Below are 46,515 nucleotides of genomic sequence, written 5' to 3'. Positions count from 1 at the left end.
TCGACGATCATCTCGCCGAGCTGGCGCATGATCATGAAAGCGATGAAACCGGCGATGGCGTAGCCGAGGATCATCGACGGGCCCGCCGACTTGAGCACCCCGGCCGAGCCGAGGAACAGGCCGGTGCCGATGGCGCCGCCGAGGGCGATCAACTGGATGTGACGATTCTTCAGGCCGCGCTTGAGCTCGCCCGAATGCGGATGTTGGCCGTCCATTGAGTTATCTCACGCAAGTGGAAATTTATTGTTGTCGGAGGCGAAACGGGGCCGTGCGGCTCAGGCGGCAGGCGCACGGCGGGCGCCATGCGGGGCGCGTGGCGGCGGGCGGTCGGCTGGGCGAAGGAAGGACTCACGGATCATGCGTCACCTGTTTGTTGTTGTACGTGACGTGAATGGGCCGCCAGGCTCGTGGCTCGGCGGTGCGGGCAAGGCTGGCGCGATCGGCGCCGCTGGAACGGAAACGCGGAGCGCAAGGAAAACCGCCAGCCCCGGAAGAGGCTGGCGGCAGCGGGATCAGATCACGCCGCGGCGAATCTGATCTTCCTCGATGGACTCGAACAGGGCCTTGAAATTGCCCTCGCCGAAACCCTGGTTGCCCTTGCGCTGGATGATCTCGAAGAAGATCGGGCCGATCACCGTGTCGGTGAAGATCTGCAGCAGGATGCCGTCGTCGCCCGGGGCGCCGTCGATCAGCAGGTTCAGTTCGCGCAGTTGCTCGAGCGGCTCGCCATGCCCGGCGACGCGGGTGTCGACCTTCTCGTAGTAGGTGTCCGGGGTCGACATGAACTTCACGCCGTTGGCGCGCAGCTTGCGCACCGTGGCATAGATGTCGTCGGTGGTCAGGGCGATGTGCTGGATGCCTTCGCCATGGTATTCGCGGATGAATTCCTCGATCTGCGAGGTATCGTCGGCCGACTCGTTGATCGGGATGCGGATCTTCCCGCAAGGCGCGGTCATGGCGCGGGAGAACAGGCCGGTGAGCTTGCCTTCGATGTCGAAGTAGCGAATCTCGCGGAAGTTGGCGATGCGCTCGTAGAAGCCGGACCAGACGTCCATCTGGCCGCGCTTGACGTTGTGGGTCAGGTGGTCGATGTAGGTCAGGCCGACCGAGTTGTCGTTGGCGCTGCGGCCTTCGATGAACTCGAAGTCGACGTCATAGATGCTGCGGTCGCCGTAGCGGTCGACAAGATACAGCAGCGAACCGCCGATGCCTTCCAGGGAAGGGATGTTCAGCTCGCCGAAGTTGGCGTGGCTGCCCACCAGCTTGGCGCCCTGGGATTCGGCGTAGGCGGCGGCCTGGGAAGCGTTCTTCACCCGGAAGGCCATGGCGCAGGCGCTCGGGCCGTGCTTGAGGGCGAATTCATGGACATGCCCGGTCGGGCTGCCGTTGAGCACGATGTTGATATCGTTCTGCTGGAACAGGAAGACTTCCTTGGAACGATGCTTGGCGGTTTCGGTGAAGCCCATCATGTTGAACAGCTGGCGCAGCTGCTCGATGCCCTTGGCGTCGGGGGCGGTGAACTCGACGAATTCGAATCCGTCGGTACCGATGGGATTGTGCTGTTCGATCTTGGCCACGGCGTTCATCCGGCCTCCTCGTTGTTCTTGTTGAATGGACCGCCGCCGGTCCAGGCGGCCGGCGACATGGGAGATGCCTTCATCTCACCCCGTGGCGGCGCGGCGGACAAGCCGTCGGCAGGGCCCGGCGCAGGGCCTGGCGCAGGGTTTCTGGCAACTATTCCTTACGCGCCGGCGGCATGCATGGCGAACGCCCGGTCTTCGTAAAATTATCTTTACAGGGCGGAGCAAAAAGCTGCCAGCAGCGCTGTCACGGCTGCGCTGAAAGCCGGCGCTGCATGATCGGCGTCAAGCGGTTAACCTGCGTCTTTACTCCGCGACGGCATTCCCATGGCACGACCCGCCCCACCCGACCTGAGCGACAGCCGCCGGCCCCTGCGCGGCGTCGCCCGCAGCTATCCTGCCGGGCACCGCGTCGATGCCCACGAGCACGCCTGGGGCCAGGTGCTCTATGCGGTGTCCGGGATGATGTGGCTGGAGACGCCCGACGAGGCCCTGCCGGTCCCGCCGCAACGGGCGGTCTGGTTGCCTCCGGGCCTGCGCCATGCGGTGCGGATCGCGTCCGAGTTGCAGATGCGCAACATCTACCTGAGCCCGGAACTCTCCCGCGGCCTGGAGGACCGCACCCTGGTGCTGGTGGTCGGCCCGCTGCTGCGCGAGCTGATCGTCAGCCTGGTGGAGCAGGAACGACAGAGCGACCCCCACTACTATCGGGCGCTGGCCGATCTCGCCGTGCTCGAACTCGGTCGCGCGCGCCGTTCCAGCCTCCGCGTACCGCTGCCGGACGCCTCCGACAGGCGCCTGCTCGCGCTGTGCCAGGCGGTGATGGCCAATCCCTCCCTGGACATCGGCCTGGAGCGCCTGGCCGAAGACGCCGGGGCCAGCGTGCGGACCCTCTCGCGCCTGTTCCAGCGCAGCCTGGGCATGGGCTTCGCCGACTGGCGGCGGCAGGTGCAACTGGCGACCGCCGCCGCCGCACTGATCGATGGCCGTCCGGTGGCGGGCATCGCCCATGCCCTGGGATATACGCCGAGCGCCTTCAGCGACATGTTCCGCCGCGAGCTGGGCGTCTCTCCCACCGAGTACAGGGCCGAGCATCACCAGCCGTTCCAGCCTTGACCGGTATTCGATAGCGATTGGCCGATAGATGTTTTTTCGGCCAACTAGACTGGCACCATCGTTCACCGTCCCTGTCAGCCGCCATGAACTACCTGATCTCCCTCGGCATCGGCCTGCTGGTCGGCCTGCTCTACGCCGTACTCGACTTCCGCTCGCCGGCGCCACCCGCCATCGCCCTGGTCGGCCTGCTTGGCATGCAGCTCGGCGAACAGCTTTTCCCCCTTGGCCGCGACCTGCTGCAGCAGTGGCTGCACTGATCGCCGCGACGACACGGAGCCCCCGATGAAAGCACTGCAATTCGACCGTACCGGCGACCTCGCCGCCCTCAAGCTGGTGGACATGCCCGACCCGCTTCCCGCCGCCGATGAGGTGCGGGTGGAAATCCGCGCCGCCGGGCTGAATCCGAGCGACGTGAAGAACGTCCTCGGCCGCTTCCCCTATACCACCCTGCCCCGGGTACCGGGCCGCGACTTCGCCGGGGTGGTGGTGGAGGGACCGAAGGCCCTGCTCGGCCAGGCGGTCTGGGGCACCGGGCGGGAGCCAGGGTTCTTCCGCGACGGCAGCCACGCGCAGTTCCTGACCCTGCCGGCCGCCGGCGTCGCGCTCAAGCCGGAAAGCCTGAGCTTCGCCCAGGCCGCCAGTTGCGGGGTGCCCTACAGCACCGCCTGGGACGCCCTGCAACGCAGCCAGGTCAAGGCCGGCACCCGGCTCCTGGTAATCGGCGCCAACGGCGCGGTCGGCAAGGCCGCGCTGGCGCTGGCCAAGGCCCTGGGGGCCGAAGCGATCGGCGCGGTGCGGCGCGAGGAGCAACGCCAGGCGCTGGAAGCGCAGGGCATCGCCGCGCTGCTGCTGGGCGAGCCGGCCGAACTGGCGGCACAGGTGGAAGGGATCTTCCCCGGCGGGGCCGAGGTGATCTTCGATACGACCGGTTTCTGGCTCGAGGCGGCGGTCCCGGCGCTGGCCGCCTTCGGTCGCCTGGCGATCATCGCCGCACCAGCCGACGGCCATGTGCGCCTGCCGGCGTTGAACCTGTACCGTCGCGGTGGCTCGGTGGTGGGGATCAACTCGCTGCTCTATGGCGTGGAAGCCTGCGCAGGCTTCCTCGACGCCTTCGGCAAACTGTTCGACCAAGGCCGCCTGCCGCTGCCGGACGGGCTGCGGGAAGTCCCGCTGGAGCAGGGCGTTGAGCAGTACCGGGCAGTGAACGAAGGCACCTGCGAGAAGATCATCCTGGTGCCTTGAGGACCAGCGGAATCCCGGCAGAACACGCCGGGATTCCGCTGCGCGCAAGACTACTCCGCGCCGACCGCGAGCTTGCGGGCGCTGCGCGCCTCCTCCAGTTGCATGCAGCGCTCGAGGAACAGGTACATGTAGTCGTAGCTCTTGCAGATCGCGTCGCGCAGTTGCCGGCGCAGCTCGGCGCTGGGATTGGTGCCGGCCAGGGTGCAGATGATCTCCAGCGCCTCCCAGGGGTGGGCATCGTCGTACTGGGCGTGGAGCTTGAGCCACTTCATGGCGCGCTTGCGGCCTTCCTTGGGGAAGGCGTTTTCGTAGACGCCGTTCGAACAGACCAGCGCCGACCACTCGCCAGTGACGCCTTCGATGGCGTAGTTGGTGGCGGCCATGGCCACCGGCAGTGAGTCGCTGGCGCAGGTGTGCCAGCACCAGTGGCTGAGCGCGTGCAGTTCGGCCGGCACGTCTTGCGCCTGGATCTCGGCCAGGCTCACGCCGTGGGCCTCGGCCCAGTGCAGCCAGTAGTCGGCGTGGTTGAGTTCGACCCGAATATTGCGCATCAGCCAGCGGCGCGCCATGTCTTCGCCGGGATGGCGGGCGAAACGGGTCTTCAGCAGGTTCTGCGACATGTACAAGGGGAACTGCTCGACCACCGGCCAGCCGCCGATCAGGTACAGGCGCATCAGCGCCGGGCTCAGCTCGGCGTCGCGCATGCGCCGGTACAGCTCGTGGCCGGAAACCCGGTCCTTGCTCGCCTGGCAGTCGACGATCAGTTGCTGCGCCCACTGCGGATAGCTTCCCGCCTCCTGCAAGGGGCCCGTACGGTCAAAGAACTCGCTCACACCCGTCTCCCTTCTCTTCTTCTCGGCAACGGCCTCATAGCAGCGAAACTACTCTTTCTTCGCTCCGCGGTCACCTACCGGAGGTTCTGTCCGAGGCTCGGCCACAGGCCCTGGGCATCCAGCCCTGCGCCCGGAGGCTGGCGACTGAACGGCAGGGGCGCGCCGATGGCCAGGCCCTGGGCATAGTCGATGCCGATCTCGCGCAGCGCCTCCATCACTTCGACGGTTTCGACGAACTCGGCGATGGTACGTTTGCCCATCACGTGGCCGATATGGTTGATCACCTGGACCATGGCGCGATCGATGGGATCCTCGAGCATGTCCTTGACGAAGCTGCCATCGATCTTCAGGTAATCCACCGGCAGGTGCTTGAGGTAGATGAAGGACGACATGCCGGCGCAGAAATCGTCCAGGGAGAAACGACAACCGGTGTCCTTGAGCTCGTTGATGAAGCGGATGGCGCTGGCCAGGTTGGCAACCGCCACGGTTTCGGTGACCTCGAAGCAGATCGTCTGCGGCGGAATGCGGTAACGGGCGAACAGCTCGGTGAGGAACTGCAGGAACGACTCGTCGCCGATGGTCGCGCCGGAGAGGTTGATGGCGCAGGTGCCGATCGGCTCGGCGCGAGGGTCCTGGGCGCGCTCGACGAGGGTGCGGAAGGCATTCTCCACCACCCAGCGATCGATCAGCGTCATCAGGCCGTAGCGCTCGGCGGCGGGTATGAAGCTCAGCGGCGGCACCAGGCGCCCGCCCTCGTCGCGCAGGCGCAGCAGCAGTTCGACGTGCAAGCCCTCCTCCGCACCTTCGCCCAGCGGCACGATGGGCTGGGCATAGAGACTGAAGCGGTCTTCCTCCAGCGCCAGGTGGATGCGCTGGACCCAGGTCATCTCGCCGAAGCGCATCGACAGTTCGACGTCGTCCTGATGGAACACCTGGACCCGATTGCGCCCCTTTTCCTTGGCCATGTAGCAGGCCATGTCGGCGGAGCGCAGTGCCTCCTCGAGGGTCGAGATACCCGGCAGCAGGTGCACCAGGCCGACGCTGACGGTGCAGTTGAACGGCTGCCCGCTCCAGGTGAAGTGCAGGTCCTGGACCGTCTTGCGCAGATGGTCGGCGATCTCCACGGCTTTTTCCGCCGGGCAGTTCTCCAGCAGGATGCCGAACTCGTCGCCGCCCAGCCGCGCCAGCGTGTCGCCCTCGCGCAAGCCTTGTTGCAGCAGGGTGCAGACCTGGCGCAGCAGTTCGTCGCCGGCGGCGTGGCCGCAGGTGTCGTTGACCAGCTTGAACTGGTCCAGGTCGAGGAACATCAGGGCGTGCCGCCCGCTGTTGCGCTCCAGGCGTTCCAGCGCTATCTGCAGGCGATACTCGAACTCGCGGCGGTTGGTCAGCCCGGTCAACGCATCGTGGGTCGCCTGCCAGGACAGGCGCGCCATGTACTGGCGCTCGCGGGTCATGTCGTGAAGCACCAGGACCACCCCGGTGATCTCGCCGCCGCGATGGATCGGCGCGCCCACCAGGGTCACCGGCACGCTGCTGCCGTCGTGGCGCAGGACCAGCTTGGAATGCTCGCGGCCGCCGTCGATCTCGCCGCTGAGGATCTGCTCGATCAGCAGCATGCCCTCCTCCCGCGAGCTTTCGTCGACGATCCGGAACAGCGACGCCAGGGGCAGGCCGCGGGCCTTGTCCAGCGTCCAGTTGGTCATCTGCTCGGCGGCCGGGTTGAGGTAGGAAATGCCCCCCTGGGTGTCGGCGGTGATCACTCCGTCGCCGATCGAGGCCAGAGTGATCTGGGCCCGTTCGCGCTCGGCATCGAGGGCGTTCTCCACTTCCTGGCGCTGCATCAGTTGCTGCCGGGTACGCAGGAACGCCAGGAGGATGAGCACGCTGGCGGTGGTCAGGTTGGCCACCAGCAGCAGCCTGAGCAAGGCCCGCGAGCCCTCGCCGAGGGCGTCGCTGAAGGCCTTGGCCGCCGGCGTGACCTTCTCGTTGATCGCGTGGATCTCGGTCTTCCACTGTTGCACCTGCTCGGCACTGGCCTGCCCGGTGCCGATGCCCGCGCGCATCTTGCCGGCGACGTCGATCAGTTCCATGACGTACTTGTCGCCCACCAGCCACAGCTCGATGGCGCGCTCGAAGTAACTGAAGTCGTGGAAGTTGCGGTACAGCCAGATGATCGCGGTAACGTCGTCGGCATGGTTGCCGCCCTTGAGGATGCCCTGGCGGGCCGCCTCGATGTCCGGGTCGGGCTGGTCCAGGGCAAGGCGCATCTCGCGGTCGCCGAGGGGGATCGCGATGGCCTCCTCGTAGCGGCGGAAGTCTTCGTCGGCGCGTGAGTCGGCATGAGGGTGAGATAGTAGATGGCATCCTTCTGGCCCTTCGACCAGAGGCTTTCGCCGCCGACATAGCTGCGCACCGCGGAGAGGACGTAGAGACTGCCGCCCGCCAGCATGGCCTGCAACAGCACCACGACGATGAAGGGCCATACCAGGCCGAGCAGGCGGGGCTTGTCGAGAGTCCGGTTCTGCCTCATTCCATCTACCATTCAAACTGGCGCTAAGCGATCGGGTGCCGTCTCCGTCACCCCTGACTGCATCACCTGTCGGCCGCTCAAGATCCCGTCGCAGAACTCCCGAGGCCTTGCCTGCCGGCAGCCACGACGCTGGAGGAGGCGGACACCCGGCAAACAGTAGGAGTCTAGTGGCTGTTTGCCGAACCTGCCCTGCACCTGGCGGAACAGACAGCGTTTTTTATTGCCGCAGCCAATAAAAACCGGATGTCTTATATGGAATATACGAGAAAAACCGCCAGGCGACAGCCTGGCGCCTCACATCTGTTGCAGATGTCCGTAGAGCCGGGCGTAGAGGCCGCCTTCGGCGATCAGTTGCTGGTGGTCGCCGTCTTCGGCGATATGCCCGCCATCGAAGACCAGGACCCGGTCGGCCTGCTTCACCGCCGACAGCCGATGAGCCACGATCAATGTGGTGCGGCCTTCGAGGAAGTCGCCGAGCGCCTGGTGCAGGGCGTACTCGGTAGCGGCGTCGAGGGCCGAGGTGGCCTCGTCGAGGATCACCACCTTGGGCTCGGCGAGGATCATCCGGGCGATCGCCAGGCGCTGCCGCTGACCGCCCGACAGGCGCACCCCGGAACGCCCGACCACGGTGTCCAGCCCCTGCGGCAGGCGCCGCACGCCGTCGGCCAACTGGGCGATCTCCAACGCCCGCCAGCAGGCCTGGTCGCTGCGTTCGCGGCCCATGGTCAGGTTGGCCCGCACGCTGTCGTTGAACAGCGCCGGATGCTGGAGGACCACCGCGACATGTTCGCGCACGCAGTCCAGGCCGATTTCCTCCAGGGGCACCCCGCCGTAGCGGATGCTGCCGCGCTGCGCACTGTAGAGGCCGAGTAGCAGTTGCACCAGCGTGCTCTTGCCGCCGCCGCTGGCGCCGACCAGGGCAACCTTCTCGCCGGCGCCGATGTTCAGGTCCAACTGCTCCAGGACCTTGTCCTCGCCGTAGGCGAAATCCAGCCCGCGCACCTCGATGCCAACGGTCGTGCGGCCGGCGAACGGATCGCGCAGCGGCGGGTAGCGCGGCTCGTCGGCCCGCGCCAGCAACTCGTTGATCCGCTGCAACGCGCCGCCAGCGGCGTAGTAGGCGTATTGCAGGCCGAGCAGCTGTTCGACCGGACCGATCATGAACCAGAGGTAGCTGAACACCGCGAGCATCTGGCCGATCGACAGGTCCGAGAGCAGCACGGTAAGCATCGCCGCGGCGCGGAACACATCGATGCCGAACTGGAACAGCAGGCCGCTGGCGCGCCCGGCGGCGTCGCTTTTCCATTGCGAGGCCACGGCGTAGTCGCGGACTTCCTGGGCGCGGTGGCCGAGGCGGCCGAGGAAATAGCCCTGGCGATTGCCGGCGCGGACTTCCTGGATCGCCTCGAGGGTCTCGGTGAGCGCCTGGGTGAAGCGCGCGGTGCTGTCGTTCTCGAGCTTCTTGAGGTGCTTGACGCGCTTGCCCAGTTGTACCGTGGACCAGATCACCAGCGGGTTGAACAGCAGGATCAGCAAGGCCAGCTGCCAGTGCATCCAGACCAGGATCGCGGCGGTGCCGAGCAGCGTCAGCAAGGCGACCAGGAAGCGGCTGAGGGTTTCCCCGACGAACTTGTCCAGGGTGTCCAGGTCGGTCACCAGGTGGGCGCTGATCGAACCGCCGCCGAGGGTTTCGTATTCGCCCAGGGCGATATGCCGGAGGCGCTCGATCAGACGCAGGCGGATGCGGTAGACGATGTCCTTGGACAGCCGCGCGAACAGCTTCGCCTGGAGCACGTTGAACACCAGCGCCGCCCCCCGCAACAGGAGGGTCGCCGCCAGCATCAGGCCGATGTAGCCGAACGCCACCTGCCAGTCGGCGGGCAACAGGCGGTCCATGAAACGCAGCGCGCCGTCGCCCTTGCCGAGCAGCACTTCGTCCACCAGCAACGGCAGCAGCAAGGGGATCGGCACGGTGCAGAGGGTGGCCAGCACCGCCACCAGGTTGGCGAGCAACAGGGCTTTCTTGTGGCGCAGTGCGAGTCGACGAATCTCCGCCCAGCTCAGGCGGTCTCCGCGCTCACTCATGCCGGCCCCGTTCCAGCCAGCGGCCGAGCAAGGGTGAAAGTTCGGCAAGCGGCTGGTAGCCGTTGGTGAGCAACGCCAGTTGGCCGTTGCGCTCGGCCAGCAGGGTCGGGAACCCGGCGATGCCAAGATCCTGGACCCAGGCGAAATCGGCGGCGGTGGCGTCACGCGCCTCGCCGCTGTCGAAGGCCGCGGCGAACTCGATGCGTGGAATTCCCACCGCTTCCGCCAGGTCGGCGAGCACCGCCGCCTGGGTGACATCGCGACCCTCGGCGTAGAACGCCCGCTGGATCGCCCTCACCAGCGGCCAGGCGCTTTCCTCGTCGAGGCTGCGCGCCGCCACCAGGGCCCGGCAGGCCGGCTCGGTGTCATAGACGAAGCCTTCGGGCAACGCGTCGTCGAAGCGGAACGGCTGGCCGGTGGTCTGCTGCACGGTCTGCCAGTGGCCGAGGATGTAGCCGCGGGTATTCGGGTCGAGCGCCGCGCCGTGGCCGGCGCGCAGGCCACCGGCTACCAGGTGGAAAGCGACGCCGTCGGCGGCCGCCTGCCGGGACAGCGCCTCGGCGACCGGGGCGAAGCCCCAGCACCAGGAACACATGGGGTCCATCACGTACAGCAGGCGGGCCTTGGCCAAGGTTCAGTTCTCCAGCGTGGACTGGCGCGGATCGCGACCGAGCGGGTGCGGCTGGTTGCGCTGCCGCGCCAGTTCGATCTGTTTCTGCCGCTCGCGGGCGCCGGCGCGGGTCTTCTCGCTCAGCGAGTCCCAGCAGTGCGGACAGCTGATGCCGGGCACGTAGTGCTCGGACTGGCGGTCTTCCAGCGAAACCGGGTTGCGGCAGGCGTGGCACTGATCGTACTCGCCCTCGCTAAGATCGTGGCGCACGGTCACGCGGTTGTCGAATACGAAGCAGTCGCCGCGCCACAGGCTCTGTTCCTGCGGCACCTCTTCGAGGTACTTGAGGATGCCGCCCCTGAGGTGGAAGACCTCCTCGAAACCGGCGCCGAGCATGTAGCTGGAAGCCTTCTCGCAGCGGATGCCGCCGGTGCAGAACATCGCCACCTTCTTGTGCCGCGCCGGGTCGTAGTGGGCCTTGATGTACTCGGGGAACTCGCGGAACGACCTGGTCTTCGGATCGACCGCGCCCTCGAAGGTGCCGATCGCCACCTCGTAGTCGTTGCGGGTATCGATCAGCAGGACTTCCGGATCGCTGATCAGGGCATTCCAGTCCTTCGCCTCGACATACTGGCCGACCTGCTTGTTCGGATCGACGCCAAGCACGCCGAGGGTGACGATTTCCTTCTTCAGCTTGACCTTGGTGCGGTAGAACGGCTGTTCGTCGCAGTAGGATTCCTTGTGCTCGATATCGGCCAGCCGGGGATCGCTGCGCAGCCAGGCGAACAGCGCATCGATGCCTTCGCGGCTACCGGAGACGGTGCCGTTGATGCCTTCCTCGGCCAGCAGCAAGGTGCCTTTCACACCGTTGTCGAGCAGGGTTTGCAGCAGGGGTTCACGCAGCGCCACGTAATCGTCGAGAGTCACGAACTTGTACAGCGCCGCCACGACGATGGATGTCATGGGGATATAGCCTCCAGGTGGTCGCCCGCGTAAAGGGCGGACCGGAACGAAAAGCGCCAGCCGCTGGCGCCATGGAAACGACAACGCCGGCGGAAGGCCGGCGCTGGGTGCGTAGTCTAGCGCAGCAGGGGCAGGCTCTGCACCCCGCCGCGACGGACGCCGTCTCAGGGTATGTCGTGCTTGCTCCCGCCGCGGCAGGTCGGCGAGGACGGCACCGCAGCCTGGCTCCACTCCTCAGGGGTGAAGGTATGCAGCGCCAGGGCGTGGAACTCGCCCATCAACCCACCGAGGGTGGCATATACCTTCTGGTGCCGCTTCACCGCGTTCAACCCGGCGAACTGCGGGCTGACCAGCACCACCTTGAAGTGGGTCTCCAGCCCGCGGCTGTGCATGTGGCTCTCGTCGAGCACCTCGACGTGTTGCGGATCGAGGGGCTGCAGGGCGGTCTGGATACGGTCACGCATGCTCATCGCGAATCACGACTCACTTTTTCTTCTGGGCCGGCGCGGCGACGCCGAGTTCCTTGTCCATGTCGGCCATCAGCTTGTTCACCGGCTCGACGGCGCCTTGCAGCTTGGCCTGGGTCAGTTGGGCGGATTCGGCGGTCAGGCGCGGCATCTTCTCCAGCACCTTCTTGCCCAGCGGCGACTGGTAGAAGGCATTCAGGTCCTTCAGCTCGGACTCGGTGAAGTTGGTGGTGTAGAGCTTGATCAGCTCGGGCTTGATCTTGTCCCAGCCGATGGCGCGGTCCAGTTCGGCATTGGCCTTGGCCTGGTAACGCTCGAGAACCGCCTTCTTGCTCTCCGGCGCCTTGGCCTGGGCGAAGCGCTGGGCCAGCATCTGCTGCACCTGGGCATAGACCGGGACCGTCAGCTTGTCGGCATGGACCAGCTTGAGGAATTGCTCGGCCTGGCTGGCGGAATCGGCCATGGCCATGGAGCTGAGGCTGAGCAGCACGGCGCTGCCGATGAGGCGAAGACGGGTCATGGAAAATCCTTGAGGTTGGGTAGATGTGTCCGTGGGACCCGACATTCTGCGCCTAAGTTCGAAATCCGCTCAAGCGCGGCGCCGAATATCGGGAGAATCCTATCCGGCGCCCGCCCGCTCCATGCCGTCTACTATCAGTTCTGTAGTGGGTACTTGCCGCCTTCCTTCCGCAGCCGGCATGCTTGCGTCAGCCTGTCACATGGATGTGTTAGATGAACGGAACCGCCGCCGATACCCTCGCCGTATCGCCCCCGCCCCTGCGCAACCTCTGCGACAGCCACGGCCGGCTCGATCCCCGGGCGGTCGGCTGGTCCGCCCGGCCGCGGGTGCTCTGCCACATCCCCGGCCACTTCGGCCGGCGCAAGCGCTGGAACCACTGGTGCATCGTCAGCCCCGGCTGGATGCTCTCGCTGACCATCGCCGACCTCGACTACCTGACCTACGGCGCCGCCTATTTCCTCGACCTGGACAGCGGCCAGGCGGTAGCGCACACGCAGATCCGCTTCTTCGGCCTCGGCTGCCAGTTGCCCGACGAGCCGCAGGCCAGCCATGCCTTCGAGCATCCCCGCCTGCAATTGCGCTTCGACGAACAGCCCGGGCGCCTGCGCGTCACCGGCCAGGCCCCGGACCTCGGCGGCCTGCCGCTGGAGCTGGCGCTGGAAGTGCGACGACCGTCGCACCTGGAGTCGGTGAACCTGGTGGTGCCGATGGGCGAACACACCTTCCATGCCTGTAGCCGCCAGCTCGGCCTGCCGATCAGCGGCTGCCTGCAACTCGGCCGCCGGCGCTACGACTGCCAGGCGGGCCAGAGCTTCGCCGCGCTGGACTTCGGCCGCGGCGTCTGGCCGCTGCATACCTACTGGACCCGCGCCGCCTTCGCCGCCCCCGGCGGCATCGCCGGCAACTTCGGCACCGGCTGGACCGAAGCCAGCGACCTGCGCGAGAACGCCCTGTGGTTCGGCGGCAAGCTCAGCCGCGTGCTCGACGACGTGCACATCCGCGAGCCTCGCGACCCGCTGGCCGAATGGCGCCTGGACAGCGCCTGCGGTCGCGTCGAGCTGCTCTTCCGTCCCGAACAGCTGCACCAGGCGCGGCCCAGCGTCGGCCTGTTCTATGCCAATACCCGCCAGTGGTTCGGCCGTTTCAACGGCACCCTGCGCCACGACGACGGCGACTGCGTGCCGGTGGACGGCGCCCTCGGCTGGATCGGTTCGACCCGCGCGCGCTGGTGACGCCGGCGGCGGGCAATCTATTTCCGACCCGCAGCGCGGCGAAAAATGCCCACGAGGAAGCGACGGCAGCGGAACCCAAGGCGGGAGCGAAGGCCTAAACTGCCGGATACGCACCCTGGAGAACACTCATGAGCCGGACCGAAACCGATAGCCTGGGCACCATCGAGGTGCCCGACGACGCCTACTGGGGCGCCCAGACCCAGCGCTCGCTGGAGAACTTCGCCATCGGCGGCCAGCGCATGCCGCTCGCCGTGATCCACGCCCTGGCGCTGATCAAGAAAGCCGCCGCGCGGGTCAACGACCACCTCGGCGAACTGCCGCCGGAAGTCGCCCGGTTGATTGAACAGGCCGCCGACGAGGTCCTCGCAGGCCGCCACGACGAACACTTCCCGCTGGTGGTCTGGCAGACCGGCAGCGGCACCCAGACCAACATGAACGTCAACGAGGTGATCGCCGGCCGCGCCAACGAACTGGCCGGCAATCCGCGCGGCGGCAAGTCGCCGGTGCATCCCAACGACCACGTCAACCGCGCGCAGAGTTCCAACGACAGCTTCCCCACCGCCATGCACATCGCCGCCGCCAAGGCCGTGCACGAACAATTGCTGCCGGCCATCGCCGAGCTTTCCGGCGGTCTCGCCGAACAGTCGGCGCGGCACGCCAGCCTGGTCAAGACCGGGCGCACCCACCTGATGGACGCCACGCCGATCACCTTCGGCCAGGAACTCTCGGCCTTCGTCGCCCAGCTCGACTACGCCGAGCGCGCCATCCGCGCGGCGCTGCCGGCGGTCTACCAGTTGGCCCAGGGCGGCACCGCGGTGGGCACCGGGCTCAACGCGCCGAAGGGCTTCGCCGACGCCATCGCCGCGGAAATCGCCGCCGAATCGGGCCTGCCCTTCGTCGCCGCGCCGAACAAGTTCGCCGCCCTGGCCGGCCACGAGCCTCTGGTCATCCTCTCCGGCGCCCTGAAGAGCCTGGCGGTGGCCCTGATGAAGATCGCCAACGACCTGCGCCTGCTCGGCTCAGGCCCACGCGCCGGCTTCGCCGAGGTGAAGCTGCCGGCCAACGAACCGGGCAGCTCGATCATGCCCGGCAAGGTCAACCCGACCCAGTGCGAGGCGCTGTCGATGCTGGCCTGCCAGGTCATGGGCAACGACAGCACGATTTCCTTCGCCGCCAGCCAGGGCCATCTGCAACTCAACGTGTTCAAGCCGGTGATCGTCTACAACCTGCTGGAGTCCATCCGCCTGCTCGCCGACGGCTGCCGCAACTTCAACAAGCATTGCGTCGCCGGCCTGGAGCCGGACGCCCGGCGCATGGCCGACCTGCTGGAGCGCGGCCTGATGCTGGTCACCGCACTGAACCCGCACATCGGCTACGACAAGGCCGCCGAAATTGCCAAGAAGGCCTACGCCGAAGGCACCACCCTGCGCGCCGCGGCGCTGCAGCTGGGCTACCTGGACGAAGCGCAGTTCGACGAATGGGTACGGCCGGAGCAGATGCTGGAGGCCGGCCATCATGGTTGAAACCGCCAAGTCCGGCGCCACCCCGCTGGAAGGCGACGGCAAGCGCATCCTGCTGATCGTCGGCTCGCCCAAGCGCAAGAGCTTCTGCCACCTGCTCGCCGAATGCTACGCCCAGGGCGCGCGCAGCAAGGATCACGTGGTGCGCGAACTGAAACTGGGCGAACTGGCCTTCGACCCGATCCTCCACGAAGGCTACGAGCAGAGCCAGGTGCTCGAACCTGACCTGCTGGAAGCGCAGCGGCAGATCCACTGGGCCGAGCACCTGGTGTTCGTCTACCCGGTCTGGTGGGGCGGCCTGCCGGCGCTGCTGCAGGGTTTCTTCGACCGCGCCCTGCAGCCGGGCTTCGCCTTCCGCTACCGCGGCACCCAGGACAAGGACTGGGAGCAACTGCTGGGCGGGCGCAGCGCCGACCTGCTGGTCTGCCACGACCAGCCGCTGTCGCGGCTGCGCTTCCTCAAGGGCCCGCCGGCGCACCGGCAGATGGTGCGCAGCGTGCTCGGCGCCTGTGGCATCGCCACCCGCCGCCTGGAAGAGTTCGCGCCGATGCGCAGTTCCAGCGAGGAACAGCGCCAGGGTTGGCTGCGTCGCGCCGAACAGCTCGGCAGCCAGGTCTAGTTCCCTTCCCGCCCGGCTGCGGCCGGGCGCGGACACTGATCGTTCTGACAGGTCCGCCACCTTCCCGCCGGCTTGCCTTCCCCGCCCCCATGGCGGCCCTTTGCCTGCCTCTACCGGCTCACAGTGCGGGTGCCGACCGCTTTGCATTCCGCGACATCCATCAGGAGTGGGTAGCGAATCTGACCGGCCCGTCACATTTGGTAGGGACCTCAAACCGGCACCGAGGGCTAGGATCAGCCCGCTTCGAAATGAATCCGGTTCTGGAAAAAAGGACTTGTCATGAAACACTACTCAGCCACCCTGGCACTCCTGCCACTCACCCTCGCCCTGTTCCTGCCCCAGGCAGCCCATGCCCACGGCTCGATGGAAACGCCGCCCAGCCGGGTCTACGGCTGCTTCCTCGAAGGTCCGGAGAATCCCAAGTCGGCCGCCTGCAAGGCCGCCGTCGCCGCCGGCGGCACCCAGGCGCTGTACGACTGGAATGGCGTCAACCAGGGCAACGCCAACGGCAACCACCAGGCGGTGGTCCCCGACGGCCAGCTCTGCGGCGCCGGCAAGGCACTGTTCAAGGGCCTGAACCTGGCTCGCAGCGACTGGCCGAGCACCGCCATCGCCCCGGACGCCAGCGGCAACTTCCAGTTCGTCTACAAGGCCAGCGCGCCGCACGCGACCCGCTACTTCGACTTCTACATCACCAAGGACGGCTACAACCCCGAGAAGCCGCTGGCCTGGAGCGACCTGGAACCCGCGCCGTTCTGCTCGATCACCAGCGTCAAGCTGGAGAACGGCACCTACCGGATGAACTGCCCGCTGCCCCAGGGCAAGACCGGCAAGCATGTGATCTACAACGTCTGGCAGCGTTCGGACAGCCCGGAAGCCTTCTACGCCTGCATCGACGTGAGCTTCAGCGGCGCCGTCGCCAACCCCTGGCAAGCGCTGGGCAACCTGCGCGCGCAGCAGGACCTGCCGGCCGGTGCCACCGTCACCCTGCGCCTGTTCGATGCCCAGGGCCGCGACGCCCAGCGTCACAGCCTGACCCTGGCCCAGGGCAACAACGGTGCCAAGCAATGGCCGCTGGCGCTGGCGCAGAAGGTCAACCAGGACTCCACCCTGGTCAACATCGGCGTGCTGGATGCCTACGGGGCGGTCAGCCCGGTGGCCAGCTCGCAGGACAACCAGGTCTACGTGCGCCAGGCCGGCTACCGCTTCCAGGTCGACATTGAACTGCCGGTCGAGGGCGGCGGCGAGCAACCGGGCGGCGACGGCAAGGTCGACTTCGACTATCCGCAAGGCCTGCAGCAATACGACGCCGGGACCGTAGTGCGCGGTGCCGATGGCAAGCGCTACCAGTGCAAGCCCTACCCGAACTCCGGCTGGTGCAAGGGCTGGGACCTCTACTACGCCCCGGGCAAGGGCATGGCCTGGCAGGACGCCTGGACCCTGCTGTAACGCCCTCGACTGCCGCCCGCTCCGGGCGGCAGTCGTTTTCGCCGCCAGGCACCCGCCGCGAGACGGCGAATCCGCGCAACGGTACAGTCCCCCGGCGAAACCCTGGCTACGTGTGCCTGTTCAATCTGCCGTGCGCTCCCTAGGCTGGTCCGACCACCAGCACGGGGAAACCACGCATGCCTTTTTCTCTCGCCTCCCTCCAACAAGCCGCCGCCATCGTCCACCAGAGCCTGCCGCCGACGCCGCAGATACGCTGGCCACTGCTATGCGAGGCACTGGGTTGCGAAGTGTGGATGAAGCACGAGAACCACCTGCCGGTGGGGGCCTTCAAGCTGCGCGGCGGCCTGGTGTATTTCCACCACCTGGCGCACCAGGGTGAGCGGCCGGCCGGCGTGATCAGCGCCACCCGCGGCAACCACGGCCAGTCGGTGGCCTTCTCGGCGAGCCGCTACGGCATCCAGCCGATCATCGTCGTGCCGCACGGCAACAGCCGCGAGAAGAACGCGGCGATGCGCAGCCTCGGCGCGGAGCTGATCGAGCATGGCGAGGACTTCCAGGCCTCCCGCGAATACGCCGCCGAGCGCGCCCGGCACGAAGGCCTGCACCTGATTCCGGCGTTCCATCCCTGGCTGGTGGCCGGGGTCGCCAGCTACAGCCTGGAGTTGTTCGCCGCGCTGGCCGACCTTGACGAAGTCTACGTGCCGATCGGTATGGGTTCGGGCATCTGCGGCCTGATCGCCGCGCGCGACGCGCTGGGCCTGAAGACCCGCATCGTCGGCGTGGTGTCCGCCCATGCGCCGGCCTACGCCCTGTCGTTCGAGGCCGGCACGGCGATCAGCCACCCGGTCGACACCCGCCTGGCCGACGGCATGGCGTGCAGTACGCCGGACCCGAGCGCGCTGGAAATGATCCTGGCCGGCGCCGATCGCCTGGTGCGGGTCAGCGACAGGGAGATCGGCGCGGCCATGCGCCTGTGCTTCACCAGCACCCACAACGTCGCCGAGGGCGCCGGGGTGGCGGCGCTGGCCGCCGCCTGGCAGGAGCGCGAGCGCCTGAAGGGGCTGAAGGTAGGCCTGATCCTCAGCGGAGCGAACGTCGACCGCGAGGTATTCGCCGAGCAACTGGCCGCCGGCGACTGAGCCGGCGCCGCTAGGCCAGCCCCGCGAGGAGCAGCAGCCACCAGGCGAGCACCAGCAACTGCACGAAGAAGCCGGCGAAACGCAGCCAGACGAACAGCGCGGAGGTGCTGACCAGGTGCATCAGCGATTGGAACAGCCGGGCGCCGAGCACCAGTGGCGCCAACGGGTCGGTCAGGCTGCTCTGCCCGCTGGCGATCGCGTAGAGCAGCGCGCCGGCCAGCAGCGGCAGGTTCTCCACGCAGTTGGCATGGACTCGCACCAGCCGCTGGCCGAAACCGCCAGGCGTGTTGCTGCCATCGGCGGCGAAGGCGTTCACCGCCATCCGCCCGCCGAGTACCAGCAGGCCGCGCTGGCTGACCAGCAGGAAGACCAGCAACAGGGTCCAGGCGATCAGGCCGAGCAGGCAGATCGCGCTAGGGCTGAGAAACATGGATGACGCTCCTTCTATTGTCTTGTCGTGGGAAGGATGAAGCGTCTGGATTCTAGGCCGGCTAGAGCAATTGCTCTATTCGCAGTCCGCCGTCCTTAAGTCGTGTTCTGCCAGTACGCCGCTCGGCCCCGATGTCCGCCGTCGGCGGATGCGTAACCGGACGACCCACTGCCCGCGGCTTTCCGAACGGACAAAGAAAAGCCCCGCCGAAGCGGGGCCTTCCTTGCACGCAGCACTCAGGGCTGTCTTCTCATCAGAGCGAATCGAGATAGCGCTCCACATCCAGCGCGGCCATGCAGCCGGCGCCGGCCGAGGTGATCGCCTGGCGGTAGACGTGGTCGGCCACGTCGCCGGCGGCGAACACACCCGGTACGTTGGTCGCGGTGGCGTTGCCTTCGCGCCCGCCGTTGACCACCAGGTAGCCGTCCTTCAGGGCCAGTTGCCCTTCGAACAGCGAGGTATTGGGAGTATGGCCGATGGCGACGAACATGCCATCCACGGCGATCTCCTCGCTGCCACCATCGCGGTTCTTCAGGCGCACGCCGGTGACGCCCATCGTGTCGCCAAGCACCTCATCGACCTCGGCGTTGAGCTTGAGCACTATCTTGCCTTCGGCGACCCGCGCCTGCAGCTTGTCCTGGAGGATCTTCTCGGCGCGGAAGGTCTCGCGACGATGCACCAGGGTCACCCGGCTGGCGATGTTGGCCAGGTACAGGGCCTCTTCGACAGCGGTATTGCCGCCGCCGATCACCGCCACTTCGCGGTTGCGGTAGAAGAAACCGTCGCAGGTGGCGCAGGCCGACACGCCCTTGCCCATGAACGCCTGCTCCGACGGCAACCCCAGGTAGCGCGCGCTGGCACCGGTGGCGACGATCAGTGCGTCGCAGGTGTAGGTGCCGTTGTCGCCGCGCAGGGTGAACGGCTTGCCGGCCAGGTCCACGGCATGGATGTGGTCGAAGACAATCTCGGTCTCGAAGCGCTCGGCGTGCTCCTGCATCCGCTGCATCAGTGCCGGGCCGGTCAGGCCGTGGGGATCGCCCGGCCAGTTGTCGACCTCGGTGGTGGTGGTCAACTGGCCGCCGGCCTGCATGCCGGTGATCAGCAGCGGCTTGAGGTTGGCACGCGCGGCGTAGACAGCCGCGCTGTAACCGGCGGGACCGGAACCGAGGATGATCACTCGGGCGTGGCGGAGGGTATCGGGCATCTCGTCGGACTCCTGCCGACATCAGCGTCGGCGCGAATAAAAACGGGGCCACCAAAGCACATGGGGAAGGCTTGGAAGGAGCGGTCGCCCCGGAAAAAGGTCGGTCGGGCACACTTCGCGCCCGGCAGCGGGATCACAGTGCCTCGGCGTTCTCGGCCAGGTACGAGGCCACGCCCTCGGCGCTCGCCTTCATGCCTTTCTGGCCCTTGCGCCAACCGGCCGGGCAGACCTCGCCGTGTTCCTCGGTGAACTGCAGGGCCTCGACCAGGCGCACCATCTCGTCCACCTCGCGCCCCAGCGGCAGGTTGTTCACCACCTGGTGCTGGACCACCCCGGCGCGGTCGATCAGGAAGGAGGCACGCAGGGCCACGCCGTCTTCGTGCTCGATACCGTAGGCGCGGGTGATCTCGTGCTTGACGTCGGCGACCATGGTGAACTCGACCGCGCCGATGCCGCCCTTCTCCACCGGCGTGCTGCGCCAGGCGTGATGGGTGAACTGCGAGTCGATGGAGACACCGACCACCTCGACGCCCAGCTCGCGGAACTTATCCATGCGGTTGTTGTGGGCGATGATTTCCGAGGGGCAGACGAAAGTGAAGTCGAGCGGCCAGAAGAACAGCACGACGTACTTGCCGCGCAGGCTGGAAAGCTGGAAGGCATCGACGATGGAACCGTCGCCGAGGACCGCGGCAGCAGTGAAGTCGGGGGCTTGCTTGTTGACCAGTACGCTCATCGTCGAGGCTCCTAGAAGGTTGGGTTGCGCCTGGCGACGCCAGGCTCCCGGAAGAATATGCAGCGCAGGTTACCCAGCCACGACGATACATTGAAATGTCGAATTTCAATTCGCACGATAGAGTCAGCCTATGCTCTCAACCTGCGGCTAGACTCATGCTGTCGCCCATTACCCGTCCTCACCGCATGCCCCTACGCACACGCCTGCTCTGGCTGTTCCTGCCGTTGCTGGCCGCCAGTCTCGGCGGTATCTGGCTCTTGTCGGAAAGCATCCTGCTGAGCCGTTTCGACCGAGAGGACCAGCAACGCCTGCAAGAGGGCGCCACCGTCCTGCACAACCGGCTGGACTTCGAGTTGAAGCGCCACCTGGACATCGTTCGCACCTACGCCTGGTGGGATGCCAGCTACGACTTCATCCAGCGCCCCAACGAGACCTTCGAACAGGAAAACCTCGACCACGAGATGCTCGACGACCTGGGATTCGACTTCGTCCTGTTCCTCGACGACCGGGGTCACCTGCAACTGAAGCAGTGGTCCCCGCCCGCGCCCGACCAGCGCGTGCTCTTCGGCGCCCCCTCGGCGAGCGACCAGGCCCTGCTCGAGGCACTGCAGCAACGCGCCATCCGCCTCGGCGCGCTGGACTTTCGCGGACGCACCGACCACAGCCTGAGCGAGCTGCTGCTGGTCGACAACCTGCCGACCCTGCTGGTCAGCGTGCCTATCAGCAACAACCAGGGTAGCGCGCCGGCGAAGGGCGCGATCCTCGCCGGCTACTTCCTCGACCGGGAACGCCTGGCCAACCTCCGCGAACAGATGCAGGCCGACCTGCAACCGATGCCCAACATCGCCACCGACGCCACCTGGAAGCCGCTGCGCAGCCGCAGCGGCAGTACCCACAACCAGGCCCTGCTCAGCCCGCGGCGATTCATCGGCGAACATGTCCAGCAGGTCTCGGTGCAGTACCTGAGCTCCAGCGGCGAGCCGCAGCTGCGTTTCGACATCACCAAGAAACGCCTGCTCTACATCCAGGGCGAGAAGGCCATCAACTTCTTCCTCGGCGCCTCCCTGCTGGTCGCGCTGGGCGCTTTCCTGGTCGGCTACCTGGCCCTGGAGCTGTGGGTCCTGCGCCGGGTCCAACGGCTCAACCGGGAGGTCGCCGAAGTCGGACGCAACGCCCACTCGATACGCCTGAGCGACTTCGGCAACGACGAGCTGGGACAACTGGCGGGCGAGATGAACCAGATGCTCGAGCGCCTGGAACACAGCGAGGCGCGCGACCGGGCGATCCTCCAGTCGATGCGCGACGGCTACTTCGAAATGGACGTCGACGGCGTGATCCTCACCGTCAACCCCGCGCTCTGCCAACTGCTCGGTCAGACGCGCGAAACGCTGATCGGCCACCCCTACTACGAACTGCTCGGCGAAGACGACCTGGCGCGTGCCCGCCAACCCTTCCAGCGCGCCATGCAGAGCGGCGCAGGCAAGACCTTCGCCATCCCCCTGCAGCGCGCCGACGGCAGCCTCGGCTACTTCGAGGCCACGGTTTCGCTGATCCACGACCTGCAAGGCGAACTGCGGGGCTACCGCGGCATCGTCCGCGACGTCAGCGACCAGATCGCCTACCAGCAGCAATTGCTGGAAATGGCCTACCGCGACCCGCTGACCGGCCTGGGCAACCGCAAGGCCTTCGACGAACAGCTCGGCCAGGCGTTGCTTCGCGCCGGCTCCGGCGGAAGCGAACTGGCGCTGCTGTACCTGGACCTGGACCGCTTCAAGGAGGTCAACGACCGCTTCGGCCACGACATCGGCGATGCCCTCCTCAGGACCGTCGCCGAACGGGTACGCAGCACCCTGCGGCAGCCGGACAAGGCCTACCGCCTGGGCGGCGACGAATTCGCCGTGCTCCTCGAGGACAGCCAGGAAAACAATCCGCAGCGCCTCGCAGAACGCCTGCTGGCGGCGCTGGTCCAACCGATCGCGCTGAATGGCGAACGCATCGACTTCGTCACCCCGAGCATCGGCATCGCTCTCTACCCGCGGCATGCCGGCGATGCCGAAGGACTGGTCCGTGCCGCCGACAGCGCCATGTACCAGGCCAAGCGCCAGCGCAACCACTATTGCCTGTACCAGGCGCCAGCCTGAAATGCGCGGTCAAACAGGCTCTGTCGCGGGCTTTCGCCAGTCTGCTAAGGTTTCAGCCCGCATCCCATCGGAGAACCATTCCCTATGCCAGCCCTGAGCGGCCCGCAATACCTCGGCGAAGGCCTGAAGCTGATCATGCGTCCCGGCCTGCGCCTGTTCGTGCTGATCCCCCTGACCCTCAACCTGCTGGTGTTCGCCCTGCTGATCGGCTTCGCGATGCAGCAGTTCAGCCACTGGGTCGACCTGCTGATGCCCAGCCTGCCCGACTGGCTGAGCTTCCTGCAGTACATCGTCTGGCCGTTGTTCGTCCTGCTGGTGCTGGTGATCGTGTTCTTCACCTTCACCATGGTCGCCAATATCATCTCCGCGCCGTTCAACGGCTTCCTCTCGGAAAAGGTCGAGGTGGTGGTTCGCGGCCGCGACGACTTCCCGCCGTTCAGCTGGGCCGAACTGCTGGCGATGATCCCGCGCACCATGGGTCGCGAGATGCGCAAGCTCGCCTACTTCCTGCCGCGCGCGCTGGTGCTGCTGGTGCTGAGCTTCGTGCCCGGGGTCAACCTGATCGCCACGCCGCTGTGGATCCTCTTCGGCATCTGGATGATGGCGGTGCAGTACATCGACTATCCGGCGGACAACCACAAGCTCGGCTGGAACGAGATGCTCGCCTGGCTGCGCAGCAAGCGCTGGGCGTGCATGGGTTTCGGCGGGATGACCTACCTGGCGCTGCTGATCCCGCTGGTCAACCTGGTCATGATGCCCGCCGCCGTCGCCGGCGCCACCCTGTTCTGGGTCCGCGAGGAAGGCGAGAAGGCGCTGGTGAAATAAGCATGCGCCCGGTGTCCGCTGTCGGCATTGTCAGGCGGGCGTCAGCGCCCTGACAGCCGGCGTCGGGCACACTACGAATGCCCTCGGGAGCGTCGGCGCAGGCCGCAGCCGAGACCTGCGCCAGCCCTTGCAGACCGGCTCGACGCTGCCGAACCGACTGGCCGCCGGTGCCTCCCCACGCAGGCGGCCTTTTTTTACCCGCCGGCCTTGCCGTCCATGCAGGATGTCCGGCGCTCACCCCCTTCCTGTCCGCTACGCCCCCCCTCGACGCCGCCACCCTGGCACTACAGTGGCAACCAGGCGAGGCAGGCTCCGGCCCGCTTTCGATGACCACCGTCCCCAGCCCGCCCAGCGGCGGAAAACAAGAAGAGGGTCGCCATGTCACGTTCCGCATTCACCGCGCTCTTGCTGTCCTGCGTCCTGCTGGCGCTCTCCATGCCTGCCAGGGCCGACGACCTGCCCTACCGCTTCGGCCTGGGCAAGGCGGACATCACCGGCGAAGCCGCCGAAGTCGGCATGATGGGTTACTCCTCCCTCGAACAGAAGACCGCCGGCATCCACATGCGCCAGTGGGCGCGTGCCTTCGTGATCGAGGAAGCGGCCAGCGGACGTCGCCTGGTCTACGTCAACACCGACCTGGGGATGATCTTCCAGGCCGTGCACCTGAAGGTCCTGGCCCGGCTCAAGGCGAAGTACCCCGGTGTCTACGACGAGAACAACGTGATGCTCGCCGCCACCCACACCCACTCCGGTCCGGGCGGCTTCTCCCACTACGCGATGTACAACCTGTCGGTGCTCGGCTTCCAGGAAAAGACCTTCAATGCCATCGTCGACGGCATCGTCCGCTCCATCGAGCGGGCCCAGGCCAGGTTGCAGCCCGGCCGCCTGTTCTACGGCAGCGGCGAGCTGCGCAACGCCAGCCGCAACCGTTCGCTGCTGTCGCACCTGAAGAATCCGGACATCGCCGGCTACGAGGATGGCATCGACCCGCAGATGAGCGTGCTCAGCTTCGTCGACGCCAACGGCGAGCTGGCCGGCGCGATCAGTTGGTTCCCGGTGCACAGCACCTCGATGACCAACGCCAACCATCTGATCTCGCCGGACAACAAGGGCTACGCCTCCTATCACTGGGAGCACGACGTCAGCCGCAGGGCCGGTTTCGTCGCCGCCTTCGCCCAGACCAATGCCGGCAACCTGTCGCCCAACCTGAACCTGAAGCCCGGCTCCGGTCCCTTCGACAACGAGTTCGACAACACCCGCGAGATCGGTCTGCGCCAATTCGCCAAGGCCTACGAGATCGCCGGCCAGGCCCAGGAGGAAGTGCTCGGCGAACTGGATTCGCGCTTCCGTTTCGTCGACTTCACCCGCCTGCCGATCCGCCCGGAGTTCACCGACGGCCAGCCGCGCCAGTTGTGCACCGCGGCCATCGGCACCAGTCTGGCCGCCGGTAGCACCGAAGACGGTCCAGGCCCGCTGGGGCTGGATGAAGGCAACAATCCGTTCCTCTCGGCCCTTGGCGGGTTGCTCACCGGCGTGCCGCCGCAGGAACTGGTGCAATGCCAGGCGGAAAAGACCATCCTCGCCGACACCGGCAACAAGAAACCCTACCCCTGGACGCCGACGGTGCTGCCGATCCAGATGTTCCGCATCGGCCAGTTGGAACTGCTCGGCGCCCCCGCCGAGTTCACCGTGATGGCCGGGGTGCGGATCCGCCGCGCGGTGCAGGCGGCCAGCGAAGCGGCCGGTATCCGCCATGTGATCTTCAATGGCTACGCGAATGCCTATGCCAGCTACGTCACCACCCGCGAGGAATACGCCGCCCAGGAATACGAAGGCGGCTCGACCCTCTACGGCCCCTGGACCCAGGCCGCCTACCAGCAGTTGTTCGTCGACATGGCGGTGGCGCTGCGCGAACGCCTGCCGGTGGAAACCTCGGCGATAGCGCCGGACCTGTCCTGCTGCCAGATGAACTTCCAGACCGGAGTAGTGGCCGATGATCCCTATATCGGCAAGTCCTTCGGCGACGTGTTGCAACAACCCAGGGAAAGTTATCGCATCGGCGACAAGGTGACCGTCGCTTTCGTGACCGGACATCCGAAGAATGACTTGCGCACCGAGAAGACTTTCCTGGAAGTGGTGAATATCGGCAAGGATGGCAAACAGACGCCCGTGACCGTTGCCACCGATAATGACTGGTATACCCAATACCGCTGGGAGAGAGTGGGTATATCTGCCTCGAAAGCGACTATCAGCTGGTCCATTCCACCAGGGACCGAGCCCGGCCATTACTACATCAGGCACTATGGCAACGCGAAGAACTTCTGGACCCAGAAGATCAGCGAAATCGGCGGCTCGACCCGCTCCTTCGAGGTGCTCGGCACCACTCCCTAGCGGGCTCCAGCCAAGGTTTCGAGATTCGCCAGCCAACTTTATGACGCATGAAAGTCGTCAAATAAAATGTGATTTAAAACACATGAACAAGTGACCTTTCATTCAGCCGACAAGGGCATGGAACTCTATTTCCATGCCCTTTGTTTTTATCCCGAAAAACTTCTCAAGTTGTCGCTCAAGGTCATATCGAAGTCGCTTTCGGGATCAACCGATAAATTATCGCCATGAAACCATCGGCTCGCTGTATTCCCTGCCGGAAAAACAGGGAAGACGATTAATCATCTCGAAACAAGAAGTACGCAGATTGATGGAAATCAAAAAACCACCCGGGAAATAAAACGATGACCGAAAACTGGAAATTCCGCCGTCGAACCTTTCTCAAGCACGGCGCCCAGGCCGCTACCCTGGCCGGCCTTTCCGGGCTGTTCCCGGAGACGCTCCGGCGCGCCCTGGCCATCGAGCCGGACATCCGCACCGGAACCATCCAGGACGTCCAGCACGTGGTCATCCTGATGCAGGAGAACCGCAGCTTCGATCACTACTTCGGCCACCTCAACGGCGTCCGCGGCTTCAACGATCCTCGCGCGCTCAAGCGCCAGGACGGCAAGCCGGTCTGGTACCAGAACTACAAGTACGAGTTCTCCCCCTATCACTGGGATACCAAAGTCACCAGCGCCCAGTGGGTGAGTTCGCAGAACCATGAATGGTCGGCCTTCCACGCGATCTGGAACCAGGGCCGCAACGACAAGTGGATGGCGGTGCAGTACCCCGAAGCCATGGGCTACTTCAAGCGCGGCGACATTCCCTACTACTACGCCCTGGCCGACGCCTTCACCCTGTGCGAGGCCTACCACCAGTCGATGATGGGCCCGACCAATCCGAACCGCCTCTACCACATGAGCGGACGCGCCGCCCCCAGCGGCGACGGCAAGGACGTACACATCGGCAACGACATGGGCGACGGCACCATCGGCGCCAGCGGCACGGTGGACTGGACCACCTATCCCGAGCGGCTAAGCGCCGCTGGCGTGGACTGGCGGGTCTACCAGGAAGGCGGCTACCGCTCCTCGTCACTCTGGTACCTGTACGTCGACGCCTACTGGAAATACCGGCTCCAGGAGCAGAACAACTACGACTGCAACGCCCTCGCCTGGTTCAGGAACTTCAAGAACGCTCCGCGCGATTCGGACCTCTGGCAGCGCGCCATGCTCGCCCGCGGCGTCGACCAGTTGCGCAAGGATGTGCAAGAAAACACGCTGCCGCAGGTGTCCTGGATCGTCGCGCCCTACTGCTACTGCGAGCATCCCTGGTGGGGCCCCTCGTTCGGCGAGTACTACGTGACCCGGGTGCTCGACGCGCTGACCAGCAACCCCGAGGTCTGGGCCAGGACCGTGTTCATCCTCAACTACGACGAGGGCGACGGCTTCTATGACCACGCCAGCGCCCCGGTGCCGCCGTGGAAGGATGGCGTCGGCCTTTCCACGGTCAGCACCGCCGGCGAGATCGAGGCATCCAGCGGGCTGCCCATCGGGCTCGGCCACCGCGTCCCGCTGATCGCCATCTCGCCCTGGTCGAAGGGCGGCAAGGTCAGCGCCGAAGTGTTCGACCATACCTCGGTGCTGCGCTTCCTCGAACGCCGCTTCGGCGTCGTCGAGGAAAACATCTCGCCCTGGCGGCGTGCCGTCTGCGGCGACCTGACTTCGCTGTTCGACTTCCAGGACGCAGGCGATACCCAGGTCGCCCCCGACCTGACCAACGTCCCGCAGAGCGACGCGCGCAAGGAGGACGCCTACTGGCAGCAGTTCTACCGGCCCAGCCCCAAGTACTGGTCCTACGAGCCCAAGAGCCTGCCCGGCCAGGAAAAGGGCCAGCGCCCTACCCTCGCGGTGCCCTACCAGTTGCACGCCACGCTGGCCCTCGACATCGCCGCCGGCAAGCTGCGCCTGACCCTGGGCAACGACGGCATGAGCCTGCCGGGCAATCCGCAGGGACACTCCGCTGCGGTATTCCAGGTGCAGCCGCGGGAAGTCGGCAATCCGCGTTTCTATACCGTGACCAGCTATCCGGTGGTCCAGGAAAGCGGAGAGGAACTGGGCCGGACCCTCAACGACGAACTCGACGACCTGCTCGACGCCAACGGCCGCTACGCCTTCGAGGTGCACGGCCCCAACGGCTTCTTCCGCGAGTTCCACGGCAACCTGCATCTCGCCGCGCAGATGGCGCGGCCCGAGGTATCGGTCACCTATCAACGCAACGGCAACCTGCAGTTGAACATCCGCAATCTCGGCCGCCTGCCGTGCAGCGTGACGGTGACGCCGAACCCGGCCTATACCCAGGAGGGCAGCCGTCGCTATGAACTCGAACCGAACCAGGCGATCAGTGAAGTGTGGCTGTTACGCAGCAGCCAGGGCTGGTACGACCTCAGCGTGACCGCCAGCAATACGGAAGCCAACTATCTCCGCCGCCTGGCCGGACACGTCGAGACCGGCAAGCCGAGCAGGAGCGATCCATTGCTCGACATCGCAGCGACCTGAAGCGAGGAGTCCATCGATGAGACCTACCCTGACCTGGACCTTGCTGGCCCTGCTGCTCTGCGGCACGGCCATCGGCGCCGTCCTGTTGTTTTACCCATCGGAGCCGGCGCCCGTCGCGCCCTTCGCGTCTCCCCCGCAGGCCACACCGGCGGCAAAACCTTCCATTCCTTCCCGAGCCCCCGAGATGAATACAGCCACCGCTCCCGACAACCTGGAACAGCAACTCGGCGAGTTCGGCCGCAACGCCGGGCAGATGTCCGAGATCGAACGCAAGCAGGCCGCCGAAGGCCTGATCGAACAGCTCAAGCGCGAGGTGGCGGTCGGCGCCGATCCGCGCCAGACCTTCGAGGAGATCCAGCGTCTGACGCCCTATGTGGAGGCCGATGCCAGGCGCCGCGAGGCGCTCGACTTCGAGATCTGGATGGCGCTCAAGGACAACGCCTCCGTCCAGCAGCAAGCGCCGACGCCTGGCGAGGAAGAGCAACTGCGCGAATACGCGCAAGAGTCGGACAAGGTGATCGCCGAGGTGCTCGCCAGCGTCGACGGCGAGGAGCAGCGTCACGCCGCCATCGACGAACGCCTCAAGGCCCTGCGCAAGCAGATCTTCGGCGAGGAGAACCCACGCCTGCTGCAACGCTGAAATCCACGGCGCCCCGAGCGGGGCGCCGTCACGCAAGCGTCACCAAAACTTCACATCCGCTACACGGCGTCGGTCGACACTGACGTCATGAGCAGACCTCTAAGCATCGCCCTGATCAGCGAAACCTACCCACCGGAAGTCAACGGCGTCGCCAATACCCTGGGTCGCCTGCATGCCGGTCTCCAGCAGCTTGGCCATCGGGTTCAGGTGGTGCGCCCGCGCCAGCCCGGCGACGACGGCCGGCGCAGCGACGCCGAGCTGGTGCTGACCCGCGGCTGGCCGTTGCCCGGCTACCCCGGCCTGCAATGGGGCATGTCGAGCCTGCACAAGCTGCTGCGCTGCTGGAAGCGCCAGCGCCCGGACGTGCTCTACATCGCCACCGAAGGCCCGCTCGGCTTCTCTGCCCTGCGCGCCGCGCGGCGCCTGGGCATCCCGGCGGTCAGCGGCTTCCACACCAACTTCCAGCAGTACAGCGAGCACTACGGCTTCGGTCCGCTGACCCGGCTGGTCACCGGCTACCTGCGCTGGTTCCACAACCGCACGCAGATGACCCTGGTGCCCAGCGGCAGCCAGCGCATGGAATTGCAACGGCGCGGTTTCGAACGCCTCAACCTGCTCTCCCGCGGGGTCGACAGCCAACTCTTCCATCCCTCCCGGCGCGATCCCGAACTACGCCGGCGCTGGGGCCTGGGCGAACAGGACATCGCCGTGCTGCACGTCGGCCGGCTGGCGGCGGAGAAGAACCTCGGCCTGCTCGGCGGCACCTTCCGCGCGCTCTGCGCTGCCCATCCGCAGCTGAAGCTGCGCCTGGTACTGGTGGGCGACGGGCCGGAGCGCAAGCACCTCGAACGGGACCTGCCCGAAGCGCTGTTCTGCGGCGTCCAGCGCGGCGAAACCCTGGCCGCCCACTACGCCTCGGGCGACCTGTTCCTCTTCCCAAGCCTGTCGGAGACCTTCGGCAACGTGGTCCTCGAAGCCCAGGCCGCCGGCCTCGCGGTGGTCGCCTTCGACCAGGCCGCCGCCGGCCAGCACATCCGCCATGGGCACAACGGCGTGCTCGCCGCGCCGGGCGACAAGAGCGGCTTCGTCGAAGTCGCCAGTTGGCTGCTGGACGACCAGGAACGCCTGCGCCGGGTCCGTCTCAACGCCCGCCAGCACGCCAGCCGGCAAGGTTGGGACAGCATCGTCGAGCACTTCCAGAACTACCTGGAGGACGCCTGCGCCAGTCCGCTGGTCCAGCCCGCTCGGTCGAAGCCCGAGCGGCCGCCGGCGGAGGATGGCGGGGCCTTGCCACGCAGCCGCGAGTAGGTCTCAGGCAAAGGCTTTCGGCGCGGCGATGAAGCCCAGGCTCATGGCCCCGGCGCCCAGATTGATGCCGCCGGTGGGACTGAGCATGCCCAGGTGCAAGTGGATGTCGCGCTCGCGGCAGGCGTTCTCCAGCGCGGCGAAGCCCGGCAGGTCGCGCAGCGCGGTCGGATCGCCGGCATAGCTGAGACCCAGTTGCGGTGCCAGCAGCTCACCCGCCTGTACCCGCGCCAGGGCATAGCCGAACAGCTTCTCCGCCGACTTCTCGAAGCTCGGCGAGAGCGCCACCGGTTTGTCCTCGCCATCGGCCAGGCTGAACACCGGCTTGACGTCGAGCAGCGAGCCCAACCCCAGCGCCGCGCCCTTGACCCGGTCGACGAAACCGCTGCGATCACCCTTCTGGAAGCCGCGCCGGCGCAAGTGGCCCAGGTCGTCGGCGACCAGGTAGGTGCAGGTCTGCTGGCTGAGCTGTTCGAGGCGCGTACGCAGCGCGTTGGGGTGGCTGCCCTGCGCCAGCAGGCGCGTGCCCTCGGCCGCCAGGCAGGCGATGCCGGCGAACACCGAGTGGCTGTCGAGTACGCGCAGGGTGAAGGGACCGGCGATGCCGGCCGCGTGGCGGCGCTCGTGGTAGTGCTGGAGCAGGCCGAAGGAGGCCTGGGTGGCGTGCTCGAAGATCGGACTGCGCAGGCTGTCGACGGTGAGGCAGACCACGTAGTCGAAGTCGGTCACCAGTTCGTCGAGGAACCATTGTTGCAACTCGGCGGCGGAGAGCGGCTGGCTGCCGTCCTTGCTACCGACCTTGGGCAGGTGGTCGCGGTAGAAGCTCAGGGTGGTGTCGGGGTCGCGTCGATCGATGAGCCGCTGCTCGCCCAGGCGGATCCCGATCGGCATCACGCGGATGCCGTGGGCGGCGAGGAATTCGGGCGGCAGGTCGCAGGTCGCGTCGACCACCAGGCCGATACGCATGGATTCGCTCCTCTGGCCGTTTCTCGGCCTATTGTTGTGTTGGCGGTCATACAATGCCGGTTTCGGACTTTGAAGTCAGCCGGTCGCAGGGCGGGTTTTCGGAAAAAATCACGGCCATGAAAAATCCCACCCCGAGGGGTGGGATCTGCTTGCCGGCGCAGCGCCGGACCGGTGTGTCGCGGACGCGCCTTCAGACCAGGCTGGCCAGGGCCTCGCGGCTGAACGGCTTGATGTCGCCGATGCGCCCCTCGCGGACCTTCACCGCCCACTCCGGATCCACCAGCAGCGCGCGGCCCACCGCGACCAGGTCGAACTCGCCCTTGTCCAGGCGCTCCACCAGGCCGTCGATGCTCGCCGGCTGCGCCACCTCGTCGGTTTTGCCGAAGAATTGCAGGAACTCGCTGCCGTCCAGGCCGACGTTACCCACGGTAATGGTCGGCTTGCCGGTCAGCTCGCGGGTCCAGCCGGCCAGGTTGAGTTCCGAGCCTTCGAACTCGGGAATCCAGAAGCGGCGGGTCGAGCAGTGGAAGATATCGACGCCGGCCTCCACCAGCGGCGCGAGGAACTCGCGCAGGCCCTCCGGGGTTTCCACCAGGCGCGCGGAATAGTCCTGCTGCTTCCATTGGGAGAAGCGGAAGATGATCGGGAAATCCGCGCCGACCGCCGCGCGCACCGCCCGCACCAGCTCGACGGCGAAGCGCGAGCGATTGGCCAGGCTGCCGCCGTACTCGTCGTCCCGCTGGTTGCTGCCTTCCCAGAAGAACTGGTCGATCAGGTAGCCGTGGGCGCCGTGGATCTCCACCCCGTCCATGCCGATCGCCTGGGCGTCGCGGGCGGCCTGGGCGAAGGCGGCGATGACTTCCTGGATGTCGGCCTTGCTCATGCCGTGGACCAGCACCTTGCCGTCCTTGGCCTTCTCCATCGGGCCGTAGCCGGGCACGCTGGCGTCCGGCTCCACGCCCAGGCGCCGAACGCTGCCGACGTGCCAGAGCTGCGGAACGATGCGCCCGCCCTCGGCATGCACTGCATCGACCACCTGCTTCCAGCCGGCCAGGGCGTCCTCGCCATAGAAGCGCGGCACGTTCGGATAACCGTTGGCGGCCTTGTGGCCGACCGTGGTGCCTTCGCTGACGATCAGGCCGACGCCGGCGGCGGCGCGCCGGCGGTAGTACTCGACGACCTTGGCGTTGGGTACGCCGCCCGGGGAAAAGTTGCGGGTCATCGGCGCCATCACCACACGGGTGGGCAGCTCCAGGGCGCCGAGACGGAACGGTTGGAACAGGGCTTCTACGGGGGCACTCATGGACGGACTCCTGAGGGGGAATGGGAGGTTCGGGCAGGTATCAGGCGCGGAGCAGCAGTTCCAGGCGCGACATGAAAGCATTCAACGGAGCGAGGCCGGCGCCGACCTTGAAGCGCGCCAGGGCGCCCTGCCAGGCGAAGCCGATGAAGCCGGCCAGGCTCGCGCAGTCCTCGTCGGCGGCCAGTTCGCCGGCCTCGCGCGCCTGCTCCAGGCAGTCCTGGAGGATTTGCGCGGAAGCCTGCAGGATCGACTCGACCGTGGCCGCGATCGGCGGCGACAGCTCGGCCATCTCGAAGCTCAGGCTGCCGATGAAGCAGTGGTATTCGGGCTTTTCCTGGCGGGCGAAGTGCTCCAGCAGCTCGCCGTAGTAGCGCAGCACCCGCTCGCGCGGGCTGAAGCGGCTGTCGCCGAGGGCCTGGGCGTAGCGCGCCAGGCGCGGCGCGTAGACGTGCTCCAGGGCCTGCTGGGCGAAGGCTTCCTTGCTGTCGAAGTAGTGATAGAAGGAGCCCTTGGGGATGCGCGCGGCCTGGACGATCTCCAGCACCCCGGTGCCGTGGTAGCCACGTCGGGTCATGACCTCGGAGCCCTTGGCCAGGATCAGTTCGCGCTTGTCAAGTCGGTTGCTAGTCATGGAACGAGAGAATATGACCGGTCGTCTCGTCCGCCCAGCATTATCAACGGCGGTGATCAGGCGTTACAGGCAGGGACTTATCGCGTTGCGTCATGAACCGGCGCAAGACAGGAAAGGAAGCGGCGGGACGCGAACGCGTCCCGCGGGAGATCAACCCAGGGCCTTCTCGATGGCTTGCACCAGGGCCGGGTCGTCCGGCGCCGTGCGCGGGCTGAAACGCGCCAGCACGCGACCGTCGGGACCGAGGAGGAATTTCTCGAAGTTCCAGGTGATGTCGCCGGGAAACTCCGCGCCCTCGCCCGCCAGCAGGCGATAGAGCGGATGCCGCGCGCTGCCGTTGACCTCGACCTTGGCGCTCATCGGGAAGCTGACGCCATAGTTCAGGCTGCAGAAGGACTGGATATCCGCCTCGCTGCCCGGCTCCTGCCCGGCGAACTGGTTGCAGGGCACGCCGAGCACCGCGAAACCGCGCTCGCGGTAGGTCTGGTAGAGATTCTCCAGGCCAGCGTACTGGGGTGTCAGGCCGCATTTGGAGGCGACATTGACCACCAGCAGCACCTTGCCCTTGAACGGGGAAAGCGGCAGGTCCTGTCCATCCAACCCCAGCAGGGTGAGATCGTGAAAGGCACTCATGACGTACTCCTTGCGCATTCAGCGACACAACGTGCCAAGCCCCGCACCGGGCAAGAACCCTGGCTGCGGCGCATCCCCAGGGACGGGGTAAAGAGCCCAGGCATGGCGCATGACGCGAAAGGCGCCCACAGGCGCCTTTCGCTATACCAGCTTAGCAGTTCCGCCGGCGGACGGCCCAGGCCATCAATCGGCGAATGAACGCCGATCAGTGGTGGTGACCGCCTTCGCCATGGATGTGACCATGGGCGATTTCCTCGGCGTTGGCCTCGCGCACGTCGACTACCTTGACCTTGAAGTTCAGGCGCTGGCCGGCCAGCGGATGGTTGCCATCGACGGTCACGTCGTCGCCGTCGATGTCGCGGATGGTGACGATCTGCATGCCGCCGTCCGGAGCCGAGGCGTGGAACTGCATGCCGACTTCCAGTTCGTCGACGCCTTCGAACATCTCGCGGGTCAGGGTCGCGACCAGTTCGGCGCTGTATTCGCCATAGGCGTCTTCCGGCTCGATGGCGACGCTCAGTTCGTCACCGACGTTCTTGCCTTCCAGGGCCTTCTCCAGGCCGACGATGATGTTGCCGGCACCGTGCAGGTAGACCAGCGGCGCGCCACCAGCGGAACTGTCGATGACATCCCCGGCGTCGTTGGTCAGGGTATAGTCGATGGAAACCGCCTTGTTGGCCGCGATCTGCATGGTTCGAAACCTTTTCGATAAAGAAGATGAATGCGTAAGTGTACGCATCAATAGCCCCGAAAGCGACCGCGCCCCTGATGAACGGGGCGCGCGAGCGCCGTCGCGGGTGATTGATTTTCATCAGGACGAGGAAGGCCATTGGGTGGCAGTCTTGTCCTGTGGCCATACTCAACACCTGCGCCACCAACCGCCCTGGCAATCGCGCGCCTGGGTCCTTGACGAAAACGAGCGGCACAGACAGCTCGGCCGCGAATTTCGCTGCGGCTGGTGTGCCCGGGAAGAAGAAGAGCAGACCAAGGAGCAGTGATGCCCTCACGCAACATACTGGTGATCAACTGCGGCAGTTCGTCGATCAAGTTCGCCCTGGTCAACGAGGCCCACTCCCTGTTTCCCCTGCACGGCCTCGCCGAGCGCCTGGGCAGCCGCGATGCGGTGCTGCGCTGGAAGCGCGGCGGCGACAGCGACAGCCTGATGATTCCCAACGCCGACCACCGCGCCGCCCTCGCCCAGTTGCTGCCGATGGTGCAGAACGCCGCGGGCGGCAAGCTCCACGGCATCGGCCACCGGGTGGTGCATGGCGGCGAGCTGTTCACCCATGCCACGCGCATCGACGACCGGGTGGTCGAGGCGATCCGGGCCACCGCGCCGCTGGCGCCGCTGCACAACCCGGCCAACCTGCAAGGCATCGAGGCAGCGATGACGCTGTTTCCAAAGCTGCCCCACGTCGCCGTGTTCGACACCGCCTTCCACCAGAGCCTGCCGGAGCACGCCTACCGCTACGCCCTGCCGGAAGCCCTCTACCGCGAGCATGGCGTACGCCGCTACGGCTTCCACGGCACCAGCCACCGCTACGTCAGCCACCGCGCCGCGGAAATGGCCGGGTTGGCGGTCGGCGACAGCAGTTGGCTCAGCGCCCACCTTGGCAATGGCAGCTCGACCTGCGCCATCGTCAACGGCCAGAGCCTCGACACCAGCATGGGCCTGACCCCGCTGGAAGGCCTGGTAATGGGCACCCGCAGCGGCGACGTCGACCCCAACCTGCACAGCCACCTGGCGCGGACCCTGGGCTGGAGCCTGGAGCGCATCGACTCGATGCTGAACAACGAAAGCGGCCTGCTCGGCCTCTCCGACCTGTCCAACGACATGCGCACCCTGGAGCAGGAGCGCGAGCAGGGCCACCCCGGCGCGGCCCTGGCGATCGAGGTGTTCTGCTACCGCCTGGCCAAGTCCCTGGCGGCGATGAGCTGCGCCCTGCCGCAACTGGACGGGGTGATCTTCACCGGTGGCATCGGCGAGAACTCGCCGCTGGTGCGCGCCAAGACCGCCGCCCACCTGCGGCTGTTCGACCTGCGCCTCGACCAGGAGGCCAACGCCCGCTGCGTGCGCGGCGTCGCCGGGCCGATCCAGGCCGCGGGGCATCCGCGGGTACTGGTGATCCCGACCAACGAAGAGCGGCAGATCGCCCTCGACACGCTGGCCCTGCTCGACTGAACTGGATCGACGCCCCCGCCCAACCAGGCGGCGTGGCCAAACGCACGGCTTAAGGAGCCCAGATGCATACCTTCTTCATCGCCCCGACCGGTTTCGGCGTCGGCCTCACCTCGATCAGCCTCGGCCTGCTTCGCGCCCTGGAACGCGCCGGGCTGAAGGTTGGCTTCTTCAAACCCATCGCCCAGCTGCATCCCGGCGACCTCGGCCCGGAGCGCTCCAGCGAACTGGTGGCGCGCACCCACGGCCTGGATACGCCGAAGCCGCTGCCGCTGGCCCAGGTCGAGCGGATGCTCGGCGACGGCCAACTGGACGAACTGCTCGAAGAGATCATCAGCCTCTACCAGCGCGCCGCCGCCGACAAGGACGTGGTGATCGTCGAAGGCATGGTACCGACCCGTCACGCCAGCTACGCCGCGCGGGTCAACTTCCACCTGGCGAAGAGTCTCGACGCCGAGGTGATCCTGGTCTCCGCGCCGGAAAACGAGACGCTCACCGAACTGACCGACCGTATCGAGATCCAGGCCCAGCTGTTCGGCGGCCCGCGCGACCCGAAGGTGCTCGGGGTGATCCTCAACAAGGTCCGCGGCGAGGCCGACGCGGCCAACGCCGAGGACGGCGTGGCGGACTTCGCCCGGCGCCTCACCGAACACTCGCCGCTGCTGCGCGACGACTTCCGCCTGATCGGCTGCATTCCCTGGCAGGACGAACTCAACGCCGCGCGCACCCGCGACATCGCCGATCTGCTCAGCGCACGGGTGATCAACGCCGGCGACTACGAGCAGCGCCGGGTGCAGAAGATCGTGCTATGCGCCCGCGCCGTGCCCAACACCGTGCAACTGCTCAAGCCCGGCGTGCTGGTGGTGACCCCCGGCGACCGCGACGACATCATCCTCGCCGCCAGCCTGGCCGCGATGAACGGCGTACCCTTGGCCGGCCTGCTGCTGTGCAGCGACTTCCCGCCCGACCCGCGGATCATGGAACTCTGCCGCGGCGCCTTGCAGGGAGGCCTGCCAGTGCTGTCGGTGGCCACCGGCTCCTACGACACCGCGACCAACCTGAACCGGATGAACAAGGAAATCCCGGTGGACGACCGCGAGCGCGCCGAGCGGGTCACCGAGTTCGTCGCCGGGCACATCGATTTCGAATGGCTCAAGCAGCGCTGCGGTACGCCGCGCGAGCTGCGCCTGTCGCCGCCGGCGTTCCGCTACCAGGTGGTGCAACGCGCGCAGAAGGCCGGCAAGCGCATCGTCCTGCCCGAGGGCAGCGAGCCGCGCACCGTGCAGGCGGCGGCGATCTGCCAGGCGCGCGGCATCGCCCGCTGCGTGCTGCTGGCCAAGCCGGACGAGGTCCAGGCGGTGGCCCAGGCCCAGGGCATCGTGCTACCGGAAGGCCTGGAGATCATCGACCCGGACCTGGTGCGGCAGCGCTACGTCGAACCGATGGTCGAGCTGCGCAAGGGCAAGGGGCTGAACGCGCCGATGGCGGAGCAGCAACTGGAGGACAGCGTGGTCCTGGCGACCATGATGCTTGCCCTGGACGAGGTCGACGGCCTGGTCTCCGGCGCCATCCACACCACCGCCAGCACCATCCGCCCGGCGCTGCAACTGATCAAGACCGCGCCCGGCTACAACCTGGTGTCGTCAGTGTTTTTCATGTTGTTACCGGACCAGGTGCTGGTCTACGGCGATTGCGCGGTGAATCCCGATCCTTCGGCCAGTGACCTGGCCGAGATCGCCGTGCAGAGTGCCGCGTCGGCGCAGGCTTTCGGCATCCCGGCACGGGTCGCGATGATCAGCTACTCCACCGGCGACTCCGGTTCCGGGGTGGATGTCGACAAGGTTCGCGAGGCCACCCGCCTGGCGCGCGAGCAGCGCCCCGACCTGTTGATCGACGGACCCTTGCAGTATGATGCCGCCGCCATCGCCAGCGTCGGCCGCCAGAAGGCGCCGAACAGCCCGGTGGCCGGGCAGGCCACGGTGTTCATCTTCCCCGACCTGAACACCGGCAACACCACCTACAAGGCGGTGCAGCGCAGCGCCGATTGCGTCAGCGTCGGGCCGATGCTGCAAGGCCTGCGCAAACCGGTGAACGACCTGTCGCGCGGCGCGCTGGTGGAAGACATCGTCTACACCATCGCCCTCACCGCCATCCAGGCGGACGCCCAGGCCCCGGCCTGAAGGAACGCCGCCCAGTGGGCGGCACTGGCTTCGGCCAGGCACGAGGATGTGCCATGTGAACGGCGGGACCACGCCCCGCTCCACGCGCCCGGCCCTGGCCGGGCGCCTACGTACAAGGACTCCTTGATGCTGTCGTTTCTCCCCCATTTCCTGCGCGGCTCCCTGGCCGGCCTGCTGCTGGTGTCCAGCACCCTGTGCTGGGCCTGCCTGCTGTTCGGCATGACCCTGGTCAAGCTGCTCCTGCCGTTCGCCGCCGCCCAGCGCCTGTGCAGCAAGATCATGAGCCTGATCGCCGAAGGCTGGATCGCCTGCAACAAGGGCTGGATGAACCTGGTCCAGCGCACCCGCTGGAACGTCCAGGGCCTGGAGGGCCTGGAGTACCAACACTCCTACCTGGTCACCAGCAACCACCAGAGCTGGGTCGACATCCTCGTCCTGCAATACCAGTTGAACCGGCGCATCCCGCTGCTGCGCTTCTTCCTCAAGCAGGAACTGATCTGGGTCCCGATCATCGGCCTGTGCTGGTGGGCCCTCGATTTCCCCTTCATGAAGCGCTACAGCAAGGCCTACCTGGCCAGGCACCCGGAGAAGAAAGGCCAGGACCTGGCGACCACGCGCAAGGCCTGCGCCAAGTTCAGCCGCATCCCGGTAGCGGTGTTCAACTTCCTCGAAGGCACCCGTTTCACCCGCGCCAAGCACGACGAGCAGCAGTCGCCGTTCCGCCACCTGCTCAAGCCCAAGGCCGGCGGCATCGCCTTCGTCCTCGACGCCATGGGCGAGCAATTGAAGACCCTGGTCAACGTGACTATCCACTACCCGGACGGCAGCCCGACCTTCTGGTGCCTGCTTTCCGGACGCCTGAAGGACGTCGTGGTGCGCTTCGAAGAACTGGAGATTCCGCGCCAGTTCGTCGGCAAGAGCTACGACCAGGACGCCGGCTACCGCGCGGAATTCCAGCAATGGGTCAACCAGCTGTGGGAGCGCAAGGACCAGTTGCTCGACAGCCTGCACCGCGAGTTTCCCGGTAACGCCAAGGCGTAGGACGAAGAGCGCCGACCAGCGCCCATGAAAAAGCCCGCCGAATGGCGGGCTTTTTCTTCCAGGCCGCGATCAGTACTGCGGCTGGGTCTGCGCCGGGCCCTGGGCGCCCGGAACCGGTCGCAGGTTGACCTCGACGCGCCGGTTCTGCGCGCGACCGTCGGCGGTGGAGTTGCTCGCGATCGGCTGGTCCGGGCCCATGCCGCGGGTACTCAGGCGGGTGCCGTCGACGCCCTGGGCGGTCAGGTAGCCGGCCACGCTCTGCGCACGACGCTGGGACAGGTCCATGTTGTGCTGGCGGCTGCCGGTGCTGTCGGTGTAGCCGACGATCTCGATGGTGTTCTGGTTGTACTGCTTGAACGAGTTCGCCAGGTTGTTCAGCGGCGCGTAGAAGCTCGGAGCGATGTTCGCCGAATCGGTGGCGAAGGTGATGTTGCCCGGCATGATCAGCTTGATGTCGTCGCCCTGGCGCTGCACTTCCACGCCGGTGCCTTCCATCTGCCGACGCAGCTCGGCTTCCTGCTTGTCGGCGTAGTAGCCATAACCCGCGGCGGCCGCGCCGGCAACGGCAGCGCCGATCAACGCGCCCTTGCCACGGTTGTTGTGGTCGATCGCGGCGCCGGCGACGGCGCCGGCCAGCGCACCCAGTCCGCCGTACTTGGCCGTCTTGCTCATGCCACCCTGGCTTTGGCTTTGCGTGTCGTAGGGGTTGTTGTTGGCACAACCGGCGAGCAGCGCCAGTGCGGTGACGGCTGCGGCCAGAGGCAGGCAACGGGAGGTGAACATGGGAAAACTACTCCTCGAGGTACTGAAACGCCCCTGCGTGAGGGGCGGCCGACATCTTAGAGCATAGCCAGGTGGCAAAATTCCCGATGCTCGGAAAAATCCTTTTCAGCCCCTGACGAAGGGATTCTCGCGCATCTCCTCGCCCAGCGTGGTGTCCGGGCCGTGGCCGGCGACCACCGTGGCGTCCTCGTCGAGGCTGTACAGGCGCAGCCTGATCGAACGCTGGATCGCCGCCGAGTCGCCGCCCCACAGGTCGGTGCGGCCGATGCCACGGCGGAACAGGGTGTCGCCGGCGATCAGCAGCTTCGCCCGGGGGAACCAGAAACTCATCGAGCCCGGCGTATGCCCCGGCGTGTGCAGTGCCACTCCGCAACCGCAGGCCAGTTCCTCGTCGTCGGCCAGCCAGCGGTCCGGGGCCGGCACCGGCGTGTAGGGCACGCCGAACAGTTGGCACTGCATCTCCAGGTTGTCCCAGAGGAACTGGTCGTCCTTGTGCAGGTGCAGGCTGGCGCCGGTGCGCTTCTTCATCTCGCCGGAGGCGAGGAAGTGATCCAGGTGCGCGTGGGTATGGATGATGCTGACCACCTGCAGGCCGAGGCGGTCGAGGCGCTGCAGGATCAGTTCGTGGTCGCCGCCCGGATCGACGACGATGGCCTTCCTGGTCAGCGGATCGCCAATGATGGTGCAGTTGCACTGCAAAGGCCCGACGGGAAAGGTTTCGCGGATCAGCGCGGGGGATGTCGACATGCAAGACTCCGATCACGGTCGGCGCGGCAAGCGCGCCATGGATTTCTATGAAACGCCAAGCATGGCACATCCGCCTGGTGCCGAGGACCGTCGGCGTCGGCTCAGGGCGCTTCGCGGTAGTCGCTGGGCAGCTTGCCGGTCCACTTGCGGAACGCCCGGCGGAAGTTCGACGAGTCGTTGAAGCCGAGCAACAGGGCAATCTCGTACAGCGGTAGCTGGGTGGTGGTCAGGTATTGCAGGGCCAGGCGCTTGCGCACATCGTCGAGGACCTGCTGGTAGGTGGTGCCCAGCGACGACAGGTGCCGGCGCAGGCTGCGCCCGCTGGTGTGCAGTTCGCGGGCGGCCTGTTCGAGATCGGGGAAGTCGCCGGGACGCGCCAGCAGCAGGCGGCGCACACGGGTCAGCAGGCCTTCCTGGACGTCCAGGGTGGCCAGCAGCGCCTCGCACTGCTGCTCGCACATCTGCACCGTGGCCGGGTTGGCCAGCGCCATCGGTCGTTCCAGGTACTCGCTGGGCATGCTCAGCCAGTGCCAGGGCTGCTCGAACTCCGCGGCCACCCCGAACACCTCGGCGTAGCGCCGGGCATGGGCCGGCGGCGGATAGGCGAAGCCGACCCGCACGTCCTGCAACGGCTCGCCGACCAGGAAGCAGGCGATGGAATACAGCGTCGCCATCAGGCCCTCGGCGGCGAACACCGAAGCGGCGCCCAGCGGCATCGACTCCACCGCGCGCAACTCGGCGCGGCCGTCATCGAGCACCAGTTCCAGTTCGTAGGCCAAGCCGAGCACCCGGTAGTACTTGAGGGCGAACTGGATGGCCTTGCCCAGGTTGGCGCTGGACAGCACCGCGTAGCCGAGGATGCCGTGGGCGGAGACGTTCAGGCGCTGGCCGAGCACCAGCCCCAGCGCCGGCTCGCCGCACAGGGCCTGGGCGCTGTAGGTGAGCTGGTTGAAGTCGAGGAAGGACAGGCGGCCGTTCGGGCTGTCCAGCACCTCGGGACGCACCCGCGCAGCGTCGAACAGCGCCTGGCGGGATACGCCGTACTCCGCGACAAGATCGAGGAGTGCCTCGGCATAGGCCACCGGCACCAGTTCGGCGGTGAAATTGAGCGGTTGTTTCATGGCTGTTTATTGTTCTGACCGCTGGCCGGATATGACCGGAAAATTGGCAGAAGATAACCTTGTGAGGCTATCCCCCGCAAGCGATAGTCGATCCCATGGTCCTTCACCATCACAGGGAGCCGCTATGGCCAGCACCACCCCCGAAGGTCTGGAGATCCGCCCGCGTCATCTGGACTTCGACCTGCCCGATCCGATGCCGCGCCACTGGCACAGCGGCGACGCTTTCAAGACCCACATGTTCAACGCCATGTCGGTGCTGTTCCCCGATGGCGAGCGCTTCTTCATCGACTCCGTGCGCCACTACCGCGAGCGGGTCGAGGACCCGGCGCTGAAGCAGCAGATCCGTGGCTTCATCGGCCAGGAAGGCCACCACAGCCGCGAGCACCTGGTCTACAGCGACCGCCTGCGCGCCCTCGGCTACGACATCGACCGCCTGGAAGGCGGCGCCAAGCGGCGCATCCGCTTCGCCCAGCAGAAACTGCACCCGTCGCGGCAACTGGCGGCCACCGCGGCCCTGGAGCACCTCACCGCGATCATGGCCGACGGCCTGCTGAGCAACCCCAGGTGGCTGGAAGGCGCCGACCCGACCATGGCCCGCCTGTGGCGTTGGCACGCACTGGAGGAAACCGAGCACAAGGCGGTGGCCTACGACGTGTTCATGCTGGTCAACGGCAAGGCCAGGCTGCGCCGCCGGGCGATGGTCCAGGGCACCTTCTTCTTCGCCCTAGACACCACCAAGGGCCTGGTCCACATGCTCAAGCGCGACGGCCTGCTGTGGAACTTCAAGGTCTGGCGCGACGGCATCAAGTGGCTGTGGGGCAAGGACGGCGTGTTCCGCTCGCTGGTGGGCGTGTACCTGGACTTCTACAAGAAGGACTTCCACCCCTGGCAGCACAATAACCTGCACCTCATCGAGCAGTACCGCGACCAGTTCGAACTGGAACCGAAGGCCGCCTGACCCTCCTCGCCGCCCCTCCGCGCCGCGAGAGGGGCTTGCATCGCTTCCCTGCCCTGCCTGGTATTTCGGCCTTTCGTCCATGCATTAAAAAGCCCGCGACTGACCAGCGCGGGCTTCTTCATGACGGCCTGGGATCAGGCCATCAGGAAGCGCAGTGCATCCGCCGCGGTCTGCTCGGGAATCTCCTCCATGGGGATATGCCCGACGCCCGGATAGGTCTTCACCTGGATCCCCGGCAGGTCGCGTTGCCACAGCGGTACGTGCTTCGGCGAGATCCAGCGGTCGCGTTCGCCCCACATCAGCAGGGTCGGCGCGACGATCCGGGCGATGCGTTCGCCGGAGGTGCCGAGTTCCTCGCGGTTGACCTTCAGCAACACGCGGAAGATCTCCATCATGCCCTTGCGGTTGCCCGGGCGGCGGCTCAGGTCGTAGTAACGGTCGACCACTCCCGGCTTGATCCGCCCCGGCTCGCCATAGACTTCCTTGATGCCCTGGGCGATCAGCGCCCGCGGCATCCACAGCGGCATCGCCAGGGTCGAGCCGGGCAGCGCCGCCGAGGCGATCATCCACGGCACCTTGCGCATCTGGTAACCGGCCGGGTCGATCAGCACCAGCCGCTCCACTCGCTGCGGCTGCGCCAGGGCGAAGTTCCAGGCGATATAACCGCCCAGGGAGTTGCCGGCGATCGAGGCCTTGTCGATCTTCAGGAAATCGAGCAACTGGCCGAGGATCGCCACCATGCGCTCGCCGGAGTAACGGCTGTCACGCCCCGGCCCGGTCAGGCCGAAGCCCGGCACGTCGAAGCGCACGATGCGGAAGTAGGGCGACATCGCCTTCACCCAGTCGTCCCAGGTGTGCAGCGAGGCGACCACGCCGTGGATCATCACCAGTACCGGCTTGTCGCGGCTGCCTTCGTCGCGGTAGTGCAGCGGGAAACCGTCCAGCTCGATGAAGCGCGAGCCGCTGGACGGTGCGGCGTAGCGCTCGCGCAACGACTCCAGCGAGAGGGAGCCGAAGCCCAGGCGGGCGAATCCGACCGCCAGCGGCGGTTGCAGCAGATAGGGTGTCGCGGACATGGACGCACGTCTCCCGTCTTGTTGTTATGACAGGGCATCAGAGCATGGCCACGGTGGGCTGCGAGCCCAACCTAGGTTCTGTAGGCGCGAGCGGCGACTGCCCGGCTGTTACCCTTGCAGTCTCGTCAGAGCCTGGGTGCTGGGACAGAGCGTACCCACCAGCAGGTCGCCGAGCACCCGCTTGACCCGCGGCAGCTCCAGCGGGTCGCTGGCATTGAGCAGCTCCAGCGAAGCCGCCTCCATCGCCCAGATCAGCACCCGGTAGGTCAGCGCATCGTGGGCCGCACCCTGGGCGCCCAGGCGCTCGGCCCACAGCTCGATAATCTTCAGGTGCGCGCGCTGCCGGTGCGCCGCCAGCGGCGAGCCGGCATGCAGGGCCTCCTCCTGCATCATGCGGATGATCGGACCGACCGCCAGGTGGTAGTCGAAGAACAGCGAGACCATCGCCCGCAGCCAGTCCTCGTCGCTGCCTGCCTCGCTGCGCAGCCCGCCGAAGCGCGCCAGCAGCAATTGCACGGCGCTGTGGTAGATGCTTTCCAGCACCTCCAGCTTGCCGGCGAAATACTTGTAGAAAGTCCGCCGCGAGACCCGCGCCGCCTCCAGCAGGTCGTTGACCGTGGTCTCGGCGACTCCCTTGCGGGTGAACACCGGGATCGCCGCGAGCTGGATGTTGGTCCGTTGCAGATGCCCCACCAGCGGCCCCTCGCCCTGCGCCGCCTGGCGCGCCAGCGCGCCGTAGCCGCCGAGGTCCTCGAATACCGCCTGCAAGCCGTCCCACTGCGCCGTTGCCATCCCGTCCGCCCCAATCGAAGCGCGGGGTGACGGCGGCCCCGGCCATCGCTAACCTAGGCCGATCCACGCGCCCCGCAAGGAAAGTCCGTGCCGACCCTATCACGCCGCCTGCTCTGGCCGCTGGCCATCCTTTTACTGGTTCTCGGCCGCCCGCTCGCGGCCGCCGACCTCTACTACCTCGGCCAGCGCATCCCGGACATCCAGAAGCCCTGGGACAGCCACGACTACCAGGTGCTGATCGACGCCCTGAAGAAGATCGAGGAAACCCAGAAAAACGCCCTGCCGCGACGCAGCGGCGAATTCACCGGGCCGCTCTACCTGCGCATGGTCAGCGAGGAAAACTTCCGCCCGCAGCTGAACATCTACAGCCCCCTGGAGATCCGCCAGAACGAGGCCCGCGAAGTGCTGTTCAAGCTCAAGGAGCTGATGCGCCTGTACTTCGACTTCCGCGCCGCCAAGCAGCCCTACGGCGCCGAAGCGCTGGGCCTGATGAGCTACTCGCTGCGCGAGCAGTCGATCCTGTTCACCCTCACCGTCGAATTCTGGATGACCCTGTCCCAGGCCGAACAGCGCAACCCCGCGCGCCTGCAGGGCATGCAGGAAACCAAGGCGGCCGCGGCGATGCTCACCGGCAGCGCCCTCGACTACCTCGGCCTCACCGCCCAGTTCGAGCGCCAGGACCTGGTGCTCTACTCCGCCGAACTGGCCAAGGAAATGCCCGAGCTGTTCATCCACCTGCCCTCCCCGGTGCGCGCCCAGTTGCTGGAACGCATCGCCGCTTTCGCCAAGGACCACCCTTACCCCGAGGTCCGCGACAACATGCGCGACCTGCAACCGGTGTTGCAGGCGATCCAGGCCGACGTGGAAAAACAGCTGGCGCCCGGGCGGAACGCCAAGGCACCGGACAAACCCCTGGACCTGAGCCCGCCTCCGGAGGGGAAACCCAGCGGCGTCAACGGTTTATGAGCGGCGGATTGGACTCTCGCAGCCCTTTGCCGTAGACTGGTCGTCGACCTGTCAAGGTTTTGGGGCCGATTAGGATTCGACGCCGGTAACAAAACTTGAGGGGCATGCCGAGCTGGTAGCAGAACTCGTAAATTCGCTGCTGCAAACTTATAGTTGCCAACGACGACAACTACGCTCTAGCTGCTTAATGCGGCTAGCAGTCGCTAGGGGATGCCTGTAAACCCGAAACGACTGTCAGATAGAACAGGATCGCCGCCAAGTTCGCTGTAGACGTAACGGCTAAAACTCATACAGCTCGCTCCAAGCACCCTGCCACTCGGGCGGCGCGGAGTTAACTCAGTAGAGCTGGCTAAGCATGTAGAACCGATAGCGGAGAGCTGGCGGACGGGGGTTCAAATCCCCCCGGCTCCACCAAACAACCCTTACAAATCAGGCACTTAGCGATTATCGCAAGTGCCTTTTTTGTGCCTGAATGGGCTGTTTTGGCTCGGTAATGCCAGCTTTATGACAGCCTGTCATTCACCTCTGTTCGCCTCCGGCAGCGGGAAGCGCACCCTGATCTCCTCGACCTTGGCCACCCAGGCGCTGTAGTCCGGTTCCACGCCGGCCTTGATCGCATCGAACTCGGCCTCGGTCTTGAGCGGGTCACTTTCCAAGCGGTAGGCATTCGCCCGCGCCGCGGTTGCGGCATCGTACTCAGCCTGCCAGCGTTCTTGCGCCTGCTGTTCAGCGGTCTTTAACTTGCTCCAGTCGATCATCGCGGTAACTCCACCGGGCCGTCGGCCTCGATCAGCAACGGTTCAGGGAAGCGAGCAGCGGCACTGGCATCAGCGGCCAGCGGGAACCGCAGGATCAGCTCCAGCCGGCCGGCACGTCGCAGTGCAGGACCAGCGAACCACTCCGACCCGATAGCCTCGGCCGGCACTTCACCACCGTCCGGGAGCGGTGTGAAGTCGAACACCTGGCCGTTCACAGTGAGCACATCGCCAATCCTGACCAGCGACAGGTGCTCGTCGCTGCCTGGCAGTGGT

Annotated in this window: 42 protein-coding genes, 1 other RNA gene and 2 pseudogenes; 21 read left to right on the top strand and 24 right to left on the bottom strand. The window is 66.5% G+C overall.

Going from position 1 to position 46,515, the window contains the following annotated elements:
• Both HMPREF2581_RS24865 and hppD read right to left on the bottom strand, forming a co-directional pair.
• Positions 1-215, bottom strand: a pseudogene (locus HMPREF2581_RS24865) (aromatic amino acid transporter AroP); the annotation flags it as partial.
• A gap of 297 nt (positions 216-512) precedes the next feature.
• Complete coding sequence (hppD, locus tag HMPREF2581_RS24860; RefSeq protein WP_003134288.1) at positions 513-1,586, bottom strand: 4-hydroxyphenylpyruvate dioxygenase; 1,074 nt, start codon at positions 1,584-1,586, stop codon at positions 513-515.
• 321 nt (positions 1,587-1,907) lie between these two features.
• Here hppD and HMPREF2581_RS24855 point away from each other — a divergent pair, with 321 nt between their 5' ends.
• From HMPREF2581_RS24855 to HMPREF2581_RS24845, 3 genes are all read left to right on the top strand, one after another.
• Positions 1,908-2,696, top strand: coding sequence for an AraC family transcriptional regulator (locus HMPREF2581_RS24855; RefSeq protein ID WP_003085876.1), 789 nt, complete (start codon positions 1,908-1,910; stop codon positions 2,694-2,696).
• A gap of 83 nt (positions 2,697-2,779) precedes the next feature.
• The gene (locus HMPREF2581_RS24850; RefSeq protein ID WP_003109411.1) at positions 2,780-2,953 is read left to right on the top strand and encodes a DUF1427 family protein; all 174 of its coding nucleotides are present in this window, start codon (positions 2,780-2,782) and stop codon (positions 2,951-2,953) included.
• 25 nt (positions 2,954-2,978) lie between these two features.
• Positions 2,979-3,938, top strand: a complete 960-nt coding sequence (locus HMPREF2581_RS24845) for a quinone oxidoreductase family protein (protein WP_003140841.1) — start codon at positions 2,979-2,981, stop codon at positions 3,936-3,938.
• 50 nt (positions 3,939-3,988) lie between these two features.
• On the opposite strand, the gene HMPREF2581_RS24840 is transcribed toward HMPREF2581_RS24845, so the two are convergent.
• From HMPREF2581_RS24840 to HMPREF2581_RS24810, 7 genes and pseudogenes are all read right to left on the bottom strand, one after another.
• Entirely contained in the window at positions 3,989-4,771 is a 783-nt protein-coding gene (locus HMPREF2581_RS24840) for an iron-containing redox enzyme family protein (protein WP_003085869.1), read from the bottom strand.
• A 74-nt stretch (positions 4,772-4,845) separates the two neighbouring features.
• Positions 4,846-7,301: pseudogene (locus tag HMPREF2581_RS24835) on the bottom strand (EAL domain-containing protein).
• A gap of 294 nt (positions 7,302-7,595) precedes the next feature.
• Positions 7,596-9,386, bottom strand: coding sequence for an ABC transporter ATP-binding protein (locus HMPREF2581_RS24830; RefSeq protein ID WP_003106581.1), 1,791 nt, complete (start codon positions 9,384-9,386; stop codon positions 7,596-7,598).
• On the bottom strand, positions 9,379-9,981 hold the full coding sequence (locus tag HMPREF2581_RS24825) for a DsbA family protein (protein ID WP_003140842.1): 603 nt from the start codon (positions 9,979-9,981) through the stop codon (positions 9,379-9,381). The genes HMPREF2581_RS24830 and HMPREF2581_RS24825 overlap by 8 nt, the downstream gene beginning before the upstream one ends.
• 39 nt (positions 9,982-10,020) lie before the next feature.
• Entirely contained in the window at positions 10,021-10,959 is a 939-nt protein-coding gene (locus HMPREF2581_RS24820) for an oxygen-dependent tRNA uridine(34) hydroxylase TrhO (RefSeq protein ID WP_003140843.1), read from the bottom strand.
• Positions 10,960-11,123: 164 nt separating this feature from the next.
• Positions 11,124-11,429, bottom strand: coding sequence for a BolA family protein (locus HMPREF2581_RS24815; protein WP_003109415.1), 306 nt, complete (start codon positions 11,427-11,429; stop codon positions 11,124-11,126).
• A gap of 13 nt (positions 11,430-11,442) precedes the next feature.
• Positions 11,443-11,991: a DUF2059 domain-containing protein gene (locus tag HMPREF2581_RS24810; RefSeq protein ID WP_003120754.1), complete on the bottom strand. Its 549-nt coding sequence runs from the start codon at positions 11,989-11,991 to the stop codon at positions 11,443-11,445.
• Positions 11,992-12,158: 167 nt separating this feature from the next.
• Here HMPREF2581_RS24810 and HMPREF2581_RS24805 point away from each other — a divergent pair, with 167 nt between their 5' ends.
• The 5 genes from HMPREF2581_RS24805 (at position 12,159) to HMPREF2581_RS24785 (ending at position 17,905) form a co-directional block, all read left to right on the top strand.
• On the top strand, positions 12,159-13,178 hold the full coding sequence (locus HMPREF2581_RS24805; RefSeq protein ID WP_003109416.1) for a DUF2804 domain-containing protein: 1,020 nt from the start codon (positions 12,159-12,161) through the stop codon (positions 13,176-13,178).
• Between the two features lie 128 nt (positions 13,179-13,306).
• Entirely contained in the window at positions 13,307-14,701 is a 1,395-nt protein-coding gene (locus tag HMPREF2581_RS24800) for a class II fumarate hydratase (RefSeq protein WP_003140846.1), read from the top strand.
• On the top strand, positions 14,694-15,317 hold the full coding sequence (locus HMPREF2581_RS24795) for an NAD(P)H-dependent oxidoreductase (protein WP_003140847.1): 624 nt from the start codon (positions 14,694-14,696) through the stop codon (positions 15,315-15,317). The genes HMPREF2581_RS24800 and HMPREF2581_RS24795 overlap by 8 nt, the downstream gene beginning before the upstream one ends.
• Positions 15,318-15,596: 279 nt before the next feature.
• On the top strand, positions 15,597-16,766 hold the full coding sequence (gene cbpD, locus HMPREF2581_RS24790) for a chitin-binding protein CbpD (RefSeq protein ID WP_003140848.1): 1,170 nt from the start codon (positions 15,597-15,599) through the stop codon (positions 16,764-16,766).
• Between the two features lie 176 nt (positions 16,767-16,942).
• A complete protein-coding gene (locus HMPREF2581_RS24785; RefSeq protein WP_003140849.1) occupies positions 16,943-17,905 on the top strand; it encodes a threonine dehydratase in 963 nt (320 codons plus the stop codon).
• 10 nt (positions 17,906-17,915) lie between these two features.
• Here the strand turns inward: HMPREF2581_RS24785 and HMPREF2581_RS24780 are convergent, their stop codons facing one another.
• The 3 genes from HMPREF2581_RS24780 to HMPREF2581_RS24770 all read right to left on the bottom strand — a co-directional run bounded on the left by HMPREF2581_RS24780 (position 17,916) and on the right by HMPREF2581_RS24770 (position 20,272).
• Positions 17,916-18,335, bottom strand: a complete 420-nt coding sequence (locus tag HMPREF2581_RS24780) for an MAPEG family protein (RefSeq protein WP_003085846.1) — start codon at positions 18,333-18,335, stop codon at positions 17,916-17,918.
• 253 nt (positions 18,336-18,588) lie between these two features.
• Positions 18,589-19,539, bottom strand: coding sequence for a thioredoxin-disulfide reductase (trxB, locus tag HMPREF2581_RS24775; protein ID WP_003134313.1), 951 nt, complete (start codon positions 19,537-19,539; stop codon positions 18,589-18,591).
• Positions 19,540-19,672: 133 nt separating this feature from the next.
• Positions 19,673-20,272: a peroxiredoxin gene (locus tag HMPREF2581_RS24770; protein ID WP_003085842.1), complete on the bottom strand. Its 600-nt coding sequence runs from the start codon at positions 20,270-20,272 to the stop codon at positions 19,673-19,675.
• 185 nt (positions 20,273-20,457) lie between these two features.
• Between HMPREF2581_RS24770 and HMPREF2581_RS24765 the strand changes: the two genes are divergently transcribed.
• The 6 genes from HMPREF2581_RS24765 (at position 20,458) to HMPREF2581_RS24740 (ending at position 30,111) form a co-directional block, all read left to right on the top strand.
• The gene (locus HMPREF2581_RS24765; protein ID WP_023980572.1) at positions 20,458-22,413 is read left to right on the top strand and encodes a sensor domain-containing diguanylate cyclase; all 1,956 of its coding nucleotides are present in this window, start codon (positions 20,458-20,460) and stop codon (positions 22,411-22,413) included.
• Positions 22,414-22,497: 84 nt separating this feature from the next.
• Positions 22,498-23,238, top strand: coding sequence for a sulfate transporter CysZ (cysZ, locus tag HMPREF2581_RS24760; RefSeq protein ID WP_003085838.1), 741 nt, complete (start codon positions 22,498-22,500; stop codon positions 23,236-23,238).
• A 378-nt stretch (positions 23,239-23,616) separates the two neighbouring features.
• Complete coding sequence (cerN, locus tag HMPREF2581_RS24755; RefSeq protein WP_003140850.1) at positions 23,617-25,629, top strand: ceramidase CerN; 2,013 nt, start codon at positions 23,617-23,619, stop codon at positions 25,627-25,629.
• A 341-nt stretch (positions 25,630-25,970) separates the two neighbouring features.
• A complete protein-coding gene (locus HMPREF2581_RS24750; RefSeq protein WP_003140852.1) occupies positions 25,971-28,163 on the top strand; it encodes a phosphocholine-specific phospholipase C in 2,193 nt (730 codons plus the stop codon).
• 16 nt (positions 28,164-28,179) lie between these two features.
• Complete coding sequence (plcR, locus tag HMPREF2581_RS24745) at positions 28,180-28,803, top strand: phospholipase C accessory protein PlcR (RefSeq protein WP_003122996.1); 624 nt, start codon at positions 28,180-28,182, stop codon at positions 28,801-28,803.
• 87 nt (positions 28,804-28,890) lie between these two features.
• The gene (locus HMPREF2581_RS24740) at positions 28,891-30,111 is read left to right on the top strand and encodes a glycosyltransferase family 4 protein (RefSeq protein ID WP_003085828.1); all 1,221 of its coding nucleotides are present in this window, start codon (positions 28,891-28,893) and stop codon (positions 30,109-30,111) included.
• A gap of 3 nt (positions 30,112-30,114) precedes the next feature.
• Here HMPREF2581_RS24740 and HMPREF2581_RS24735 read toward each other — a convergent pair whose 3' ends face one another.
• The 5 genes from HMPREF2581_RS24735 to HMPREF2581_RS24715 all read right to left on the bottom strand — a co-directional run bounded on the left by HMPREF2581_RS24735 (position 30,115) and on the right by HMPREF2581_RS24715 (position 34,332).
• Positions 30,115-31,074, bottom strand: coding sequence for a DegV family protein (locus HMPREF2581_RS24735; RefSeq protein ID WP_003085826.1), 960 nt, complete (start codon positions 31,072-31,074; stop codon positions 30,115-30,117).
• Positions 31,075-31,264: 190 nt separating this feature from the next.
• Positions 31,265-32,377 carry an NADH:flavin oxidoreductase gene (locus tag HMPREF2581_RS24730; RefSeq protein ID WP_003085824.1) on the bottom strand — a complete coding sequence of 371 codons (1,113 nt, stop codon included), beginning with the start codon at positions 32,375-32,377 and terminating at the stop codon, positions 31,265-31,267.
• Between the two features lie 40 nt (positions 32,378-32,417).
• A complete protein-coding gene (locus tag HMPREF2581_RS24725; protein WP_003140857.1) occupies positions 32,418-33,008 on the bottom strand; it encodes a TetR/AcrR family transcriptional regulator in 591 nt (196 codons plus the stop codon).
• A 150-nt stretch (positions 33,009-33,158) separates the two neighbouring features.
• On the bottom strand, positions 33,159-33,641 hold the full coding sequence (locus HMPREF2581_RS24720; protein ID WP_003140859.1) for a glutathione peroxidase: 483 nt from the start codon (positions 33,639-33,641) through the stop codon (positions 33,159-33,161).
• A 205-nt stretch (positions 33,642-33,846) separates the two neighbouring features.
• On the bottom strand, positions 33,847-34,332 hold the full coding sequence (locus HMPREF2581_RS24715; protein WP_003085816.1) for an FKBP-type peptidyl-prolyl cis-trans isomerase: 486 nt from the start codon (positions 34,330-34,332) through the stop codon (positions 33,847-33,849).
• Between HMPREF2581_RS24715 and HMPREF2581_RS32530 the strand changes: the two genes are divergently transcribed.
• The 4 genes from HMPREF2581_RS32530 to HMPREF2581_RS24700 all read left to right on the top strand — a co-directional run bounded on the left by HMPREF2581_RS32530 (position 34,301) and on the right by HMPREF2581_RS24700 (position 39,041).
• A complete protein-coding gene (locus tag HMPREF2581_RS32530) occupies positions 34,301-34,639 on the top strand; it encodes a DUF3565 domain-containing protein (RefSeq protein ID WP_003109430.1) in 339 nt (112 codons plus the stop codon). The genes HMPREF2581_RS24715 and HMPREF2581_RS32530 overlap by 32 nt on opposite strands.
• On the top strand, positions 34,639-35,823 hold the full coding sequence (locus tag HMPREF2581_RS24710) for an acetate kinase (RefSeq protein ID WP_003085814.1): 1,185 nt from the start codon (positions 34,639-34,641) through the stop codon (positions 35,821-35,823). Before HMPREF2581_RS32530 ends, HMPREF2581_RS24710 begins: the two co-directional genes overlap by 1 nt.
• Before the next feature lie 62 nt (positions 35,824-35,885).
• Complete coding sequence (gene pta / locus HMPREF2581_RS24705; RefSeq protein WP_003085813.1) at positions 35,886-38,000, top strand: phosphate acetyltransferase; 2,115 nt, start codon at positions 35,886-35,888, stop codon at positions 37,998-38,000.
• A gap of 126 nt (positions 38,001-38,126) precedes the next feature.
• A complete protein-coding gene (locus HMPREF2581_RS24700) occupies positions 38,127-39,041 on the top strand; it encodes an acyltransferase (protein ID WP_003085811.1) in 915 nt (304 codons plus the stop codon).
• A gap of 69 nt (positions 39,042-39,110) precedes the next feature.
• Here the strand turns inward: HMPREF2581_RS24700 and HMPREF2581_RS24695 are convergent, their stop codons facing one another.
• The 3 genes from HMPREF2581_RS24695 to oruR all read right to left on the bottom strand — a co-directional run bounded on the left by HMPREF2581_RS24695 (position 39,111) and on the right by oruR (position 41,692).
• On the bottom strand, positions 39,111-39,824 hold the full coding sequence (locus tag HMPREF2581_RS24695; RefSeq protein ID WP_003085808.1) for a YiaD family glycine zipper/OmpA-like lipoprotein: 714 nt from the start codon (positions 39,822-39,824) through the stop codon (positions 39,111-39,113).
• A gap of 105 nt (positions 39,825-39,929) precedes the next feature.
• On the bottom strand, positions 39,930-40,571 hold the full coding sequence (locus HMPREF2581_RS24690) for an MBL fold metallo-hydrolase (RefSeq protein ID WP_003140862.1): 642 nt from the start codon (positions 40,569-40,571) through the stop codon (positions 39,930-39,932).
• A 101-nt stretch (positions 40,572-40,672) separates the two neighbouring features.
• Entirely contained in the window at positions 40,673-41,692 is a 1,020-nt protein-coding gene (gene oruR / locus HMPREF2581_RS24685) for an ornithine utilization transcriptional regulator OruR (RefSeq protein WP_003114220.1), read from the bottom strand.
• Positions 41,693-41,816: 124 nt separating this feature from the next.
• Between oruR and HMPREF2581_RS24680 the strand changes: the two genes are divergently transcribed.
• Entirely contained in the window at positions 41,817-42,650 is an 834-nt protein-coding gene (locus HMPREF2581_RS24680) for a metal-dependent hydrolase (protein WP_003140865.1), read from the top strand.
• Positions 42,651-42,784: 134 nt separating this feature from the next.
• On the opposite strand, the gene HMPREF2581_RS24675 is transcribed toward HMPREF2581_RS24680, so the two are convergent.
• A complete protein-coding gene (locus HMPREF2581_RS24675; protein WP_003085798.1) occupies positions 42,785-43,726 on the bottom strand; it encodes an alpha/beta fold hydrolase in 942 nt (313 codons plus the stop codon).
• 108 nt (positions 43,727-43,834) lie between these two features.
• The gene (locus HMPREF2581_RS24670; RefSeq protein WP_003140867.1) at positions 43,835-44,518 is read right to left on the bottom strand and encodes a TetR/AcrR family transcriptional regulator; all 684 of its coding nucleotides are present in this window, start codon (positions 44,516-44,518) and stop codon (positions 43,835-43,837) included.
• 87 nt (positions 44,519-44,605) lie between these two features.
• Here HMPREF2581_RS24670 and HMPREF2581_RS24665 point away from each other — a divergent pair, with 87 nt between their 5' ends.
• Positions 44,606-45,484 carry a hypothetical protein gene (locus HMPREF2581_RS24665; protein ID WP_003140868.1) on the top strand — a complete coding sequence of 293 codons (879 nt, stop codon included), beginning with the start codon at positions 44,606-44,608 and terminating at the stop codon, positions 45,482-45,484.
• A gap of 61 nt (positions 45,485-45,545) precedes the next feature.
• Positions 45,546-45,898: a transfer-messenger RNA gene (ssrA, locus tag HMPREF2581_RS24660) on the top strand.
• Between the two features lie 101 nt (positions 45,899-45,999).
• Here the strand turns inward: ssrA and HMPREF2581_RS24655 are convergent.
• Both HMPREF2581_RS24655 and HMPREF2581_RS24650 read right to left on the bottom strand, forming a co-directional pair.
• Positions 46,000-46,242: a hypothetical protein gene (locus tag HMPREF2581_RS24655; RefSeq protein WP_023099039.1), complete on the bottom strand. Its 243-nt coding sequence runs from the start codon at positions 46,240-46,242 to the stop codon at positions 46,000-46,002.
• A partial coding sequence (locus HMPREF2581_RS24650; protein WP_070867390.1) for a hypothetical protein occupies positions 46,239-46,515 on the bottom strand: 277 nt, incomplete at its 5' end. The genes HMPREF2581_RS24655 and HMPREF2581_RS24650, both read right to left, overlap by 4 nt.

This window comes from Pseudomonas sp. HMSC057H01 (assembly GCF_001836405.1).
Taxonomy (GTDB): Bacteria; Pseudomonadota; Gammaproteobacteria; order Pseudomonadales; family Pseudomonadaceae; genus Pseudomonas; species Pseudomonas aeruginosa.
Note: the sequence above shows the minus strand (reverse complement) of the source record. Positions and strands in the feature narration are given on the sequence as shown.

Excerpts from the sequence above, each read along its gene's own strand:
- hppD (WP_003134288.1), bottom strand. The coding sequence starts at position 1,586 with ATGAACGCCGTGGCCAAGATCGAACAGCACAATCCCATCGGTACCGAC.
- HMPREF2581_RS24855 (WP_003085876.1), top strand. The coding sequence starts at position 1,908 with ATGGCACGACCCGCCCCACCCGACCTGAGCGACAGCCGCCGGCCCCTG.
- HMPREF2581_RS24850 (WP_003109411.1), top strand. The coding sequence starts at position 2,780 with ATGAACTACCTGATCTCCCTCGGCATCGGCCTGCTGGTCGGCCTGCTC.
- HMPREF2581_RS24845 (WP_003140841.1), top strand. The coding sequence starts at position 2,979 with ATGAAAGCACTGCAATTCGACCGTACCGGCGACCTCGCCGCCCTCAAG.
- HMPREF2581_RS24830 (WP_003106581.1), bottom strand. The coding sequence starts at position 9,386 with ATGAGTGAGCGCGGAGACCGCCTGAGCTGGGCGGAGATTCGTCGACTC.
- HMPREF2581_RS24825 (WP_003140842.1), bottom strand. The coding sequence starts at position 9,981 with ATGTGTTCCTGGTGCTGGGGCTTCGCCCCGGTCGCCGAGGCGCTGTCC.
- HMPREF2581_RS24820 (WP_003140843.1), bottom strand. The coding sequence starts at position 10,959 with ATGACATCCATCGTCGTGGCGGCGCTGTACAAGTTCGTGACTCTCGAC.
- HMPREF2581_RS24815 (WP_003109415.1), bottom strand. The coding sequence starts at position 11,429 with ATGAGCATGCGTGACCGTATCCAGACCGCCCTGCAGCCCCTCGATCCG.
- HMPREF2581_RS24810 (WP_003120754.1), bottom strand. The coding sequence starts at position 11,991 with ATGTCGGGTCCCACGGACACATCTACCCAACCTCAAGGATTTTCCATG.
- HMPREF2581_RS24805 (WP_003109416.1), top strand. The coding sequence starts at position 12,159 with ATGAACGGAACCGCCGCCGATACCCTCGCCGTATCGCCCCCGCCCCTG.
- HMPREF2581_RS24800 (WP_003140846.1), top strand. The coding sequence starts at position 13,307 with ATGAGCCGGACCGAAACCGATAGCCTGGGCACCATCGAGGTGCCCGAC.
- HMPREF2581_RS24795 (WP_003140847.1), top strand. The coding sequence starts at position 14,694 with ATGGTTGAAACCGCCAAGTCCGGCGCCACCCCGCTGGAAGGCGACGGC.
- cbpD (WP_003140848.1), top strand. The coding sequence starts at position 15,597 with ATGAAACACTACTCAGCCACCCTGGCACTCCTGCCACTCACCCTCGCC.
- HMPREF2581_RS24785 (WP_003140849.1), top strand. The coding sequence starts at position 16,943 with ATGCCTTTTTCTCTCGCCTCCCTCCAACAAGCCGCCGCCATCGTCCAC.
- HMPREF2581_RS24780 (WP_003085846.1), bottom strand. The coding sequence starts at position 18,335 with ATGTTTCTCAGCCCTAGCGCGATCTGCCTGCTCGGCCTGATCGCCTGG.
- trxB (WP_003134313.1), bottom strand. The coding sequence starts at position 19,539 with ATGCCCGATACCCTCCGCCACGCCCGAGTGATCATCCTCGGTTCCGGT.
- HMPREF2581_RS24770 (WP_003085842.1), bottom strand. The coding sequence starts at position 20,272 with ATGAGCGTACTGGTCAACAAGCAAGCCCCCGACTTCACTGCTGCCGCG.
- HMPREF2581_RS24765 (WP_023980572.1), top strand. The coding sequence starts at position 20,458 with ATGCCCCTACGCACACGCCTGCTCTGGCTGTTCCTGCCGTTGCTGGCC.
- cysZ (WP_003085838.1), top strand. The coding sequence starts at position 22,498 with ATGCCAGCCCTGAGCGGCCCGCAATACCTCGGCGAAGGCCTGAAGCTG.
- cerN (WP_003140850.1), top strand. The coding sequence starts at position 23,617 with ATGTCACGTTCCGCATTCACCGCGCTCTTGCTGTCCTGCGTCCTGCTG.
- HMPREF2581_RS24750 (WP_003140852.1), top strand. The coding sequence starts at position 25,971 with ATGACCGAAAACTGGAAATTCCGCCGTCGAACCTTTCTCAAGCACGGC.
- plcR (WP_003122996.1), top strand. The coding sequence starts at position 28,180 with ATGAGACCTACCCTGACCTGGACCTTGCTGGCCCTGCTGCTCTGCGGC.
- HMPREF2581_RS24740 (WP_003085828.1), top strand. The coding sequence starts at position 28,891 with ATGAGCAGACCTCTAAGCATCGCCCTGATCAGCGAAACCTACCCACCG.
- HMPREF2581_RS24735 (WP_003085826.1), bottom strand. The coding sequence starts at position 31,074 with ATGCGTATCGGCCTGGTGGTCGACGCGACCTGCGACCTGCCGCCCGAA.
- HMPREF2581_RS24730 (WP_003085824.1), bottom strand. The coding sequence starts at position 32,377 with ATGAGTGCCCCCGTAGAAGCCCTGTTCCAACCGTTCCGTCTCGGCGCC.
- HMPREF2581_RS24725 (WP_003140857.1), bottom strand. The coding sequence starts at position 33,008 with ATGACTAGCAACCGACTTGACAAGCGCGAACTGATCCTGGCCAAGGGC.
- HMPREF2581_RS24720 (WP_003140859.1), bottom strand. The coding sequence starts at position 33,641 with ATGAGTGCCTTTCACGATCTCACCCTGCTGGGGTTGGATGGACAGGAC.
- HMPREF2581_RS32530 (WP_003109430.1), top strand. The coding sequence starts at position 34,301 with ATGGAAACCGCCTTGTTGGCCGCGATCTGCATGGTTCGAAACCTTTTC.
- HMPREF2581_RS24715 (WP_003085816.1), bottom strand. The coding sequence starts at position 34,332 with ATGCAGATCGCGGCCAACAAGGCGGTTTCCATCGACTATACCCTGACC.
- HMPREF2581_RS24710 (WP_003085814.1), top strand. The coding sequence starts at position 34,639 with ATGCCCTCACGCAACATACTGGTGATCAACTGCGGCAGTTCGTCGATC.
- pta (WP_003085813.1), top strand. The coding sequence starts at position 35,886 with ATGCATACCTTCTTCATCGCCCCGACCGGTTTCGGCGTCGGCCTCACC.
- HMPREF2581_RS24700 (WP_003085811.1), top strand. The coding sequence starts at position 38,127 with ATGCTGTCGTTTCTCCCCCATTTCCTGCGCGGCTCCCTGGCCGGCCTG.
- HMPREF2581_RS24695 (WP_003085808.1), bottom strand. The coding sequence starts at position 39,824 with ATGTTCACCTCCCGTTGCCTGCCTCTGGCCGCAGCCGTCACCGCACTG.
- HMPREF2581_RS24690 (WP_003140862.1), bottom strand. The coding sequence starts at position 40,571 with ATGTCGACATCCCCCGCGCTGATCCGCGAAACCTTTCCCGTCGGGCCT.
- oruR (WP_003114220.1), bottom strand. The coding sequence starts at position 41,692 with ATGAAACAACCGCTCAATTTCACCGCCGAACTGGTGCCGGTGGCCTAT.
- HMPREF2581_RS24680 (WP_003140865.1), top strand. The coding sequence starts at position 41,817 with ATGGCCAGCACCACCCCCGAAGGTCTGGAGATCCGCCCGCGTCATCTG.
- HMPREF2581_RS24675 (WP_003085798.1), bottom strand. The coding sequence starts at position 43,726 with ATGTCCGCGACACCCTATCTGCTGCAACCGCCGCTGGCGGTCGGATTC.
- HMPREF2581_RS24670 (WP_003140867.1), bottom strand. The coding sequence starts at position 44,518 with ATGGCAACGGCGCAGTGGGACGGCTTGCAGGCGGTATTCGAGGACCTC.
- HMPREF2581_RS24655 (WP_023099039.1), bottom strand. The coding sequence starts at position 46,242 with ATGATCGACTGGAGCAAGTTAAAGACCGCTGAACAGCAGGCGCAAGAA.